This is a genomic window from Streptococcus suis (assembly GCF_019794555.1).
Classification (GTDB): domain Bacteria; phylum Bacillota; class Bacilli; order Lactobacillales; family Streptococcaceae; genus Streptococcus; species Streptococcus suis_AB.
In genome coordinates this window covers 1-57,671 of sequence record NZ_JAIMEP010000003.1, presented here as the reverse complement: position 1 = coordinate 57,671, position 57,671 = coordinate 1, and the positions used below count along the sequence as shown (strand labels likewise).

Below are 57,671 nucleotides of genomic sequence, written 5' to 3'. Positions count from 1 at the left end.
TTATTCAGGGTTTGGTCGTACATCGGAAAGGTGAATCCTTGGATGGTATGCCCTTAACAAATGCCCCTTTCATTTTGCAACCTTGGCAGATATTCTGTATCGTCAATCTCTTTGGTTTTTATCGTAAAAATACAACAATAAGGCGTTTTACTGAAGCGCTTTTTATGTTGCCACGGAAAAACGGTAAAACACCGTTTGCATCTGCCCTGGCTTTGACAGCTGCTATCCTAGATAACCAAAGTGGCTCAAATGTGTATATCCTAGCCAACTCTTTGAAGCAAACTCGTGAGAGTTTTGACTTTCTGACTCACACAGTCAAGTACTGGAAAGATAAGTCCATCAAAATCAAGGATAACAACAATGAGCATGTTATCCGAAAGGAGTTTTCAAAAGGCTCTTTCAATATCAATGCTCTTGCTGCTGAAGAAGATAACCTGGACTCATTCAACGGGAACATCATCATCCTAGACGAAATCCATGGCATGAAGTCATCCAAGAAGTACACGTTGATGAAAAATGCCCAGCGGGCTTATCGGAACAAGTTGCTTATGGCCATCACGACTGCAGGGGATAAGCCAAACGGTTTCTTAGCCCAGCGCTTGAAGTACTGTGACAAGGTTCTTGATGGAACTGTTGAAGACGACAGCTATTTCTTATTCATCTGTGATGCGGATACCGATAAAGATGGGAAAATAGTCGATTTTACTAATCCAATCTACATCCAGCAAGCCAATCCATCACTTGGGGTGACGGTCGAGCTCAAAGAACTTGTCCATGATGCAGAAGTCGCTTTGGCTGATCCACAGACACGGAATGAATTCTTCAACAAGACCCTTAATGTCTTCACAAACTCAATGACGGCATACTTCAATGTTCAGGACTTTATCAATTCTGACTTGAATTATGACTGGACCTTGGAAGACTTGGTTAAGTTGCCTATCAAGTGGTATGGCGGTGCAGACTTGTCCAAACTTCATGACTTAACTGCTGCAGCTCTATACGGAACTTATGAAGATGTGGACATTGTTATCACTCATGCATTCTTTCCAATTACTGCTGCACATCAGAAGGCTAATGATGATGGTATTCCATTGTTTGGTTGGGAGCAAGATGGTTGGTTGACTATGTCCAACACTCCAACAGTTTCCTATGATGACATCGTGAATTGGTTTGTCAGCATGAGGGATATGGGCTTCAAAATCCAACGTGTGGGATTTGATAAGAAGTTCGGTCGTGAGTTCTTCTCAGGGATGAAAAAGGCGAAGTTCAAGATTGTGGATGCTCCGCAGTATTTCTGGAAAAAGTCAGAAGGCTTCAGACGAATTGAAATCAAGTCCCTCAATGGAAAATTTTACTATTGTCATTCTGATGCATATGAGTATTGTGTCGGGAATGTCCGTGGGATTGAAAAGGTCGATGACATGATCCAGTATGAAAAGGTTGAGAAGTCTATGCGTATTGACTTATTCGATGCGTCGGTGTTTGCTGCTTGTCAAATGCTAGAAGATAGCGAGAAATCAGGCAATGCTTCAGCTTGGTTGAACGGAGGAAGAAATTGAAAAAACGAAAGAAAAACAACACAAATCAAATTCGGTCAGAACCATCATCTGCTATGCAGGTCTTTGTGTCAGAGGATTTTTTCAAAAAATCCATGTCACAGGGCTATATTCGGCTTGCTGATTGTCCAGAAGTTCGGACGGCGGTTGATAGGATTGCTGACATGGTTTCATCCATGACCATCCACTTGATGGAGAACACAGAAAAAGGCGACATTCGGCTCAAGAATGAGCTATCCCGCAAGATTGATGTCAATCCTTACAAGTGGATGAGCCGTAAGAAGTGGGTCGCCAACATTGTCAGGTCAATGCTTTTGGAAGGAGATGGGAACAGTGTGGTCTACCCAATCATTAACAAAGATGGCTTGATTGCTGACTTGAAGCCTTTGCCACCATCCAAAGTACGCTTTGATGGTACCAGCTTTGACTATCAAGTTGTCTATGATTACCAAGAAGTGTATGAATCTGATGAGGTGCTGCACTTTGCTATGAATGTCCACCCTGAAAAGCCTTGGCTTGGGCAAGGGTACAGGGTTGTCATGACTGACCTGCTGAAAAATCTCAAGCAGGCTTCGGATACAAAAAATGAATTCATGTCTGGGAAGTATATGCCATCTCTGATTGTCAAGACGGATGCCAATACGGCAGAGCTTGCTTCGGAAGAAGGTCGTGACAAGGTATTTGACATGTACCTTAAAAACTCTACGGCTGGCAAGCCATGGATTATTCCTGCTGAGATGATAGATGTCCAACAAATCAAGCCACTAAGCCTGAATGACATCGCCATCAAGGACAGCGTAGAAGTGGATAAGACAACCATTGCCAATATCTTACAAGTACCAGCCTTTTTTGTCGGTGTCGGGAAATTCGATAAGGCAGAGTTTGACAACTTTGTCACTACTCGCATTCGCTCCATTGCTGAAATTATCCAGCAGGAACTGACAGCCAAGTTGCTACTTTCTCCACATCACTATTTTATTTTGAATTGGAGAAGTCTACTGACTTATGACCTCAAGGCCTTGTCAGAAATTGGCTCAAATCTCTATATTCGTGGATTGATGGAAGGGAACGAAGTTCGTAATTGGATAAACTTGCCACCAAAAGAAGGACTGGACCAGTTGGTCATCCTTGAAAACTTCATCCCTGCTGATAAGATTGGCGACCAGAAAAAACTAGAGAAAGGAGAAACAAGTGAATAGAACTAGCTTACTAACTCGCTCGCTCAAGTCTGAATTGACTATTCGGGAAGAAGTTGAAAAAGGGGAGAAAGTCATTGAAGGCTACTTCGTTGTTTTTAATTCAGAAACACAACTGTTCCCTGGGGCATTTGAAGAAATCGCTAGCTCTGCATTTGATAAGACCTTAGACAATGATGTTCGAGCGCTTATCAATCATGATACGGGGCTAGTGCTTGGCAGAACCAAATCCGAAACCTTGACACTTCGTGTCGATGAAAAAGGTCTCTGGTGTCGTATAGTCATCAATGAAGCTGACAGCGATGCCATGAACCTGTATGCCCGTGTCCAACGTGGTGATGTGGACCAATGTTCATTTGGTTTCAATATCTTGGAAGAAGATACCGAATTCCGAGAGGATGGCACAGTTAAGTGGACTATTAGGGCTGTGGATCTTCACGAGGTGTCAGTCGTGACTTTTCCTGCTTATGATGATACAGGTGTCCAAGCAAGAAAGCAGGATATGGACACCATCAAAGAACGGACCTTGGAAGTCCGAAAAAAACAACTAAAGGAGAAATTAACCCATGCTAAAACAACTCATGCTCCGTCGCAAAATTAAGGTCTTGAAAGAAAGCTTGACTGAGCTGAACGACGGTAATAATTTTGATGAACGCAGCGCTCAGCTTGAAGTAGCCATCGAAGAAGCTCGCTCTGATGAAGAAATCAAGGCGGTTGAAGAAGAAATTGACACTTTGACACAGGAACAAGCTGAATATCAAGACAAAGTCGATGCTATCCAATCCGAAATTGACGAACTTGAAGAAGAATTGGCTGAATTGGAAGGCAAGGAACCTAAAGATGAACCCAAAGAAGAACCTGCTGCTGAACCTGAAAACCGAAACAAACAAAAAGGAGAACTCTCAACTATGACACGAAACAAATATTTTGGTGGATTGACTCGCGCTGCTATGGCTGAATTGGTAGAACGCAGCGAGGTCAAGTCATTCCTTGAAAACACACGCAGCCTTATCCAAGAAAAACGTGCTGTCAATGGTTCAGAATTGACCATTCCAGAAGTGTTCTTGGAGTTGCTTCGCAACAACATGGACCAATATTCAAAATTGGTCACAAAAGTTTGGCTTAAACCGGTCAAGGGTGAAGCTCGTCAGAATATCGCTGGTACAATCCCAGAAGGTATCTGGACGGAGATGATTGGAAAACTCAATGAAGTTGATTTCAAATTCAATCAAGTTGAGGTGGACGGTTACAAGGTTGGTGGCTTTACTGCTGTTCCAAATTCCATCCTGAAAGACTCCGACCTTAACCTTGCTAATGAAATTCTTTTGGGTCTTGCTCAAGCCATTGGTCTTGCTCTCGATAAAGCCATCCTTTACGGAAAAGGTACTAAGATGCCTGTTGGTATTGTGACTCGCTTGGCAGAAATCCAGAAACCTAGTTATTGGGGTCAGAATGAACCAGACTGGACTGATCTACACACTACTCACTTGTCAGTAGTACCCGCCAACATCACTGACCCGATCACATATTATCAGGAATTGGCCACTAAGCTCAATGTCATTGATGCCGAATACTCAGACGGTAATGTCTTCTGGGCTATGTCTCGAAAAACACACCAAGCCTTGAAGATTAAGCTAATGAGCTTCAACTCTGCTGCGGCTATTGCTTCAGGCCTTGACAATACCTTGCCTGTTATTGGCGGCGATGTAGTTGAACTTAATTTCATTCCAGACGGACATATTGTGGGTGGATTTGGGTCACTTTACATTTTGGCAGAACGTGAGGGAGCAACCATGGCTCAATCTGAACATGCTCAATTCATCGAAGACAATACTGTCTTCAAAGGAATTGCACGCTATGATGGCCGTCCAATTTTTGGTGAGGCTTTCGTGGCAGTCAATGCATCAGGCAAAGACGGAGCAGTTGCCCCAGCACCAACAGATGTAACATTCGCTGCAGACAATGCTAACACATAGGCTAGGAGGTAAACCATGAAAGCAGTTGATGTAAGAGTTAAAGCGCTCGTAACTTTTTCCGATAGCCAATCTCCGATTGGCCTTCGGAGAAAAGATGAGGAGTTTGTGACGGCCAAAGACCGAGCAGACTACCTGAACGGTTTGAATGAAGAACCGCTTGTAGCTGTTTTAGAGGAAATCGAAAGACTGCACTCTGAATCAGTAAACGAAAGTGTTTCTGAATCTGTGTCCGAATCAGTAAGCGAAAGCGTTTCTGAGTCAGTGTCCGAATCAGTAAGCGAAAGCGTTTCTGAATCAGTATCCGAGTTAGCAAGTGAGCTGGCATCGGAAGTCGTTACAACTCGCAAACCTCGTAGAAAAACATCAAAAGAAAGCGAGTAAGCCATGGAACATTCAAATGTCTTGCAACTGGTCAAGATGAAAGAAGGTATCAAATCTGACAAACGAGACAAGTATCTAACAGAGCTTATCAAAAGCTCTATTGATGAGTTAGAGCAAGTCAAGGGCATTGCCATTGACCTGAATCTACCTCACCATGTTACCTTCGTTGCCGATTGGACCTACTACCAGTACATCAACAAAGACCAGCCAACCATGCCACGCTATCTACAGCAGAAACTGCACGACTATCAAATCACATATAGGAAGCAGGCAGAGTCATGAGATGGAATGAAGATTGCACCCTAATTTCGCTTTCTGAAGAGCCGACATTGGACGAGTTGCTACAGCCAGCCTACAAAGAAGTAGGTGTTGAGGTGTCATGCAATAAGCGGTCTCTCACACGGTCAGAGTATTATTTTGCATCACAAGCCAACATGAATCCTTCCATGGTACTTGAGGTCCACGATTTTGAGTATGACAATCAGGTGTATGTGGATTTTGAAGGAGTGAGATACGAGGTCATCAAGACATTTGAAAATGGGGATATCATCGAATTGACTTGTGAGGTAGTAAAAAATGGCACTGGATCTAACTAGCGAAATCATGTCTGCACTGGAAGAGTGGTCGGAAGAAGTTGAACAAGAAGTTGATGAAGCTGCTAGCGATGTTGTCGATAAAGCTGTAGCCAAGTTAAGGGTCAGTAGCCCAAAGATGACAGGAAACTACAGAAAGAAGTGGGCCAAGAAACGATTGAAGAATGGAACTTATGTGGCACATGTCAGAGGAACTGACTATCGCCTGACCCATTTACTTGAAAATGGGCATGTCAATCGTGATGGTGGACGAACGAGCCCGCAGGTCCATATCGCACCAGTGGAAGAAGAAGCTATTGCCGAATTTGAAGAACGCATCAGGAGAATTGGCCAATGAAACTATCAGAATTTGCAGCTATCATGAAAGTATTGGGAATACCGTGCCGTTACCGTCAATTCAAAAAGGGAGAGCAACCCAAACCGCCTTACGCAGTCTATTATCAGGACGGAGAGGATAACCTCAATGCCGATAATGAAGCGTATCACACTATCAAATCAGTTACGGTAGAACTGATTACTGATAAGAAAAATGAAGCATTAGAAGATACATTAAAGAGCCTGTTTAATCAAAACAAGCTCTTTTTTGAGTTTTCCGATGAGATGTACATTGAGTCCGAAGGGCTCTACCAAGTCATCTATAATGTCAATCTAATTTAAGAAGGAGAAAAACATGACTAAAAAACCAGAAAACAAAATTGAATACGGTCTGGAGAAAGTCCACATTGCCAAAATCACCTCAGAGGATGCCATGGGCAATTTGACCTATGACACTCCACAAGCTCTACCTGGTGCCGTTGAGTTGACAATCGAGCCACAAGGAGAAACGATTGACTTCCAAGCAGACAACGTGACCTACTATGGCGGCTCAACCAATAAGGGATACACAGGTACATTGACGATTGCCCGCATGACTGATTATTTCCAAACAGAAATCTTAGGAGAGAAGGTAGCTTCAGATGGAACACAATCTGAGTTTGCGGATGCAGAACAGGCAGCCTTTGCAATGATGTTCCAAATCGAAGGGGACAAGAATGCTACTCGTCACTTACTTTACAAGTGCACAGTTAGTCGTCCTAAACAGGGCTCAAAAACCAAGTCAGGTGACCCAAATACCACAGAACTATCTTTTGCATCTGTTCCACGATCGTCTGACAAAGCTGTTAAAACAAAGACAACTTCAAACACTAAAAAAGAAGTTTACGACGGCTGGTTTACAAATGTCTATAAACCTGCAGACGGCGTGACATTTGGAGCGACAGAAGGGGTAGGCAGCTAATGGAACGACTTTATCAAATTGGGGACCAAGAATTTCGATTGGTAACTAATGGCTACACGCCAATTGCTTACAAAAATCAATTTGGCCGTGATTATTTCCAGGACATGATGAATATGTTCCAAGGCGACGCCCTATTGAAAATGGTAGCCTTATCGCAGGAGCAGAAAGAAGTAGATGTCAGTCAACTAGACATGTCCATGTTGAAAGACTTCGATATGACATTCTTCAATCGACTGTTCTGGACTTTTGTGAAATCGGGAGACCATACGGTCAAGCCTTACGACAATTTTTACATGGATTTGGAATACTTCCCTGTCCAAGACGTCGCTCCTGTATTGATGGAAATGTTAGAGGCAAACATGGCCACAAAAAAGCCTTCGATGACAGCGAATCTGCAAGCGATGAGCTTTTCACAGTAGAGTCCTATTTATCCTGCTGTAAAGAAGTCGGTCTGTCAGTTGAGGAACTACAACATATCACTCTTGGCATGGCTCTTGACTACCAAACAGACTATGTCAATCTTCGTGATCCAGATAAACAGGCCGAAGTTAAGACAAGAAGAGCTACGCAGGACGATATTGATAATTTCTAAAGTGCTTTGAGAGAATTTCTACGATGGAGTACTTGTTAACTCAAGGAAAACGTTGCTAGAATCGCTCTCTCAGCACTTTTATTTTTAAAGAAAGGAGGACACATGGCAGGAAAAATTAAGGGTATCAATATTGAAATTGGTGGCGACACAACCGGCTTAGATAAGGCCTTAAAAAATGTCAATAAGTCTGCCTCTGATGCCAGCAAGGAAATCAAAGAAATTGACAAAGCCTTGAAATTTGACCCAGGCAATGTTGTCTTGCTTGGGCAGAAGCAGGAACTCTTGGCCAAGCAGGTTTCCAACGCCAAAGAAAAGCTTGAAACGTTGAAGACTGCAGAGGAGCAGGTCCAGAAGCAATTTGCAGAAGGAAAGATTGCTGAAGAGCAGTATCGAGCATTTCAACGCGAAGTTGAAGTTACCCAGAATGTACTGAAAGGCTATGAGAATAAGCTAGAGAATGTAAATCAAGCATTGGCTGGGAATGCAGATGCAGTCCAAAATAATGCCCAGACCATGAAAGGCTTACAGGAAGAGACAAACAATCTCTTGAAAGCTGATTTGCTGAATGACTTCTCTGGGATGATTGCTGATGCATCACAACAACTGATTGATTTTGGGCAAAACTCATTAGAAGCATTTCGGACCGTTGATGAGGGAATGGATACCATCGTCACAAAAACGGGAGCTAGCGGTGAATCATTGCAGGAAATGCAAGACATTGCATCTAACCTGGCGACCACAATTCCTACTGACTTCACAACAGCAGGTAACGCGGTTGGTGAAGTTAGCACTCAATTTGGGCTAGTTGGGGACGCTCTTCAACTCACTGCTGAGGATATGATCAAGTTCGCAGAAATCAATGGGACTGATGTTACTTCTGCAACACAGACCTCCAAGCAGGCATTAGAAGCCTATGGGCTATCTGTTGATTATCTTTCAGATGTGTTGGACAGTGCTACCTACGTCGCTCAAAATACTGGTGTTTCAGTTGATGATTTGATGACAAAAGCAGTTGACGGGGCACCTCAGATTAAAGCCTTGGGATTGGAATTTGACCAAGGTGTCGCTTTAATCGGTAAATTTGAAAAAGCTGGGGTTGACTCGTCAGCTGCACTTGGCTCGCTATCAAAAGCAGCGGTCAACTACGCTAAAGACGGAAAGACACTTGAGCAAGGATTGAACGAGACAATCTCTGCTATTCAAAACTCTGCTAGCGAGACAGAAGCCTTAACCATTGCTTCTGATGTGTTCGGCTCAAAAGCTGCACCTCGCATGGTTGATGCAATCAAACGAGGAACATTTAATTTTGATGACCTAGCAAATACAGCTGAGAATGCTGCTGGAACGGTCGGCAAAACATTTGACTCTACACTTGATCCAATTGACAAATTTACGACTGCACAAAATATGAGCACTGAGGCAATGTCTGAAATTGGTGGCATGATTGCAGAAGTAGTTGCTCCAGTTTTGGAAAGTATGGCAAGGATTTTTAAATCCGTTGCACAATGGGTTGGGAATTTGTCAGGGACTATAAAGACTGCGATCGTGGCTTTTGGTGGCATTGTTGCAATTGCTGGTCTACTATTACCAATAATTGTTGGTATTGTAACCGCTCTACCAACAATGATAGGGTTTTTATCCGGAATTGCAGGAGCGGCTGCACCTATAATAGCTCCAGTACTTGGAATTGTAGGAGCAATTGCCGCACTAATAGCAATTATCACATATTTGTGGAACAACAACGAATCCTTTCGAACGGCTGTAATCGAAATTTGGACTGCAATTATGTCGGTAATAAGCAGTGTTATTCAGCAGATTTCTGCTTTGGTTATGTCTATCTGGGGCACATTGGTTGCCTGGTGGACAGAGAATCAGGAGCTCATCAAAGTTACTGCAGAAACTGTATGGAATGCTATCATGTCTGTCATCAGCACAGTCATGACAGCCCTACAGCCACTCATTCAAGCTGCTTGGTCTAATATCCAGCTAGTCATCGAGACAGTCTGGACAGTTATCAAAACAATTGTAGAGACAGCAATCAACACTGTACTTGGAATCATCAAGGCAGTTATGCAGGCGATTAACGGTGACTGGTCTGGCGCATGGGAGACCATGAGAGGTGTTGTGGACGGCTTAATCAATGCAATCAAGTCCATCATTGAGACAGTTCTCACAGCTATTCAGCAATACATTCTGACAACTTGGCAGGCTATTGTAACTTATATCCAATTTGTTCTCAACATGATATTCAACATTGTATCTACAATTTGGAATAGCATATTGTCATTCATCAGCAATATAGTAACCTCGATTTCCAATACTATTTCTAATGTATTTAACGGAATATCGAGCACAATTAGTGGTATAATGTCTGGCATTTTTAATACTGTAAGCAGTGTTTGGAATGCTATTAGAGATACTATTACGAACACCATTAATGGTGCTAGGGACGCTGTTTCCAATGCTATCAATGCGATTAAAGGTTTCTTCAACTTTGAGTGGTCTCTCCCTAGACCGAAATTACCACGCTTCCATATTAGCGGCGGCGAAGCTCCATGGGGGTTCGGCGGCAAGGGGTCCTTGCCATCTATTGATATTACATGGTTTGCGAAAGGTGGTATTTTGACCAAGCCCACTATTTTCGGCATGAATAGTAATGGTTTGATGGGTGGCGGTGAGGCTGGTAAAGAAGCTGTTCTACCACTGAACGAAAGTACACTTGGCATGATTGCTGATCATATCATGTCAACTGTCAAAGATAAGATTGTTGTGAATGTGGAACAACCACAGCCACAACCAATTATTTTAAATATCGACGGCAAAACATTCGCTCAATTGATTGTAGGGCATGTGTCAGATGCACAAGCACAACGTATTCAAATCATCGAAGGAGGTGGGACAGTTGGCTAAACACTATGGTATTCGATACAACGGCAGGCATTCGTTTGAAGATGAAGGCCTGCTTTTGCTGAACGAGCGGTCAATCAGCATTCCCAACAAGAAGAAGGTATTGGTGCCAATTCCATTCTCCAATGAAAAATATGATTTTTCAACGGTCTATGGCGGCCAGCTCTATGAACAGAGAACCTTGACCTATCAAATCAAAATCAAGAATACAATTTATGGTACGAAAGAAGCCATGAATATGGCTAAAACCAATGCAATCAATTGGTTGATGGGAACAACAGGCTTATCACCTCTCTATGATGATGCGATACCTGGATACTACTTCTTGGCCGAGGTCCAAGGAGATAGTGCTTTTGAGGAAGATTGGGCTCATGGTGTGCTTAAAATCACATTCACAGCCTATCCCTTCATGATTTCTGAAAGAGCAGAAGGTAGCGACATCTGGGATGATTTCAATTTTGAGCTTGACGCATTCCAAGATATTGCTTTTGAAGTCAAAGGCTCACTTGATATTCTATTGGTCAACACAGGCATCAGCTTGGCACGGCCAGATATTACATCAACTAGCAACATGACTTTGATAATGCGAAATCAACAGTTCAGCATAGTCCCTGGCAGTCGTGTGTATGATTTTTTCACACTCGAAAAAGAGAATGAGATTCGCATTGAAGGAAATGGCAGAATTTCTTTCAAATGGTTTAAGGAGTTGATTTGATGTATGCAGTTAGTTTGATAAACGGTGCCAACGTGACACCAATACACGATTCAATGGCCGGCGGGAATAAGCTCTTGTCGGCCATTATTAAGTTTGAGATCAATAAGATTGCCCAGTTTGACTTCCAGTTTCTGCCAAATAATGCCGGCTGCAAGGCTCTAATCAAGCCTTTGCAGACCATGGTCCAAGTTGTCAATATGCAGACTGGTAGAGAGTTGTTTTATGGCCGTATCGCACCGATTACAAACGATATGGCCGAGAGTGGAGTATTTACCTTCGCTTACAATGCCAAGTCTGAACTTGACTTTTTGAACGACAGCAAGCAACGGCAACAGATCTACCGTGGGAAGAAATCTGATTTTGTAAAGCAGGTCCTGCAATTTCACAACGACAATCTGGAATCTTACAAGGAATTTTTGCCTGGGGACTTGTCAGACTTGATCGCAACAGGCGACCACATGGAAGCCGATGTCGACCCTGCCAAGTCGACTTTTGCCACGTTGACAGACCTCATCCTAAACGAGTATGGACTGGAACTACAGATTCGCAAAGAGAACGGCAAGAGGTACCTTGACTTTAAGAAACAGATTGGTGTCGACAGCGACACAGAAATCAAGCTCTCTGTCAATCTATTGTCATTAAAACAACACATCAACCCTGAAGGCATCGTATCTCGCTTGCTTGTATATGGCAAGCAAAATAGTGAGACGAATCAGCGTGTCAGCATTGCATCCGTTAACAACGGGAAAGATTACATCGATAGACCGGACTTAATTGCTGAGTACGGCATTAAGATGGAGACTGCCACCTTCGATGACATAGAGGACCCTGCTACTCTAAAACAAGCAGGAGAGAGCCAGCTAGCTACACAAAAGGCGGTAGCTTATCAATACTCTGTCTCAGCAGTCAACTTGTCACACATCAATCCAAACTTTGACGAGTTTGAGGAAGGGAACACATACAGGGTCATCAATCCCGTTATGTTTATTGACGAGCGGCTGAGAGTTGTTGCACGGCAGATTGACCTAGTGAGTGTTGAGCGCTCAAATTTGACAATTGGCGATAAGTTTAAGTCTGCTGAAGAGTGGCAATTGGATAATGTCCGAAGAAGGACCAAGCAGTTAGTTACGACTAGGCAACTCAAGGAGCAACAGAGCCAGCTGGAAGAAGTCCGAATTATTGCCAGCTCGACTGCAGAAGCTATTGAGACTGTCAACACAGCGGTCTCAGAACAATCAAGCCAGCTATTGTCAGCTCAAGATAAGCAGAAGTTAGACTACCTGCTTGTAACCAAAGAAATCAATCTGGATGAATTATTGACCAGAGTAGAAGCATTAGAAAGGAAATGATAAATGGGAATTGATAACCACTTAAAAGTAATCAAAGAAGCCGTCTTCGGTCGAGATGTCCGACAAGCTATTCACGACGGAATCCAGCAAGCGTATGATGATGCAACAGCCAATGGCAATGCTAACATGGAAGTCGCTAAGGCGAGGGGGTATGCAAATACACTTGTTGAGCGGCTTGACCAAATGGAGCAAGCTGACAAAACGACAGCTCAGGATATTAGCGTGGTTAGCGGGCAGATTGACAATCTTATCGCCAATGCTGGGAATGGGACGGTGCCGAGCGAACTGACGGATATGCGAGTCGCATATAATGGTGAGTCATTTAATACCGCAGGTAAAGCAGTTAGGGAGCAATTTACCAAACTATCAAACGGCATATTGACGGGAGACATGGTCTTTCCGTTGGTTAAGTCAGAGGCTATTACCGACTTTATCAATCCTCGCGGTTGGAACAAAATCAGCGAGCTCGTATCTGGTGGTAGCACGAGATATTTAACTGTCAGAGATGCCCTGAAAGGTGGCACAAAAGTATCTGTTAAAGTAGATAGATCACAAGCAGCAGGGCTGAATCCGCGATTTACTATCGTGCAATTTAATAATTCTACAGGGGATAAAATCGGTGATTTAGTATCCGGTGTGACATCTAGCGGAAGCTTTGACCTGCCCGAAGGATATCTGTACACAATATTATTTGCGACTAATGCTGACCTAACTCAGAGCAACGTTGCAACTTATTTTAGTGTTGAGCTAATCCATTATGCAGTCGATTATGCTGCTAAATCTATTACATTAGATAAAATCAGCGATGAGACAATTAAAGCGCTATCCGCTCAAAGCGTAGCTACTTTGGCAACAAAGTCAATGCACATGTCATTTGACGACACCTGGCAATGTCTATATGATTTGGTGCGTAATAAAAACAATTACTTGTCGATTTTTGACAATCCATTTCTAAACGACCTCAAAGAGGTGCATGGCGCCACTGGTATGGTATTTACGCTAAATTGTTTCAACGCTTACTCTGGCAGAGCAAGTTACAATATTTCCGATTTAGCAGGTTTAACCAAATTTAGCAAGGAATTTCAAGAAAATTCAAGCTGGCTTCGTTTTTCCTTTCATGCCCAGGACGATAGCAGCCGTTATGATAGCGACCAAACAAGTCAGATTGTCCAAAGCTACAACACATTTACTAATGCTATTTACCAAATGACTGGTACAACGGATAGCATCGATACTGTTGTTAGACTTGGTTTTTTCACGGGTAGTCTAAGTAACTGTTTAGCACTACGAGATGCTGCCTGTGGCATCACAGGTATTTTAGCGGCTGACGATACTCGTAGCGATTATTATTTTGATTCTACAACTCGCAATTACCTTGCCTTACGAGGATTTGAGTACGACTCGACCAACAGACTAAAACTTTGTAAATCGTTTAAGCGTTTGGAGTCTATCACAGATATATCGGTAGAGCTTGCTAATTATGATGGATTGGTAGGAGCTAACAAAAATAAGCGTTTAGAATTTTTTACTCACGAATACGCTTGGAATACCCAAATCAAATCTATGTTGTTACAAATCGGTACATGGGCTAATGGCCGAGGCTATAGCCATTTGTATCTACAAGATGTATAGGAGGTACGCATTTGCCAGGACAGGATATCGTCCGGGAAGCCATGCTACAAGATTGGACGATTGACAAGATTAGCGGTATTTTAGCGACCGCCTTGGTCATTATCGTTATTTTTATTGTGGTGGCGCAGGCTTGGACAAACAAGAAACTAGTGGGAGGTTTTCAGGAGACTAACAAAGAGCTCTTGAAGGCCAACACTGAGATAGCTAGAGAAAATCAGACGCAGATGGCCAGATTGACGGAAGCGGTAAATAATTTATCTAGCGAAACACGTCGCGACATTTCGGCTCTCAATGAAAAAGTCGAAGGGCTAGAGGATACTATACGAGATAGGCAGATGATGCCGTAGGAGGAAAAAAGATGAATCAAATCACAGGAATAATTGTTAGCTCTGCAGCAGGTATTTTAACTATTATCGGTGGAATGATTGTCCACGAGGTCAAAAAATATCTGTTAACCAGAGGCGGTAAGCGTGCCGTTGAAATCACTGAGATTTTGGCACGGAACGCTGTAAATGCGGTTGAACAGATTACTAAGCTAGACCAAGAGCATCATGTTGATAAGCTAGACATGGCCAAGCGACGAATCACTAGCCAGCTTGAAAATACAATATCTACATGACCGAGACACAACTAGAAACGTTTATCGAAAGCGCAGTTAAGCAAATGAACGATGCGTGGAAGGAGACTGACAAATGACAACAGTAAATGAAGTAGTACAATTTTTTATTAACCTAGCTAACTCTGGCATGGGTGTTGACAAGGACGGTATGTTTGGTACACAATGTGCGGATGTCCCGAGCTATACAGCTAAGCATTGGTTTGGCATTGATTTGTGGGGCAATGCTATTGACTTGCTCAATTCGGCAGCATCTGCTGGTTGGGAAGTACATTACATGCCTACCGATGCCAATCCTCAAGCAGGCGATTTCTTTGTATCTAACGCTGTTTTTGGAGGTGTCAATTACGGGCATACTGGTATCGTGATAGCCGATAGCGACGGATATACCATGCAAACCGTCGAGCAAAACATTGACGGCAACTGGGACGCTTTAGAGGTTGGAGGCCCTGCCCGTTTTAACGAGCGTGGTTTTTCAAACGTGGTAGGATGGTTCCGCCCACCGTACTCAGCTGGAGGCAATACCCCAATCGCCCAACCGACTGCAAACGAGATTGATTTGATTCCAGAGACCGGTACATTTACGGTAGGTGATAGCCCGATCAATGTGCGAAGAGCACCGAATTTAAACGGCGAAATCGTAGCAGTTTATGAACCTGGGCAATCTGTCAAATATGACAGCAAGGGTTCTGCTAACGGATACCGATGGATTAGCTATATCGGTAGTTCTGGCTATCGTAATTATGTGGCGATAGGTCAAACGGATAGCGCAGGCAACAGAATCAGCCTGTGGGGAACAATAAAATAGATTTTCAGCCCAGCTTTTGCTGGGCTTTTTTTGTTGCTCAAAATTGCGATTGCCTCTGTATCGGACATTTTGCAAAATTGCCGTTTTTGCAGACACAAAAAGACTCTCATGCCTATGAGAGTCTTTTTGGTACGAAGTACCCTTACTTTACAATCCGCAACGGATGTTGATGCCATAATTATATCAACATTATTTATAATCGTCAAGGATTTCCTGGACTGCTTGAAAAAAGTCTTTTGCAATCAGCGGTTGATGATTGCCCTCAAACTCTTTCCCTCTCCACTTGATTTTACCAATATAGACGGGGTTTCGAGCGATGTATTTGATTGATGTGTGGTACCATTTTTTGTTTAGAGTCCCTTTGTAAGTTAATTTTTTAGCTAATGTCTTTGGCTTAGTCCCATCATATAGCTCAGTAAAAATTTCTGTGACTATTTTTTTGTCATTGTTGGCGATGTACAAACCATCCTTATAGTCATATCCAAGTGGAGTATATCCTGGAGCCCAAGACATAGCTTTACCTGTCATGGCTCTGCCGTATTTGCCCATTATCATGCGTTCCCTGATGACGTCTCGCTCATATTGGGCATAGAGGGCGAGATTTCCAATCATCCACTTTCCACTGGGTGTAGAGCTATCAATATTTTCCGTTAGACTGATTAAACCAACATTATATTTAATAAGATAATCATCAATTATAGTAAAAGTATCTTTTAAGCTACGACTTAGGCGATCCAACTTGTGTATAATAACAATGTCAATTTGTTTATTTTGTATATCGGCCAACAGACGCTGTAGTTGTGGCCTGTCAAATTTAGCACCAGTCACCTCATCGCGATAAATCTTATACTCATCTACACCGTTTTTTTGACAATAATCTATCGCCAAAAACTCCTGCATATCGAGTGAGTACCCGTTGACCTGATCAAAGGTACTCACTCTTGTATAGATTGCAGCTCTCATAATTTTATAGGCCTAGCCCTGCTTTTGCACGATTATTATTCCAGCTAGCAAAATCTTCTTTTTTGCCCCCCATTAATGTCAAGCGACGTGCATGACGGTATTCGACAGAGAGCGATACTAAGACATTTCTTTCAAAACATTTTAGGGTAGTGTTGCTAAAACCAATGTGGTATCCATCCTCTTTTAAGATATTTACAACCTTAGCAGGTACATCGTTAGATTTTAAGATATGTTCGTCTTTTTCTGACGAGGTACTAGCTAATAATCCGTTGATTAGATCAAAACATTTTTGGTTTTGGATTGCAAAAAATGCGATTGTTTGAATTTTGATTGTTTTCATGATTTTTTCCTCTTTTTCTATTTTGAGGGTACTTAAAAAGTACCTGTTGCGACAACAAGTACTTTATGATACAATCATGTGGTACTTGCTGTTTAGTAAGTGCGTCCGCCTTTCAACCAATCGGATTGGCGTTTGAGTGGTTGTAAGGTGTTTTTATTTTTCTTTTAATTCCTGAGCATATTTTGTCATGGCTAGTCCATGTTTGAGTTTCATGTTCATCACATCGGCTTGACCATGTTTGTATTTGTCAACGGCTTGATTTGACAAGCCACAGTTTTTGCTGATCGCATAGGATGTGGCATTGTCCAATAGCCATTTTATATCGTTTATGTCAATTTTCATTTTTTATCTCGCTACTAACCAAATAATTGCCAACAAGACGATAAGTCCAATAACAAATTCGATTTTTTCTTTCTTTGTAGATTTTCTGATGTTAAAATTTACTTTCATAGTTATCTATGGTATGATGATATTGACCCCTGAAGGGGCGGGGAGGGTTACTCCCCGATTTCGATTTGCCACTCAAGGATTAGGAAGAATAAGTTTAGTTTGATGACCAGCTTACTCATCTTTATCTTGAGTGGTTTTCTCATCCAACTTGTCATACAAGCTCCTTTCTTTTAGATTTCTTATCATAAGGTTCCTCCTTAACCTTATGTATTTATTATACAACTTAAGTTGGATAAAGTCAACTATTTTTGTGCACTTTTTTAAAATTTGTTAAAAAAAAGCTCTTGTCCAAAATTTGTCCAAAATGTCCCAAAAATGTTAGAAAAAAGTAAAAAACAAGATTGTTTAAATTGCGTATTTAAGCCATTTTTTATTTCCAATTTTTCCCAAAATTACCACAATATTTCCTGCAGGGGAGATATAGAAAATAACGAAAACCCTTGAAATATTAATATTTTCAAGGGTTTTGGTTTGGCTAAAATGTGACTGAGGGGCAAGAAAGGGGCAAATTATGAATCCAATACTTTCATCTCACCTGCGCTCCATAAATAGTCTGTTTTCTGTTTATAAGATAAGCTATGGCAAGTACAGGAATAGCATAGGGCAGGATATTAGCACCGAATACTTCATAACTAATGAAGAGAGGAGCCAGTAAGGTGTTGGTGGCTGTTCCAAATACGGCACAATACCCAAGGGCTGCAACAAGTTCAGTTGGTAGACCTAGTAATCCTGCTAAAACAGCCCCAGAACTTGCTCCAATTGCAAAGAGTGGAGTAACTTCGCCTCCTTGAAAACCTGCAGCCAAACAAAGACAGGTTAGTAGGAGTTTTAGTAGCCAATCGTAAGCAAACACCTGTTCCCCAGCTAAACTGGCATCAATCAAGTTGGTTCCTAGACCAGTGTAACGACCTTGATGGAAGAAAAATAGTAGAACGGTCAGTCCAACTCCCATGATAGCTATTTTAATGTAAGGATTTGGAAGCCATCGAGTTGAGATGCTTTTTGCTTGCGCCAGAAACCAAGCAAATAAATTACCGACAAATCCAAAGCAGATGGCAATCAGAAGCCATTTAAAACTATCTGTAAAATGGAATGAGGTAGTCGCGATGGCATGCGAAAATTTCTCCAATCCCAGTAAATGGGAAGTAGTAGAAGCCGTGAAAGCGGCAACTAGACAATAGGGAAGACTTGTCCAAGAATATTGGCCAACGACTAAAACCTCAATGGCAAAGAAACTAGCAGCCAATGGTGTTTGAAATAGCCCAGCAAAACCTGCGGCCATACCAATCTTTGTTATCATGTCTTTGGGCAAGTGTGTGAAACCATGTTTTTGTAACCAATGCGAGAGACTGGCACCAAGTTGAACAGCTACCCCCTCGCGACCAACGGAAGCGCCAAAAAGATGACTGAGCCAAGTTGTAGAGATGATGAGCGGAATGAGAACTGGAGAAATTTGCACATTCTCACCTTGTCCAGCTTTGAAGACTAAGCCCATACCTGCTTGGACTTCCCTCCCCCATTTTTGATAAATGAAAACAATCAACACACCTGCAAGTGGTAAAAAGGGCATTAGAAAAGTAAAATATTCAGATCGTAAGTCTCCAACTCCTAGTAGAATTTTTCCAAAAAGTGTGGTGATAATTCCTGCACCGACTCCAATTAAGCTGGAAAAGAAAAGGAGTTGGATGGCTTGTTTCATCTTATTCCTCATGATTCGCTAGCTTGGAAGATTGATAGGCTCTTGATTGGGCCATCATATCACTAAAGGTTGCTTGAATGGCAGAGCGGTAATCATCCTTTTGAACTAATTTTCCAACTCTTTCAAGGATAGCTTTTTCTCGGCTGGTATCCAAAACAGGCTTACCTGTTGCTCGTTTATAGGCTGCGACTTGATCAACAAGTTCCATTCGTTTTTCCAATAGTGCAACAAGTTCCTCATCAAGCTGATTAATTTGTGAACGAATCATGTCTAAATCCATAATTAACTCCTCCAGAGATTGTTTCAGTTGGTTTTTAGTATAGCAAAAAACAAGGCGGAAAACCAGCCTTGTTAAGAATCTTTACCAACTTGCTTTTTTAACCCCAGGGAGTTGACCAAGATGAGCTAATTCACGGAAAGTAATTCGACTCACACCGAATTTTCGCATATAAGCATGCGGACGGCCATCTGTCCGGTCTCTGTATTTCAGCCGATTTGGATTTGAGTCGCGAGGCAATTTTCTGAGTGCTTGGTAGTCACCTTTTTCTTTGAGACTTTTTCGCAAATCTGCGTAACGTTCGATTAATTCCAATTGCCTCTGATAGCGTGCCATTTTTGATTTTTTAGCCATAAAATTCTCCTTTTTTTAAAAACTTAACCAGTTAATTATATATCAAAAAAATAAAGATTGCAAACAATAGGTGTACAATCTTAATAATTGGCTAAAAGAAAACAGACTAGACCTATTGATAAGCCAGTCTGTTTGTCAATTAATTCAAAGTATCTAATTTTGCAACAAGGTCTGTCGCGAATTGCTCAAGGTTAACAATATCCTCATCTTCGGCGGCAAGATCTACCTTAACATTTTCGGCACCCTTAGTTGCACCACGTGAACCCAACATGACATCGAAGTCATCTACTGCACTACAGAAGTCATCATAGAAGGTATCACCAGATCCACACACACCGTACACTTTACCAGTCAAATCTAAGTCAGCTAAGTCAGCATAGAAATCAACAATTTCATCTGGAAGTTCACCATCTCCACCGTATGAATAGGTGTAGCTGGCTACCACGATAAGATCCGCATCCAAGATTTCTTCTGTTTCAATAGTCGTACATTCATGTACCTGTACTTCAACGCCCAACTCTTCTAGCTTACTGGCGACGATGTCAGCAATTTCTTCTGTGTTACCAGTCATACTAGCGTAAACTATTTTTGCTAGTGCCATAATTTCCTCCAAATTACATAGTAATCCCATTATACCACACTCCCATCATTTTCAAAAGGGGAAGTTTATGCTAAAATGATGAAAAGGAGTTGCTATGACAATTTACAGTAAAATTATTGAAAAAATTCACGAATACGACACGATTATTATTCACCGACATAAACGACCAGATCCGGATGCCATTGGTAGTCAAGTTGGCTTGCAGAAACTCTTGCAGAAGAATTTTCCTGAAAAAACCATCAAGGTAACCGGTTTTGAGGAACCAAATCTTGCTTGGATGGCAGGAATGGACGTAGTTGCAGACCAAGATTATCAAGGAGCCTTGGTTATCGTGACAGACACTGCCAATACGGCGCGTGTGGATGACGACCGTTATACTCAAGGAGATTTCTTGATTAAAATCGATCATCACCCCAATGATGAGCCTTATGGCGACCTGCTCTGGGTCAATACGGAAGCCAGCTCATGCAGTGAAATGATTACGGAACTAGCCATCCAAAGTCAGTTGGAATTGGATGGGGAAACTGCTCGTCTACTCTATGCAGGAATTGTGGGCGATACAGGCCGCTTTCTCTATCCAGCAACCAGCTCGCGAACCTTTGAGATTGTTGCTCGTCTCCGCCAAGAAGATTTTGACTTTGCAAGGATGTCTCGCCAGATGGATACCATTGATTTCAAGATTGCCAAGTTGACAGGTTACGTCTACGACAACTTGGAAGTGGATGAACATGGTGCGGCACGTGTTATTTTGACACAAGATATTCTCAAAAAATACGGGGTGACCGATGCGGACACTTCCTTTATCGTCGGGGCTCCAGGACGGATTGGAATCGTTCAATCTTGGGGGATTTTTGTGGAACAAACTGACGGAAATTACAGGGTTCGCTTACGCAGCAAGTATCTTCCAATTAACGAGGTTGCTAAACGCCACGATGGCGGTGGCCACCCACTAGCAAGTGGTGCTAACTCTTATTCACTCTCCGAAAATGAGCAAATATACCAAGAAATCCAAGAGGTAGTGAGGAATGCAAGCAAGTAGTCGCTCACTTCGTCTTATGGGAACCATCATTGAAACCAGAATATGGCATCCTCAGGCAGAACCGATTTTGGATCAGGTAGAAGAGCTTCTCTATCTCTACAAGGATCGGTTTTCTGCCAATGACTTGACCTCTGAATTGATGGAGGTTAACCTCAATGCAGGTGTTCAGGCGGTTCCTGTTGCCGATGACCTGTATGAATTGATTACATTGGGCAAAGAACACAGTCTGGCTCAGGGATCTTTTTTGAATATTACCATTGGTCCCCTTGTGCAAAGCTGGCGGATTGGATTTAACGATGCCACACTTCCAACCCAAGAAATGATCAGGGAAAAACTCCAACTCATCAATCCAAGGGACATTGAATTAGATGACCAAGAGCAAACAGTCTATCTGAGAAAAGAAGGCATGGCGATTGATTTGGGTGCTCTTGCTAAAGGATATGTAGCAGATAAGATTGTCGACTTCTTGAAAAGAATAGGTGTGAAAACTGGATTGATTAACCTGGGTGGCAATGTCCTGACCTTTGGTCAAGCTCCTCACAATGCAGATGGCTATTGGCGAATTGGTATACAGGATCCTCAGAAGCCACGTGGTGAAAATGCCCTCGTCCTCAAAATAGGTGAAGAATCAGTAGTTACCTCTGGTATTTACGAAAGAACCCTTACCGTGAATGGAAAGACCTATCATCATATTTTGAGTCCTGAGACTGGCTATCCAATCGAGTCGCAGCTGGCTAGTTTGACCATTGTGTCCAAACAATCTGTTGACGGTGAGATTTGGACGACTCGACTGTTTGGTCAAGAAATAACTCGGATTTATACGATGGTAGAAGAAACTGATGGTATCGAAGCGGTTCTGATTGGGCTGGATGGTAGGATTCTAGTGACCTCAGGACTTTCTGAGAAAGTTCTTGCTGGTAAAGAAAGAATTTCTGATAGCTTGGGCAGTCCTTCAAGAGGGGGATTTGGGACAAGGGTCACTTCTGATGTAGCTTCGGGTGCTTCTGTACTATAACTTGAAAAAATATTAAAAAAATAGGTAAAAAGACTTGCCATAAGAACAAACTTTTGGTAAACTTAAATGGTTATAATCTATGGCTCGAAAAAGAGACCATGGCAGAAAGGAATTTTTATAATGAAAAAAGATATCCATCCAGAATATCGCACTGTTGTCTTCATGGACACAACTACTGGCTACAAGTTCCTTAGCGGTTCAACTAAGAAATCTAACGAAACAGTTGAATTCGAAGGTGAAACTTACCCATTGATCCGTGTGGAAATTTCATCAGACTCACATCCATTCTATACTGGACGTCAAAAGTTCACTCAAGCAGATGGACGTGTGGATCGTTTCAACAAAAAATACGGTCTCAAATAATCAGCGTTATAAAACCGTTAGAAACGTTGATTTTAAGCCATTCCCGAGCCATGGGAATGGTTTTCTTATGGCTTCGAGCCAGTTTTTCTCGTAGAGAAAAACAAGAAAACCACCAGCTATGCTGGTGGCTGCCAAGGCTTTGAGCTTCCATTTCTTTTTCCTGTTATAATCTAATTGTTCAGGTTAGATAAAGGAGGAAAAAGAAATGGCTAAAACCAGTTACAGTTTATCACATACCAAATGGATGTGCAAATATCACATAGTTTTCACGCCTAAGTACCGTAGAAAATCCATTTACTACAAAATAAGGCAGGACTTAATTAATATTTTCCGTCATCTATGTCGATACAAAGGCGTGGAAATCATTGAGGGACACATGATGCCAGACCATGTTCATATGCTTGTCTTGATACCCTCAAAACTTTCGATTTCCGATTTTATGGGATATTTGAAAAGTAAAAGTGCTCTAATGATATTTGATAAACACGCTAATTTGAAATATAAGTACGGGAATCGAAAGTTTTGGGCTAGAGGCTACTATGTTAGTACGGTCGGGCTGAACGAAAAGACAGTTGCGAAATACATTCGCGAGCAGGAGAAAAATGACATTGCACTTGATAAATTGAGTGTCAAAGAGTATGAAGATCCATTTTCAGATGGTAGTTTTAGAACAAGATAAAAGCCCGTTGTTACGGGCATTAGTCAAGTAATTATAGCACTAACCTGAACGAAGTTCAGCGAACGTCTTTAGACGTCGCTGGAGAGAAACGGCTTATAGCCGGTGTACAAGCCACCCGTTTTCACGGGTGGTTATGACTTTTGAAAAAGTAACGGAAAAAGTAACGGCTGGACGTTACATTCCCAAAAATTGGGCAAACTTTTCAGCCGTTTTTTCTTTTGTGTTGTCGTTTTATGGATGTATTACTATTTAAAGTAGTACTTGTTCCGTCAATTGTTTTATAATGCCTTGATGAGATTGAACTAGTTTGCACTTTTACGATTTTGGTTATACATTTCAACTTTTGATTTCAATGACCAGTCTTTTTTTGCTATAATGGAAAGAGTTAGTATTTGAGTTGAAAGTATGAGGTCATTTATGAATAACAGAGGAACAATTGATAGTCGAATAGATTATTCACTTATTCTACTCGTCTTTTTTTTACTAGTTGTAGGTATACTCTCATTGTATATCGCAGTTAGTCAGGATTATCCTGATATTGTACTTCAGATGGTTGGGCAACAGGTTGCATGGATAGGAATTGGAGTTGTTGCTGCCTTCTTCGTTATGTTTTTTTCTACCAAGTTCTTATGGCAAATTACACCGTTTCTCTATGTTTTGGGTTTAGGATTGATGGTTCTTCCATTATTTTTCTACAGTCCGGATTTAGTTGCTTCAACAGGTGCTAAGAACTGGGTTACGATTGGAGATACAACGCTGTTTCAACCTTCTGAATTTGTGAAAATCTCATACATCATCATGTTGGCAAGAGTGATTGTTACATTTCACAAGTACCATGAAGAACAGTCCATAAAGAATGATTTCAAATTAATAGGATATTTGACACTCTTTACGATTCCTGTTTTGGCATTATTAGCCTTACAAAGTGATTTGGGTACATCCTTGGTTTTCATTGCTATTTTTTGCGGAATGGTTCTTTTATCAGGAGTATCATGGAAAATATTGGTGCCCATTAGCCTTGTTGCTTTCGTTTTGGTGACTGGCTTTATGTTGATTTTTATTTCACCTGGTGGAACAACTCTATTGCATAATTTGGGAATGGACACCTATCAAATCAACCGGATTTCCGCTTGGTTGGATCCTTTTAAAAATGCTCAAACTACGACCTATCAACAGGCACAAAGTCTCATTGCGATTGGAAGTGGTGGTTTAAAAGGGATTGGCTTTAATCAGACTAATTTACTCATCCCAGTTCGTGAAAGTGACATGATTTTTACTGTTATTGCTGAGGATTTTGGTTTTATAGGTAGTAGTGTATTGATTGGTCTATATTTATTGTTAATTTATAGAATGTTACGGGTTACCTTGAAATCGAACAACAAATACTATACCTACATATCTACAGGCTATATCATGATGCTTTTGTTCCACGTTTTTGAGAATATTGGTGCAGCAACTGGATTATTGCCTTTGACAGGTATTCCTTTACCTTTTATTTCACAAGGTGGATCATCAATGGTAGCCAACTTAATTGGTATAGGATTGATTTTGTCCATGGGTTACCAGTATCATTTGTCGAATGAAAGAGACAATGATCATTCACGTAAATTTAAAAAAATCACGATCAAACGTGTAGAAAGATAGGTTTCATATGGTAAAAGTTGCAGTAATGTTGGCGCCGGGTTTTGAAGAAATCGAGGCTTTGGCACCTGTTGATATTTTTCGTAGGGCTGGATTTGACTGTCATATGATAGGATTGCTGGATCGAACGGTTGAAGGTTCTCATGGAATTCGTGTGGAAGCTGATACAAGGTTTTCGGGACAATTAACTTCCTATGATCTTGTTGTATTACCGGGGGGGATGCCAGGTGCTACAAACCTTCGTGATCATAGTGAATTGATTGCGGACTTACAGGCTGTCGTTGACACTGGTAAAGTTGTTGCTGCTATCTGTGCTGCTCCTATTGTGCTGCATAGAGCTGGCTTATTGGAGAACAGAAACTACACGTGCTATCCAGGTATGGAACAGGATATTCAATCAGGGAATCATATTGAAGAAGTAGTTGTAGTTGATGGTCCAATCGTTACAAGTCGTGGGGCAGGAACCAGTCTGGAATTTGCTTATACGTTGGTAGATATGTTTGGCAATGATGGGCATGAATTAGCTAAGAAGATGGTTTATCGCCGTAATTAAGTAGAATGAGAAAGGTAGAATGAGAGTCATCTACCTTTCTTTTTTACTGTTAAATTAGTAAAAAATATGCTATAATGAAAGGTATTCACTAGAATGTTTTTAATAGCGATAAAGGAAGAAAAATGACAGAAGAAATCAAAGATTTACAAGAAAAAGCTCAAGAGTATGATGCCAGTCAAATCCAAGTTCTAGAAGGTCTTGAAGCAGTTCGTATGCGTCCAGGGATGTATATTGGTTCCACATCTAAAGAGGGTTTACATCATTTGGTGTGGGAAATCGTCGATAACTCGATTGACGAGGCGTTGGCGGGATTTGCGAATAAAATTGAAGTTATCATTGAGCCAGATAATTCTATTACCGTTATTGATAATGGACGCGGTATTCCTGTTGATATTCAGGAAAAAACGGGGCGTCCAGCTGTTGAGACGGTCTTCACAGTGCTCCATGCCGGAGGTAAATTTGGCGGAGGCGGCTACAAGGTATCTGGTGGTTTGCACGGCGTTGGTTCTTCTGTTGTAAATGCCTTGTCTACTCAATTGGATGTACGAGTCTATAAAAACGGTCAGGTTTATTACCAAGAATACCGAAGAGGTGAAGTTGTTGCAGATTTGAAAGTAATAGGTGAAACAGACCGTTCTGGTACAACTGTTCATTTCATACCAGACCCTGAGATTTTTACTGAAACAACTGAATTTGAATTTGCTAAATTAAACAAGCGGATTCAAGAACTTGCATTTCTAAACCGTGGTTTAAATCTTTCAATTACTGACAAGCGGGAGGGCTTGGAACAAACCAAGGAATACCATTATGAAGGCGGGATTGCCTCTTATGTTGAATACCTCAATGAAAATAAAGATGTGATTTTTGAAACACCAATTTACACTGAGGGTGAAATGGAGGATATCACTGTTGAGGTTGCTATGCAATATACAACAAGTTATCATGAAAATGTCATCAGTTTCGCCAATAATATCCATACTCATGAAGGCGGTACTCACGAACAAGGTTTCCGTACAGCATTGACTCGTGTCATCAATGATTACGCTAAAAAGAACAAAATCCTAAAGGAAAATGAAGACAATTTAACTGGTGAAGATGTTCGAGAAGGTTTGACAGCAGTGATTTCTGTTAAGCATCCTGCACCGCAATTTGAAGGACAAACAAAGACAAAACTTGGAAATAGCGAAGTTGTAAAAATAACAAACCGCCTCTTTTCTGATGCTTTTGCAGAGTTCCTGTTGGAAAATCCACAGATTGCTCGACGGATTGTTGAGAAAGGGATTCTGGCGAGCAAGGCTCGTATTGCAGCCAAACGTGCGCGTGAAGTCACTCGTAAGAAATCAGGTCTTGAGATTTCCAACCTTCCCGGTAAGTTAGCTGATTGTTCATCGAATGATGCAACAAAGACAGAGTTGTTTATCGTTGAGGGGGATTCAGCCGGTGGATCAGCAAAATCTGGCCGAGACCGTGAGTTTCAGGCAATCCTACCAATTCGAGGTAAAATCTTGAACGTTGAAAAAGCGAGCATGGATAAGATTTTGGCCAATGAAGAAATCCGTAGCTTATTTACTGCTATGGGGACTGGGTTTGGAGCGGATTTTGATGTTACTAAAGCTCGTTACCAAAAATTAGTCATCATGACAGATGCCGATGTCGACGGTGCTCATATTCGTACTCTCCTTTTGACTTTATTCTACCGCTACATGCGTCCGATTGTTGAAGCAGGATATGTCTACATTGCACAACCACCTATCTATGGTGTTAAGGTTGGAAGCGATATTAAAGAGTATATTCAACCAGGTGTCAATCAAGAGCAGGAATTACAAGACGCTTTAGAAAGACATAGTACGGGACGCTCTAAGCCAACTATTCAGCGTTATAAAGGTTTGGGAGAGATGGATGATCATCAATTATGGGAGACAACCATGAATCCAGAAAACCGTTTAATGGCGCGTGTTTCAGTTGATGATGCTGCAGAAGCTGACAAGATATTTGATATGCTGATGGGGGATAAGGTCGAACCACGTCGAGAGTTTATCGAAGAAAATGCCGTGTATTCAACACTAGATGTGTAAAATTGAAAAAATTAGTGCAATCGCTAGTAAGATATGGTATAATTAAGCGATATTTACTCGTAATCATTATGAAACTAAGGAGATTTACATGCCTACTGGAACAATCATTTTAATCATTTCGATTGTTATTATTTTAATCATTGCCTATGTAGCCTGTCTGATTGTTCGCAAACGTAATGATAACCTTTTGGTTGCATTAGAAGAGCGTAAGGAAGATTTATTTAATCTGCCAGTGAATCAGGAAGTGGAGGCCGTTAAGGCACTTCATTTGATTGGTCAAAGCCAAGTTACATTCCGTGAGTGGAATCAAAAATGGGTGGATTTATCACTCAACTCATTTGCTGATATTGAAAATCATATTTTTGAAGCTGAAGGTTTTAACAATGCTTTCCGATTCATTAGTGCAAAAAATGCAATTGATAGTATTGAAAGCCAGATTAATTTGGTTGAGGAAGATATTGAAGCTATTCGTCACGGACTTGTTGAGTTAAAAGAACAAGAGGAGAAAAATTCAGGTCGCGTGAAACATGCATTGAATCTCTTCGATAGTTTACAGGAAACAGTTCGAGATAATGCTGATAGTTTTGGTGAAACCTTGCCAGAATTAGAGAAACAGTTGAAGAATATTGAAGTCGAATTCTCTGAGTTTGTCATGTTAAATTCATCTGGGGACCCAATCGAGGCGTCTGAAATTCTTGATAAGACAGAAGAGCACATGATTGCCTTGAATCAAATTATGGAACGTATCCCTAATTTGATTGAAAAGGTTGAAAAGTCATTCCCAGATCAATTAGATGATTTGGAGACTGGTTATCGCAAATTAGTAGAACAAAACTATTTGTTTACAGATAGTGATGTAGAATCTCAATTCCAGAATATTCGTGTCTCTATTCGTGAAAATACAGCCTTGATTGTATCGTTTGATTTGGATGCGGCTGAAGTTGAAAATGAAGAGATTCAAGCTAAATTGGATAAACTATATCAATTATTCACTCGCGAGATTGAAGCTCATAAAGCTGTAGTTAAAATCAGTAATACCTTGCCTAAATTCCTGGAACATGTAACTGAAAATACTACTAAATTGAATGAGGAAGCCCAACGCTTAAATACGAGCTACTTACTGGCTGATAGTAAATTGTCACGTATAAATCAATTGCAAAATCGTTTGGAGTCCATTGAAATAGTTGTGACTGAAAGTGTTGATGAGATTGAGACACCACAAGTTGCTTATTCAATTGTACAAGAGCGTCTAGAACATGCTTTATCAACATTGAAAGAAATCGAAGAAGAGCAATTGGTACTTGCAGAGTATCTGAAGTCACAAGAAATTTCAGAAAATGCAGCGCGTAAAAAAGCTACACTTTATATCAATAAGCTTCATACCCTGAAACGCTACATGGAAAAACGCAATATGCCAGGTATTCCTGGTGAGTTCTTAACAAGTTTCTTCAGAACAAGCGATCATGTTGAGGCATTGATTTCTGAATTGGACTATAAACGAATTAACATCGAAGTGGTTAACCGTTTATTAGAAAATGCTACTTACGATATGAATCAACTGGAAGAGTTAGCTTATTTAATTGTACAAAATGCAACTTTGACAGAGCAACTCTTACAATATTCTAACCGTTACCGCTCATTCGACGAGAATGTTCAAAAAGCTTTTAATCGTTCTTTAGCTATTTTTGAAAAAGAGTTTGATTATCAAGCCTCTTTTGAAGAAATTTCATTTGCATTGGAAACAGTTGAGCCTGGTGTAACAGAACGTTTCGTTCGTTCATATGAAAAAACTCGCGAAGCCATTCGCTATTAAACAAAGACGAAAAGACCAGTATATCGCATTAGGAAAAGCGATATACTGGTCTTTTTTTGTAAGTCCTATTGGTAATTGATGACTTCTTCTCTAGAAATTGAGTATTCTTCTAATAAGGATTCAAGCTGATCAAAGCCTAATCTGAAATGGGCCAGTTTATGACCGTCAGATCCAATTGAATAGCGATGGCATCCCAATTGTTGAACCAGAGAAAGTGCATAACGATAAAGGTCTTCGTGATGGTAGAGGTAGATACTCTTGGCATTTAATTCAAATGCAAGATTATTTTCAATCATTTTTTGAAAAATACGAATTAACTGTGGTTCATATATCTGTAAATCCTTGACGGATAAGTCGAAGAGACGAAATCCATAGTCAAAATGGGCAAGAACATCAGCCTCAACGCGTCCGATAGCGTATTCTAGTCGATCTAAGTAGTCACTTATGATGGTGTGCATATCCATGTCAGCTACTTCATCGTCTAAGTAGTCATTTACACCATTATGGTGGACGGAGAGTAGTTTTAGATCAAACTCTTTATCAGCCAGATAAGAAAGAATATCTGCTTCGCGTGGCTGGAAGTAGCCAATTTCAATTCCTTTTTTGATGCGGTTATTGTATTGTTTGTTTAGCTCAGCTATTTCTTTAGAATAGGCTTCATAGTCGGGTACATCGTCCTGTTTGCTGTAAGGGTTGGATAAGTCAAAATGTTCTGTTGTCACAATTTCGCCATCGTACTGATCCAAATAATCTTTAAAATCTGTTTCTGAGTCATAGGAATGATGAGTGTGCAAATGGTTATCTCGCATGGCAAACCTCCTTTTTTTCTATTGTAACAGAAGCTAGAATCTTGAGCAAGACTTACTTTAAAGGCGAAGGTTAGGATTATCATAAAAAATTCTGATAATTCTTGCAATTTCTTAAAAATTTGGTAAAATAGTACAAAATAGAAAATCGAAGATAGAAACAATCCCGAATCGCTTGCAGAGAGTATCTAGTTGCTGAAAGGATACAATGATTTGGGCACACATTCTTGAGTGCAGTTGTGAACGGTTGAAAGACTCAATAGCAATTGACGTCTGCTCACGTTACGAGCTGAAGTCTTAGACTTCCTGAGGGATATGTGGCGACATATATCTGAATGAAGGTGGAACCACGTGCAAACGTCCTGATACAAGGACTTCGCATGTGGTTTTTTGATTTTGGAGGATAAAATGGAACTAAAAGGACTGAGAAAAATTGAACCGTACATAGCTGGAAAACAGCCAAAGGTAGAAAATATGATTAAGCTTAATACAAATGAAAATGCCTATGGTCCAAGTCCGGCTGTTATAGATGCATTGGCGAAATTTGAAGGAAAACACCTCCGGCGCTACTCTAGCTTAGATCAGGCTGAGTTGCGTCAGGCACTTGCGCATCAGCATGGGTTGGATCCGGAGCAGTTTGTGATAGGAAATGGTTCAGATGATATTCTTTCCATGGCTTTCCTTGCTTTTTTTCAAACTGAATCACCTGTATTATTTCCAGATCTAACCTATGGGTTCTATAAGGTATGGGCTCAACTCTATGGTGTCCCTTATGAGGAGGTTCCTTTGAGAAATGATTTTTGTTGGCATGTAGCTGACTATCAGAGGGAATGTGGAGGTATTATTTTAACCAATCCAAATGCACCGACAGGGCGATTTCAGACCTTAGATGAGATTGAGGCTGTATTGAAAGCCAACTCACAAGTAGTGGTTATAGTTGATGAAGCCTATGTCAATTTTGGTGGACAGTCAGCATTGGGGCTTCTTGATAAATATCCGAATTTATTTATTACTCGTACATTTTCTAAAGATGCTTCTCTAGCAGGATTGCGAGTTGGATACGGTGTAGGCTCTAAGCAACTCATAAGTGTGATTCAAGCTGTTCGCAATTCGATCAATCCCTATAATGTTGATGCAATTTCAGAAACACTTGCACTTGCAGCAGTGGAAGATTGGTCATATTATCAAGAATCTTGCCAAGCCATTATGGAAACACGTGATTGGTTTGCAAATGAATTAGGTGGCTTAAACTTCGATGTCTTACCTTCATCAACAAATTTTCTTTTAGTCAAACCCTCGTTGGTTAAGGCGGAGGAGCTGTTTGCCTATTTAGAAAAAGAAAATATTTATATACGCTATTTTCCTTCCCAGGAACGAATTCAGGATTGGCTTCGTATTTCCATTGGAACGCAGAAGGAAATGGAAACTGTCCTATTAAAAATAAAGGAATATTGTCATGAACAAACGAACATTGCCACAGGGCTTACATGATAAACTGTTTAAACGGGCCAAAGCAACTTATGAAATTGAAAGAACTGTTAGTGATCTCTTAATGGAACGAGGATTTCATCGGATTGAGACACCAACATTGGAACATTTTGAAGTATTTTCTGATCAAGTAAATAGAGATAATTACCATTTATTTGATAAAGAAGGTCAATTACTTAGCCTACGCCCAGATATTACCAGTCAAATTGCCAGAGTAATTGCCTCAACACGGGTGCACACACCAATTAAATTTTCATACTCTGGTAAGGTTTTTCAAAGTCAGGAGTTGATGCGGGGGTTGGAAAATGAGCGAACTCAGGCTGGTATCGAAATTATTGGCTTTCCTGCTCAAGTAGCATATCAGGATGCTATTTCTAGTGCGAAGGAAGCTCTTGATAAGCTTGGATTAAAGGGATATAAATTTGAGTTTTCTCATGCGGCAATTTTAAGGACCATCTTCGATCATCTTGAATTGACTGGTGAACTTGCAAATGAACTCTCCCTCCATATTCGAGATAAAAATATCACTAAGTTGAATGAATTTACCAAGCGACACCCTAGTGAATTTGATGGCTTTATTCGCAGGCTTCCTTATTTATTTGGAGAGAGTGGGACGGTCTTGAGACAAGCTCGGGAAGTGGTGTCTAATTCTCAATTACTCAAGGCCTTTGATCAATTAGAAGAATTGATTGCCTTCATTGAGAAAGACTTAGGTATCGTAACTGTAGATTTAGCGCAACTTCCAACTGTTCCATACTATACCGGTATGATGTTTAAGGTTTTTGATCAACAGGTACCGGATGCCTTCTTATCTGGAGGGCGATATGATAAATTGTTTGAACGATTTGGTGCTCAGAAACTGACAGCGGTTGGATGGGCTTTAGAGATTGATGCGGTTTATCAAGCAATCCGTAAGAATATTGATTATGAAGGAGGCCAGTAAGATGGTGGAACAAGTAACCATTGCTCTAACCAAAGGGCGGATTGAGAAAGAAACGCTTGCTTTACTTGAAAAAGCTGGATTTGATATGTCCTTTATGATGGAAAAAGGGAGAAACTTGATTTTTGAAAGTCCAGATGGGCAGTTTCGATTTTTATTGGTCAAGGCTCCTGATGTTACGACCTATGTTCGACATGGAGTGGCAGATTTAGGGATTGTTGGTAAGGATGTGCTGATTGAGCACCCAACTGGTTTTCTTGAAATGCTAGATTTAAATTTTGGACTTTGTAAATTTTCAGTAGCTTCCATTCCTACATACAATCCAAGTGACCATAAGCGCAAGCGTATTGCGACCAAATATCCAACTGTTGCCATGGAACATTTTAATAAAAAAGGTGAAGATGTTGAAATTATTTCTATACAAGGCAGTGTGGAAATTGCTCCAGTATTAGGGTTGGCAGATGCGATTGTGGATATTGTGGAAACTGGAAATACCTTAGTTGCTAATGGTCTTGTAGTTTTCGAAGATATTTGTCGCATTTCGACTAGGTTAATTGTTAATAAGGCTAGTATAAAGAACAAGCCCCAAATTCGTGAGTTTATTGAAAAATTAGAAACGATTGTTGGAAATGAGGAGGTCCCCTTTACATGAAACGATTAAGTGGAAAAAGTCAAGAAATTGCACAGCTTCTCTATGAAGAACAGATTGCACTAAATGCAGAAACGGTATCGGTTGAGGAAGTTGTTAAAGACATTATGGCCGATGTTGCTCAAAATGGTGATGAGGCTCTTAGACGTTACAATCAACAGTTTGATGGTATTCATGTGGAACAACTGGCTGTTTCTGATGAGATGCTTGATGAAGCCTTTGCGGCTATTGATCCGCAAATCCTTTCTGCCTTACAACAAGCTAAGGCGAATATTGAATCCTACCACCTGCAACAGGTTGAAAAGGGATTTGAAGATCAACCATCAACGGGTGTTATCCGTGGTCAGTTGATTCGTCCATTGGAGAGGGTTGGAGTCTACGTCCCAGGTGGTACTGCTGCCTATCCTTCATCTGTCTTAATGAATGTAGTTCCAGCTAAAATTGCTGGTGTTTCAGAAATTGTAATGATTACTCCTCCACAGGAAACCTATCATCCAGCTATATTGGTTGCAGCAAAACTAGCTGGTGTAGATAAGATTTATCAGGTGGGTGGTGCTCATGGCATTGCTGCTCTTGCATATGGAACGGAGTCTATTCCCAAGGTAGATAAGATAACAGGTCCGGGAAATATTTATGTAGCAACGGCAAAAAAACTAGTTTATGGTTTGGTTGGGATTGATATGATAGCTGGACCATCCGAAATTGGGGTGATCGCGGATGAATCAGCTAACCCTGTTTATGTTGCTGCGGATTTATTATCACAAGCTGAACATGATAAATTGGCACGAGCTATTTTAGTGACTAATTCTGCCAAACTGGCTCAACAAGTAGAACAAGAAATTGAACGGCAGCTTGAATCACTACCGAGAAAGGAAATTGCAGCAGCATCAATTGCTGATAACGGACGGATTATCCTCACAGAAACAGTAGATGAAATGTTTGAGCTGATGAATTTGGTTGCTCCAGAGCATTTGGAAATTGCAATGGAAAATGCCTATGAATATCTTCCATTTGTCAAACATGCAGGCTCTATCTTTTTAGGACATTTTACTAGCGAGCCTATTGGAGATTATTTTGCAGGAACCAATCACGTCCTTCCTACATCTGGAACCAGTCGTTTTTATTCAGCATTGGGAGTTCATGATTTTATCAAACGTATTCAGTATACACAATATAGTAAGGAAGCTGTACAAGAAGCTAGTCAGGCCATTACAACCTTGGCATATTCAGAAGGTTTGGCTGCTCATGCACGTGCAATTGAGGTGAGAAATGAAGAAAGTTAAAGGATTATTGGTCATGGATGTGGATAGCACCTTGATCATGGAAGAAGGAATTGATTTATTAGGCGAGGAAGCGGGGGTAGGCGAACAGGTTGCAAGTATTACCGAGCGTGCCATGCGGGGAGAGTTAGATTTTGAAGAAGCACTTCGGGAACGTGTTGCCCTGTTAAAAGGCTTGCCAGAAACGGTTCTGGATACTATCTTAGGACGTATTCATTTCACACCTGGGGCAGAAGAACTGGTAGCAGAGTTGCACAAGCGAGGTTATAAGGTTGCAGTTGTTTCAGGCGGCTTCCATCAAACGGTGGATATTCTAGCGGAGCGACTCAATCTCGATTATGTTAAAGCCAACCACTTGGAAATTATCAATGGTAAATTAACAGGTCGTGTTCTTGGTGAAATTGTGACTAAGGATGTAAAAAAAGCTCAGTTGAAAGCTTGGGCTTTAGACAATGACTTAGAACTGAAGGATACGATTGCCATGGGAGATGGAGCCAATGACCTACCTATGATTCAGGAGGCGGGTATTGGAATTGCTTTTTGTGCCAAACCAATTGTTGAACAAGCTGCTCCTTACCGTATCACCGAAAAAAATCTCTATAAGGCAATTGAAATAATTGATGAGGTAACTGCATGAGACAAGCAAGTATTGAACGTAACACTTTTGAAACAAAAATCAAGTTGACGGTAAATCTGGACCAGCAAGAACCTGTTGAGATTGCAACAGGTGTAGGTTTTTTTGACCATATGCTGACGCTTTTCGCCCGTCATAGCCGCATTTCACTCCTTGTTACTGTAGATGGAGATACTTGGGTGGATAGTCACCATACTGTTGAGGATGTGGGAATTGTTTTAGGACAAGCTATAAGAGAAGCCTTAGGCAAAAAAGAAGGTATAAATCGCTATGGAACTAGCTTTGTACCCATGGATGAAACGCTTGGAATGGCTAGTCTTGATCTTTCTGGTCGTTCTTACCTGGTTTTTGATGCTCATTTTGACAATCCAAAATTAGGAGATTTTGATACTGAATTAGTGGAAGAATTCTTTCAAGCGTTGGCCTTCAATCTACAAATGAACCTCCACTTAAAAATATTACATGGAAAGAATAGTCATCACAAGTCAGAAAGTTTATTCAAAGCTACTGGTCGTGCTTTACGAGAAGCAATCACGATAAACCCTGAGATTCAAGGGGTTAACTCAACAAAAGGGATCTTGTAAGATGATGATTGTAATTGATTATGATGCTGGCAATACTGCAAATGTATTGCGAGCTTTAAAGAGTATTGGAGTAGAAGCAGTATTGTCTGCAAATCCAGAGAAAATTCGGAAGGCCCAAGGATTAATATTGCCTGGAGTAGGAGCCTTTCCTTCTGCAATGGCGGAGTTGGAAAAACGCCAACTCATCTCAGCTATTAAGGAGGCTGTAGCTGGTGGAACACCACTCTTGGGAATTTGTCTCGGGATGCAGTTACTTCTTGAAGAAGGATTGGAACACCAGCCAACTCAAGGATTAGGACTGATTCCTGGAACGTGTCGGCCAATCCTACCAGAGGCTGGATATCCTGTTCCCCACATGGGATGGAATGTTTTGCAAACGAGACAACAGAATCCACTCACTAGTGATTTAGATGGAGAATCTGTCTATTTTGTCCATAGTTATTTTACAGATATTCCCAATGAATATTTGGATGTAACGGCCTCTTATAGCCAAGAAATTCCAGCTATGATATCCAAAGAAAAAGTGTATGGTGCGCAATTTCACCCTGAAAAATCAGGTGAGATTGGCCTAGGTATTTTGCGGAATTTTGCTCAAGTTTGCCAACTAGAAAGTAGAGGTGGTATATGAAGATTTATCCAGCCATTGATATAAGAGAAGGTCGCGCTGTTCGTCTGTTCAAAGGAGACTTTCGTCAAGAGACAGTTGTTAATCCAGACGTGATTGGACAAGCTAAACTATTCAAAGAAGCTGGTATTGATTTTATCCATGTTGTGGATTTGGATGGAGCTTTGGAAGGGCGAGCTGCCAACCGTGATTTAATTGCTCGGTTAAAACAGGAGAGCGATTTGAACATACAAGTTGGTGGGGGAATTCGCACCCTTGAGCAGATTGCGGACTATTTGGAAGTTGGTATTGATCGTGTGATCATTGGTTCTATGGCTGTCAAAAAACCTTCTTTTGTGCAAGAGGCACTAGCTCATTTTGGCAGTGATAGAATCGTTGTAGGGATTGATACAAAATCTGGTCGTGTCGCAACGGAAGGGTGGCTTGAAACCAGTGATGTAGACTTTGTTCAGCTTGCTTTAGAAATGGAAAAAATTGGTGTCCGCTTATTTGTTTATACAGATGTAGATCGCGATGGAACGCTGGCAGGTCCCAACTTTGCACATTACAAAGAGCTAATTGCAAAACTCACAAGTGCCAAAGTAATTGCTTCTGGTGGTATTCATGCCCTCAGTGATTTGGAACAATTAAAAGCAATTGGTGTTTACGGCACGATCGTAGGCAAGGCTTATTATAGTGGAAGAATTAGCCTTGCTGAACTGGTTGAAGTGGAGGAATAATATGTTAGCGAAACGCATTATTCCTTGCCTTGATGTCAAAGACGGCAGAGTGGTTAAAGGCGTTAATTTTGTCAATTTAACTGATGTGGGGGATCCTGTTGATGCTGCCAAAGCCTATTATGAAGCTGGTTGTGATGAACTAGTTTTCCTTGATATTACAGCAACCCATGAAGAACGAGATACGACTGTTGATATGGTACGTCGAGTTGCAGAGCAGGTTTTTATTCCTTTTACAGTTGGTGGAGGTATTCGGTCGGTCGAAGATATGAATAAGATGCTAAAGGCTGGTGCCGACAAGGTTTCTGTGAATTCATCAGCTGTTGCAAATCCACAACTCATTGCGGACTGTGCAGAAAAGTTCGGTAATCAATGTGTGGTGGTGGCAATAGATGCAAAAAAAGTAGAGGATGGTTCCTGGCATGTATTTGTAGCAGGTGGTAGAAAAGATACAGGTTTTGACCTACTTGACTGGGCCAAAAAGGTAGTTTCCCTTGGTGCTGGTGAAATCCTTTTAACCAGCATGGATAAGGATGGCACCAAGTCTGGTTTTGATATCGAAATGCTCAATGCTGTGGCTAATGTAGTGACGGTTCCGATCATTGCTTCAGGTGGTGCGGGCAATAGCCAACATATCTTAGAGGTTTTTGAACAAACTCCTGCTACTGGAGCGTTGGCTGCTTCTATATTTCACTATGGTGAAGTGAGCATTGCTGATACTAAGCAGGCTATGCGACAAAGTGGAATAGAGGTAAGAGTGTGATGGTGCAGTTAAATTTTGAAAAGCAGGGAGGACTGATACCTGTGATTGTTACAGACTACCAAACAGGTCAGGTCCTCATGCTTGCTTACATGAATCAAGATGCCTATGAAAAAACACTAAGTACCAGGCAAATGCACTACTGGAGTCGTTCTCGCCAGGAGCTCTGGCATAAAGGCGCAACGAGTGGACATTTTCAAGAGGTTGTCTCCATAAAAACGGATTGTGACAATGATACTCTCCTTGTCTCCGTTCGCCAAACAGGAGCTGCCTGTCACACAGGTGCATACAGTTGTTTCTTTAATGATATTTTGTAATGAAAGGAAAAAATATGCTCAATACCCTATATCAAGAAGCTCTAGATCGTAAAACAAACCCCAAAGAGGGTTCTTATACCAATTACCTTTATACCAAAGGTTTGGATAAAATCTTGAAAAAAGTCGGAGAAGAATCAACAGAAGTTGTACTCGCTGCAAAAAATGCAGATAAAGATGAAATTTCTCAAGAAGTTGCTGATTTGCTCTACCATTTAGCAGTACTTTTAGTGGAAACAGAAGTATCACCTCAGGATGTAGAAGCTGTATTAATTGAACGTCAAGGAAAAATAAGTAAAACAGCCGACAGAAAAGAAATCACTAATTATTAGTGATTTCAGGGGAACTAATCGAAAGAGATTAATATCTTTCGATTTCCGTTACTTCCAGTTAACCAATATGTTTAAGTTAGGCTAGGGTAGGGTAGTAAATCTTTGGCTTACACCCTTCGAAAATCAAAATTATCCGTTGACAAGAGACTTGATGAGTGGAGTGGGAAAGAATTCGACTAGGTATAAATGAGTTCACTCATTACCAAATATGTAGGTTCGGGCTTCCTAGGTCACCTTCTAATTTTACGGTGACCAGCTGAATCAGTTCACTGAATAAGCCTCGCTTTTATTTTTTTAGCACGGGTAAAAACACTTCGCTTTTTTATTTCTAGGCTCAGGTACGAATAGTTCACTGGACTATTCGTATCCCCTGACTGTTTTAATCCACTCCACTGGACTATTTTGACACAAACTTTGAGAAGTGGCCCTGGGCTTGAGCCCAGCCTTAGCCTGATATCTTCGAATGAGAAAGTAACAGAGTAATATCTTCGGTTTCATGTCTTGAGCACAGCTCGTAATATTTCCAGCCTTCAACTGTCTACTAGATAGTTGAAGCTAGGCTACTTTTGATTTTCATAGAGTAAAAAAGTATTAGAATGTTGATGGAAATAAAAATCAGATGTTCATTGGAATGAGCATCTGATTTTTTTAGCTGAAAAAAATTCTCGAGTCTAATATCGAAAGTTCAATCTCTGATTGAAATTACTTTTCAAATTCTGCTTTGCTTTTAACATCGCCGTATTCTTCAGCAACTTCTTTACTGAGAATGTCTGCGTAGCTGGCAAGTGGAATGTCTTGACCATATTTTTTACGGAGAGCTGTTGTGACTAACCGATACGCTAAGTTGGCATTGCGAGACAAGATGGGACCATGGAAGTAGCTACCAAAGGTATTTTTGTAGTGCATACCCTCTCCTCTATCCTCCTTGTTGTTCCCATTACCATAAATAACATTACCTAGCGGTTTCTGATTATCAGCCAAGAAAGTTCGACCTTGGTGATTTTCAAATCCATAGTAGGTCTCATTAAATTCATCATTATGAATTTTGATATCCCCAATATAGCGGTTATTAGTCTGGTTGAGTGTATAATGACCTAAAATGCCTAAACCGTCAATTTTACGTCCACCTGCTTCAATATAATATTGGCCAAGTAATTGGAATCCTCCACAGATGGCAAGCATAACACCGTCATTTTCAATGTAATCAGCTAGATTTTCTTTTTTTGTTGGCAAATCTTTGGCTAGAACAGATTGCTCATAATCTTGACCGCCCCCGAAAAAGGCGATGTCATATAAGTCTTTGTCAAAACGGTCAGTCAGCGAAACAATGTCGACTTGAACACGCGCCCCCAGCTTTTCAGCAACATATTTGAGCATAAGGATATTGCCATTATCACCATAGGTATTCATCAAGTCGCCGTAAAGGTGAGCGATATGGAGATCGTATTGATAGTCTTTATTAGGGCTTTTTAAAGAGGTATAGACCATTACTTCATCTCCTTTCCAACGGCTTGACGCTGAGCGAGTAAGTCACGAAATTCCAACATGGCTGTATATGTAGCCAATATATAGGCGTGTTTGCTGCTAGATTGCTCTATTAAGCTCATGATGTCTTCCAGTTTAGGTGTTTCAGCAATCTGGTTTTCAGGAAAACCAGTCACACGCAGGCGACGGGCAATCTCAGATGAACGAACCCCACCAGCAAACACTTGTGGAATGTCCATTTGGGTTATTTGCTCAAAGTCTGCATCCCAAATCCAGCTGGTATCAATTCCGTCAGCGTAGTTGGCGTTAAGCAGGACTGACAAACTAAAGTCATATGGAGCCAATTTCATCATTTCAATGGCTTGAGTTGCACCTACTGGATTTTTGATAAGGACAAGTGTGCAATCCTTATCTCCTAACTTAAAGGTTTCTTGGCGACCAAACACTGCCTTAGATTTATCAAAACCGGCCTTGATTTCTTCAGGTGAAACTCCGAAGAATTCAGCGACACTGACTGCTGCAAGAGCATTATAAATGTTGTAGAGACCGCCGATATTGATTTTATAGTCTTGACCATCAATCACGAAAGTAGAAGAAGTATTGGTAATTTCCTTCAACTCAGTTAACTTGTAGTCTAGATCAGGCCTACTAAAGCCACAGTTGGTACAAATATAGCTCCCTAAGTTAGCATAGGTATTGAGCTTGTACTGGATAATCTGGTGGCAATGTGGGCAAAGAACGCCTTCAGTATTGTAATGAGCCAGTCGTGGTTCATGTTCTTCCGTTGCAAAACCGTAGTATTTAACTGGATTGATAACAGAAGTTGAATTAAAGAGCGGGCTATCACCATTCGCCAATATTGTTGCTTGAGGGGCTTTGGCTGCCCCGTCCAAAATCATCTGATAGGTGGTATAAATTTCACCGTAGCGATCCATTTGATCACGGAAGATATTTGTGAAGACTATTAAGCTTGGTTTGATAAAGTCTGTAACACGTGAAAGGCTGGCTTCATCAATCTCCAAAACAGCAATTTTTTTGCCATTCTTATTTTTCTTAGCTGACAAAAAAGTGGCTGTAATCCCGGTAATCATATTGGCACCACTTGTGTTGGTTGTGATTTCTCCAAATGCTTCTTGGAGGATTCCAACTGTTAATGCGGTTGTCAACGTCTTGCCATTTGTTCCAGTAATGACGACAACTTCATAATCCTTAGCTAAACTGTCTAAAATATGTTTATCGAATTTGAGGGCGATTTTGCCAGGAAGGGTCGTTCCTCGTCCAAGTTTTTTCAAGATAAATTGACTGGATTTCCCTGCTGCAATCCCTAGTAAAGTATTTATTTTCATGGGACTATTTTAACATAAAGTGCAAGCTATTACTATTATTGAAGTATTTCAGATTTTACAAATATCTGTACCCAAATTTGAGCCCAAATATCTGTAAGATATTTTATCAATAAATAGTAAATTGAGATTTATGATTGTGATCATTTTGTGATATAATAGAAATGATTCAGTGTTATACTTTAGAAAGTGTGAGGTATACATGTTAAGTTTAAACCAATTATTTGATACAGGCTACTGGTCCAGTTTGATAGCTAATCCTTGGACTGCCTTACTTCATCTAATAGATATTGGTATAGTTGTATATTTAATATATAATTTTAGTAAAGCCATTGCTGGAACTAAGATTATGACTCTCATCCGGGGTGTATTTCTCTTTATTATTGCTCAGATAGTGGCAAGTCTATTTGGATTTCAGACAATCGCATGGTTGATTAACCAGGTTATTACCTACGGCGTAATTGCAGCTGTTGTTATTTTTGCGCCTGAGTTACGTGCAATGCTTGAGAAACTTGGACGGACAACTCAGATTTTTACTACGAATTCTGTCAGTGCTGAAGAAAAATTAATAGTTTCTTTTATCAAGTCGGTGGCTTATATGTCTCCACGGAAAATCGGAGCACTTGTAGCAGTTGAGCAGGCACAAACTTTGCAGGAATATAGAGCAACTGGGATTCCTTTAAATGCAGATGTATCAAGGGAACTATTGATTAACATCTTTATACCGAATACGCCACTACATGATGGGGCAGTTATCGTGAAGGAGGACAAAATCGCAGTAGCTTGTGCCTATTTGCCTTTGTCTGAAAGCGCAGGGATTTCCAAGGAATTTGGGACACGACACCGCGCTGCGATTGGATTATCGGAAGTGTCAGATGCCTTTGTTTTTATTGTTTCGGAGGAAACTGGAAGTATCTCGGTTGCACATAATGGTATTTTCAAGCATGACTTGACTCTTGAAGAGTTTGAAGCAGAACTTCGTACTACATTTATTTCTGATTCAGTTCCAAAGAAATCGCTATGGAAACGATTGAGAGGTAGTAATCATGAACAATAAGTTTAAAACAGTTGGTCATCTAGCCTTATCAATTTTTTTGGCACTTTTGCTCTTTTTCTATGCGACAACGACCAATTATAAAAATTCAGAATCATCTGCGAGTAATACAGAATCAGAAACTTATATACATACCTTGAGCGGTGTGCCGATTGAGATTGAGTACGACACAAATAAATATTTTATATCAGGATTCTCTTCAACTGTGGCAGTCGAGCTACGGGGATCCAACCGTGTACTGTTACAACGTGAATCTGATGAAGCTACTCGAACATTTCAAGTTATTGCAGATTTGAGTGATTTGACAGATGGTACTCAGACGGTCACACTCCAATTAGCGAACCTACCTGCTGGTGTTAGTGCAACGCTGGCTCCAGATGCAATCACTGTAAAAATTGGCAAAAAAGTTAGTAAGAGTTTAGCAGTCCAAGGAGTTGTTTATAGCAATCAGCTAGCAAGTGGATACAATGTGTCTAAAGTAACTGTGGCTGTAAATTCGGTAAAAGTCACAACCGATGAAGAAACAATGGCAAAAATAGATCATGTGGAAGCAGTTGCGATTGATATTAGTAATTTAGACTCAAATTATAGTGGTACAGCCAAGCTACAGGCAGTTGATAGTAATGGAAACGTCTTGCCAGTTGTCTTGTCTGAAACTGAAACAAATATGCAAGTTGTTGTTTCAAAAATTAAATGAGGAATTAAAATGGGAAAATATTTTGGTACGGATGGGGTCCGTGGAGAAGCAAACGTAGAATTGACGCCAGAATTGGCATTTAAACTAGGTCGTTTTGGTGGCTATGTCCTTAGTCAACATGAAACGGATGTACCTCGAGTTTTTGTGGCGCGTGACACACGTATTTCAGGACAAATGCTTGAGTCTGCTTTGGTTGCAGGTCTTTTATCAGTAGGTATTCATGTATATAAACTAGGTGTACTCGCAACACCTGGTGTTGCCCACTTAGTCAAAGTTGAAAAAGCTAGCGCAGGGGTTATGATTTCTGCAAGCCACAATCCAGCACAGGATAATGGAATTAAGTTCTTTGCTGGTGATGGTTTCAAATTAGATGATGCATTGGAAGCAGAGATAGAAGCTCTTCTTGATGCGGAAGAAGATACATTACCACGTCCATCTGCTCAAGGTTTGGGTGATGTAGTGGAGTATCCAGAAGGTCTACGCAAGTATCAACAATTTTTAGTGTCAACTGGTACTGAATTAGAAGGTATGAAAGTTGCTTTGGATACAGCTAATGGTGCAGCGGCAACTTCTGCTCGCCAAATTTTTGCAGACCTGGGTGCAGATTTGACGGTTATGGCTGAAAATCCAGACGGTTTGAATATCAATGAGGGCGTTGGTTCTACGCATCCTGAAAAATTGCAAGAATTAGTTAAGGAAACAGGTAGTCAAATAGGTCTTGCCTTTGATGGTGATAGCGATCGATTGATTGCTGTAGACGAAAATGGTGATTTAGTAGATGGCGATCGCATCATGTATATCATTGGTAAATACCTTGCTGATCGTGGTCTATTGGCCAAAAATACAATTGTGACCACAGTTATGTCCAATCTCGGATTCCATAAGGCCTTGGATCGCGAAGGAATTGAAAAAGCTGTGACCGCAGTTGGAGACCGTTATGTGGTCGAGGAAATGCGCAAAGAAGGTTACAATATTGGTGGTGAACAATCTGGTCACGTAATTCTTATGGATTATAACACCACAGGTGATGGCCAATTGACCGCTGTGCAACTGACTAAAATCATGAAAGAAACAGGTAAAACCTTGTCAGAATTGGCGGCAGAAGTTACGATTTATCCACAAAAATTAGTCAATATTCGTGTTGAAAACAGCATGAAGGATAAATCTATGGAGGTTCCTGCTATTGCAGCTATCATTGAAAAGATGGAGGCAGAGATGGCAGGGAATGGTCGTATCTTAGTTCGTCCAAGTGGGACTGAGCCACTATTGCGTGTTATGGCGGAAGCCCCAACAGATGCTGAGGTTAACTATTATGTAGATACAATCGCAGATGTGGTTCGTACTGAAATCGGTTTAGATTAAAAGAGTAAACAGGGAGTGGGAAAGAACTCGACCAGTCTAAAAAGAGTTCGTCTTCCCACCCCCGCACAGTTGATTAGGTCAGATTTCGAGTGTGAAACACGAACAAATCTGCCAATCAACCACTGCGCTGAGATGTTGACACGAACTCTGAGAAGCGAGGTTGGACTTTCTGCCCAGCCTCTTTTGTGAGGAATTTATGAGTATTTTAGAAGTAAAGAATTTGAGCCATGGCTTTGGTGACCGTGCAATTTTCGAAAATGTCTCCTTCCGTCTCTTGAAAGGGGAACATATCGGACTTGTCGGTGCCAATGGTGAAGGGAAATCGACCTTCATGTCCATCGTGACAGGTCAATTGCAACCAGATGAAGGGAAGGTTGAATGGTCACGTTATGTAACGGCAGGTTATTTAGACCAGCATGCTAAATTAGAAAAGGGTCAATCAGTTCGTGACGTCTTACGCACAGCCTTTGATGAATTATTCAAAACCGAAGCTCGTATCAATGATATTTATATGTCAATGGCTGAAGATGGGGTTGATATCGATGCTCTTATGGAAGAGGTTGGAGAACTCCAAGATCGCTTGGAAAGTCGTGATTTCTATACTTTAGATGCTAAAATTGATGAAGTAGCTCGTGCTCTTGGTGTCATGGAATACGGTATGGACAAGGATGTGACGGAGTTATCAGGGGGACAACGGACTAAAGTTCTTTTGGCAAAATTGCTCTTGGAAAAGCCAGATATCTTGCTCTTGGATGAACCAACCAACTACTTGGATGCTGAGCATATTGACTGGCTCAAACGATATTTGCAGAACTATGAAAATGCATTTGTTTTAATTTCCCATGATATTCCATTCTTGAATGATGTGATCAATATTGTTTATCATGTTGAAAACCAATTATTAACTCGCTATACAGGTGACTATTATCAATTCCAAGAAGTCCATGCCATGAAGCGTGCACAATTGGAAGCGGCCTATGAACGTCAACAGAAAGAAATCGCTGATTTGCAGGATTTTGTGAATCGAAATAAGGCTCGCGTTGCTACTCGAAATATGGCCATGTCTCGCCAGAAGAAGTTGGATAAGATGGAGATTATTGAACTTCAGTCCGAAAAACCAAAGCCATCCTTCGACTTCAAAATGGCACGCACACCAAGTCGTTTTATCTTCCAGACCAATAATTTGGAAATAGGATATGATCGCGTTTTAACACGCACACCGCTCAATTTAACCTTTGAGCGTAACCAAAAGATTGCCATTGTCGGTGCCAATGGTATTGGTAAATCCACCCTTCTCAAAAGTCTTCTAGGCATTATTCCACCGCTAGGAGGAACTGTTGAGCGTGGGGAGTATTTAGAATTAGGGTATTTTGAACAGGAAGTTGCTGCTGGTAATCGTCAGACGCCACTAGAAGCGGTATGGGATGCCTTTCCTGCTCTTAATCAGGCGGAAGTTCGGGCGGCCTTGGCTCGTTGCGGTTTGACTTCCAAACATATCGAAAGCCAAATTCAAGTTCTTTCAGGTGGTGAGCAGGCCAAAGTTCGCTTCTGTTTGCTTATGAACCGTGAAAACAATGTACTTATCCTTGACGAGCCGACCAACCATTTAGATGTGGATGCCAAAGATGAACTTAAACGAGCTCTCAAAGCCTACAAGGGCTCTATTCTCATGGTCTGCCATGAGCCTGATTTCTATGAGGGCTGGGTTGACGATGTTTGGGATTTTAATGAATTGACTTAAGAAACAAGCTATCGAAAGGTAGCTTTTTCTTTGTAGTACGACGGGCATGTCGTACATCTGAGGTGAAAGTCCTCTGCGGGCACCCGCTACCGGTGAACCCCAAAGCGACTCCCAAGCCTGACTATCGTGAGGTAGCGGGGAGAGGAAGGGATAGCGAAATCGTGGCGCTACGAACAGAAACGTGATACAAAGGCGTATATAGCGGATAAGGTGGCTACAAGCACCAAAGTCCAAAAAGGTAGTCGTAACCTATATGCGTAAATCACGAGTGTAAACGAGGAAAGATGTACGACTTATCCCGTGAGGTCTCATGAGCGTCAATAAGACGTAGTAACAACGAATCATGAGAAGTCAGCCGAGGTCATAGTAGCGATGAAATTTCTGTAATGGAAACGGAGCGAAGGACCGAACAATTAACCGAAGTATACCTACTTCGATTGTGTCTGTAAAGAATGGTCTGATAGAACTGGAGACGGTCACGTATTGACTGGAAGAAAGCTTATCAATATAAGATATCCTACAGACACCGAGACAAGAAAGGAGTACGCACATGTCACAGTTATTAGATAATATCCTATCACGTTCAAATATGTTGGATGCTTACAATCAAGTTAGAGCCAATAAAGGTTCAGCAGGAATTGACGGCGTAACTATTGACGAAATAGATGACTATCTCCGCAAACACTGGCGTTCAACTAAAGAACTCATAAAGCAGAGAAAGTACAAACCACAGCCCGTTTTACGAGTTGAAATTTCCAAGCCTAACGGCGGAGTTCGCCAGCTAGGCATTCCAACGGTCATGGATAGAATGATACAACAAGCCATTGTCCAAGTCATTAGTCCTATCTGTGAACCCTATTTCTCTGATAAGAGCTACGGATTCAGACCCAATCGGTCCTGCGAACATGCCGTTATCCAGTTATTAGAATACCTTAATGACGGCTATGAGTGGATAGTGGATATAGACCTCGAGAAGTTTTTCGATACCGTTCCTCAAGATAGACTGATGTCGCTTGTTCATAACATTATCCAAGATGGGGATACAGAATCTCTGATTCGTAAGTACCTTCATTCAGGTGTAGTCATCAACGGCCAACGGTATAAAACACTAGTCGGAACGCCACAGGGAGGAAACCTATCACCGCTCCTATCCAATATCATGCTTAATGAGCTAGATAAAGAGTTGGAAAATCGTGGACTTCGCTTTGTTCGCTACGCAGATGACTGTGTCATCACAGTTGGTAGTGAGGCGGCGGCTAAACGTGTGATGCATTCAATTAGTCGTTATATTGAAAAACGATTAGGTTTGAAAGTCAACATGACCAAGACCAAGATTGTGAGACCGAGCAAATTGAAGTATCTAGGATTTGGGTTCTGGAAATCATCGGGGGGTTGGAAAAGTCGTCCGCATCAGGATAGCGTACAGAGTTTCAAGAGAAAACTCAAGAAACTAACGTCCCGTAAGTGGAGTATTGACTTAGACAGCCGAATTGAGCGACTAAACTGGGTCATCCGAGGTTGGATAAACTACTTTTCTATGACGAACATGAAATCAGTCATGGAAAGCATTGATGAACGACTAAGAACTCGAATAAGAGTTGTTATCTGGAAACAATGGAAGAAGAAATCTAGGCGACTATGGGGACTTCTCAAACTAGGAGTACCGAAGTGGATAGCGGATAAAGTATCTGGCTGGGGAGACCATTATCAATTAGTGGCTCAGAGGTCTGTACTGAAACGTGCCATATCAAAACCAGTCCTCGCTAAACGTGGACTGGTTTCTTGCCTAGATTATTATCTAAAACGACATGCGTTAAAAGTTAGTTGAACCGCCGTGTGCCGAACGGCACGCACGGTGGTGTGAGAGGGACTAGAAATTAGTCCCTACTCGATTATATTTGATAGTAATGTAACTGATAATAAAGGTTGAAAGGAAGATATATCATGAATCACCAATTTAAACGGATTATGTTAATGACAATTCTAACTACTATATTCTTATCTGCATGCCAGCCAGCTGAAAACGAAATAGATTCTCTTGAGCAATATAGAACAGAATATATCGGAGATAGTAACAATGTAATTAAGATTGCAAGTTTACAGGATTACCCAACAGGTTACACCTATGATCATATTGAAATACGTTCAGATGAAGAACCATATGAGCTTATCATCTATTTGAAAGTAACTGAAATGCCTGACTCTGACTATTTAGAATTAGAGCAGAATAGTAACTCCATTTTTGACTTGATTGCTAATTTAGGAAAGGTAACCTTTGTCAATGAAGAAACCCAGAAAGAAATAGTTTCATATCACAAAGAATGACCTGCCTTATGTAGGTCATTTCTCAATTATGAGTATCGTCTGAATTTTATCAGATAGTTTCAAAATACTTGACATATTGATAGATAGGAGTATAATTAGAATTGTTCTAAAGAAAGTTTAGAATCATTATAAATTGGAGGCGATTACTATGACAATGAAAGATTATGGAAAAGATCCATTTGTAACCAATATTGAAACTGCTACGCTAGAAAATACAAACTATCGAACAGCAATCTGGACTGGTGAATTGCTTCAAGTGACCTTGATGTCCATTCCAGTCGGAGAAGATATTGGTGCGGAAGTGCACAATGAAAACGATCAGTTCCTCCGCATTGAACGAGGTCATGGCCGAGTTATCATGGGAGAATCAGCTGAAAAGATTACCTTGGATAGAGAAGTTGGACCAGAAGATGTTATCTTGATTCCAAACGGTACCTACCATAATGTCATCAATATTGGCCAAGAAGACCTCAAAATCTATTCTATCTATGGACCAGCCCATCACGCTCATGGTACGGTTCATGAAACACAAGCTATTGCACTTGCTGCGGAAGAAGCTGAAGAACATGGTCACTAATACACCGATTTTTGAACTAAAATCCGTCGGCTTATCTGATAAAGGTAAGTCGATTTTGACTGATATTCATTTTTCTGTTAGTGAAGGTGAGCGTCTAACCTTGGTTGGGCCTTCTGGTAGCGGAAAAAGTAGCATCTTAAAAATATTAGCAGGGCTTACTTCAGCGACTCAAGGACAGATTCTTTTTAGAGGTAAGGAAATAGAGAAACTGGATATGCCCACCTATCGAAGAGAAGTTTCCTATTGCTTTCAACAACCTGTACTTTTTGGAAATACAGTCGAAGACAATCTGCGTTTTCCATTCACAGTGAGACAGTTAGAATTTGATAAATCAAAAGCGATTACAGCCTTAAAAAATGTAAATTTGGGTGAAGATTTTCTTACCCAAGGGATTACAGAATTATCAGGTGGTGAAAAACAACGTGTCGCTCTTATACGTAATTTACTTTTTGAACCTCAAGTTTTGCTATTAGACGAAGTTAGTGCAGGGTTAGATGCGGAGACCAAAGCTATTGTGAATCAACTACTTACTGATTACCACGAAACTGGAAAAACATTAATTGAAGTGACGCATGACCAATCAGAAATTGATGGGGCTAAGCATATTTTAAGAATGAAAGATGGGAGGATGCAACTATGAACTCTGTTTCAGTAGATAATTTATCCCTAGTCTTAATTTTCGGCTTGGTTCTACTTGCGATGGGGATAAGCCAAAAAGAGAAACTTGGGCTGACAAAAGATATTTTGGTAGCGGTTGTCCGTACGATTGTTCAGTTATTCGTTGTTGGCTATATTTTAAAATTTATTTTTCAAGTTTCGAATGTTTTCCTCAGTTTGGGTATGGTGTTGATTATTCTTTATAATGCTAGTGTACAGGCAAATAAACGCAATCCAATCAAGAACAAAAAGCTGATTTATCCTTTTCTTGCTTTGCTCACTTCCACCAGTATCACTTTAGGATTATTACTGTTATCAGGTGCCATCCAATTAATACCTTCTCAAGTCATTCCAATTTCAGGGATGTTGGCTAGTAATGCAATGACAGCAATTGGTCTATCCTATCGAGCTATGTACCGGTCCTTTACTGATAACCGCCAACAGGTGTTGGAAAAATTAAGTCTAGGGGCAACGAGTAAATTGGCTTCACAGGAAATTTTGCGAGAATCCATTCGGACTGGTATGCAACCGACAATTGACTCAGCCAAAACAGTTGGTTTAGTCAGTTTACCAGGAATGATGTCTGGTCTGATTTTTGCAGGAGTAGACCCTGTCCAAGCCATTCGCTATCAGATTATGGTCATGTTCATGCTACTATCAGCAACCAGTCTCGCATCTGTTATAGCCTCATATGCGGCCTATAAGACTTATTTTACAGATAGGACTCAGTTAGATTTTGAATAAGGAAATTGATCTTTCTGTGTGAAAGGTCATTTTTTATCAGTGAAGTCTGCGAAAATATGATAAAATAGACTTACTTTGATACTGAAAAGGAGATATTATGACAGTAAATTTTAGAGCAGAGTTTGACAAACGCAAAGATGAGTTTCTAGCGGACCTCTTTGATCTCTTACGCATCAATTCTGAGCGTGACGACAGCCAGGCAGATGCCCAGCATCCATTTGGACCTGGCCCAGTGCGTGCCTTGGATAAGTTTTTAGAAATCGCTCAGCGTGATGGCTATCCAACCAAGAACGTTGACAACTACGCAGGTCACTTTGAGTTCGGCGAGGGCGACGAAGTCCTCGGTATCTTTGGTCACTTGGACGTGGTGCCAGCAGGAAGCGGCTGGAACACCGACCCATACGAGCCGCAAATCATCGACGGTAAGCTCTTTGCCCGCGGATCTTCTGACGATAAGGGACCAACCATGGCTTGTTATTACGGCTTGAAAATCATCAAGGAGTTGGGTCTTCCGACCTCTAAAAAAGTCCGTTTCATCGTTGGTACCGATGAAGAGTCTGGCTGGGCGGACATGGATTACTACTTCGAGCACGTCGGCCTTCCTTTGCCAGATTTCGGATTTTCTCCAGATGCTGAGTTCCCGATTATAAACGGCGAAAAGGGTAATATCACAGCTTATCTTCATTTTGCAGGGGAAAATAGCGGAGCTGCTAAACTGCATTCCTTCGCTGGCGGTTTGCGTGAGAACATGGTGCCTGAATCTGCGACAGCTATTATCTCTGGTGACCTAGCAGATATGGACAGCAAGTTGGCAGATTTCACAGCAGCCTATGGCCTAAAAGCTGACGCGGAAACCCTTGAAAACGGTCAAGTTCAAGTCACCGTCATCGGAAAATCAGCCCACGGTTCAACCCCAGAAGAAGGTGTCAACGGAGCAACCTATTTGGCAAAATTCCTCAGCCAATTCGCCTTTGATGGTGCAGCCAAAGCCTATCTTGATTTGGCTGGCCAAGTCCTTTTGGAAGACCACGATGGACAAAAACTTGGCGTAGCCATCTTCGATGAGCAAATGGGTGCCCTTTCTATGAATGCAGGTGTTTTCAAATTTGACGAAACCTCATCTGATAACACCATTGCCCTCAACTTCCGTTATCCAAAAAATACCAACCCAGAAACCATCAAGGCTGGTTTAGAAAAACTTGGCGTAGAAGCTGTGAGCTTGTCTGAGCATGGTCATACTCCACATTATTGCCCAATCGATGACCCAATGGTTGCGACCCTCTTGTCTGTTTACGAAAAACACACAGGCTTGAAAGGTCATGAACAAGTGATCGGTGGCGGAACATTCGGCCGCTTGCTCAAACGTGGGGTTGCCTACGGAGCTATGTTCCCAGGCGATGTCAATACCATGCACCAAGCCAACGAATTTATCGAAGTGGAGCAACTCTACCGCGCCGCGGCCATTTACGCAGAAGCTATCTATGAATTAATCAAATAGTACGAAGACGGGGATGCCCGTCTTTTTTAGGAGGAAATATGGAACTGAAAGAACTTTGTTTTACAGACATGGAAATGGTTAAAGAATTATTTTTATCTGTTTTCAGCCAAGAACCTTGGAATGATGATTGGTCAGATGAGGAACAATTAGATTGCTACATAGGCGATTTACTGGGACACCCAAGAGCACTCGGTTTTGGCTTGTTTGACCAGGAAAAATTGATAGGTCTGTCACTTTGTTACATTCGCTATTGGTATGAGGGAAGAGGGTATCGAATTGAAGAGTTCTGCATTTCCCGTGATTACCAAAGGCAAGGACATGGTGCTAGTTTATTAGCTGATATTGAGAAGCAGTTAGCTGAAAGAAAGATCGTTCATATTCTCCTGCAAACTGAACGCATTCTTCCAGTCTTTTTCTTCTATAAAAAATGTGGTTTTCATGCTCTAGAAGCAGATGTAACAATGGCCAAGAAAGTAGGACATTATGGAACTTGCTGATATTCGTCAGGCGATTATGGAGGATTCAGCCAATCAATCTTTTACGAAAAAAGGGATAAAGCCGCTTTTCCAAGCACCGTCTACCGCAAAAATCCTCATTATTGGACAGGCACCTGGCTTGAAAACCCAGGAAAAAGGTCGCTTATTTGATGATGCTAGTGGAGAGAATCTGCGGAAATGGTTGGGAGTAGATAGGGAATTCTTCTATGCATCTGGGCATTTTGCTATTCTTCCTATGGATTTCTATTATCCAGGAAAAGGAAAGTCTGGGGATTTGCCGCCTCGCAAGGATTTTGCGCCCAAATGGCACCCACTCATTATGAAGCAACTACCCCAGATTGAGCTGACCTTGTTGATCGGTAAGTATGCCCAGGACTATTATTTAGGAGAATCCCACAGGACTGTAACCGAGAGAGTGGAGAATGTAGCTGATTACCTACCCACCTATTTTCCCCTACCTCACCCATCGCCAAGGAACAATATATGGCAAGCTAAACATCCTTGGTTTGTTGAAGAGATTTTGCCACTGCTGAAAAACAACATAAATATATTGATAAAGCAAAACTAACATGATATAATTGTATATATATACCTAATAAATTTTTCTTATCTTTGTTCATCGAAGGAGGTGTTCTGATGAGAAAATGGAAAACACTGATTGTCACTTGTCTAACTATTTTAGCGGTTTGGTTGTTAATCCCACCTGCCTTAGTAAATGCAAATCAGATTCCCGATCGACCGATAGATACAACAGTAGTAGATGAGACTCAATTACTTTCTAGCGAGACTATTGCTGAAATTGATCAGCTTAATCTCGATTGGTCAACAACGGAACAAGGTTTACAGGTCGGTGTCTATATGACGAATAGTCTTTGGACAGATATCAAAAGTTTAGCCAATGAGACATTTCGTCAGTGGCAAGTTGGATTTTCAGGCACAAATAATGGGATACTTCTGGTTATTGCAATAGAAGATAGGGAATTTCGAATTGAAACGTCAGATAATGCTGCGACAGTCTTGACAGATGTAGAAGCAAAAGAAATTCTCGAAAATGCAAGAGAATTCTTTCGACAGGAAGATTACAATGGCGGTGTGACCTATATTGTTCAATCCATTGGTGATCAGTTTTATGGTACCAGCGTTGGTCAGAGCCAGTTAGCCACCTTAGATGAGAGAACATCGGAAGAGGATCAGGGCTTTTTCGCTTTCTTAACTGTTGTCGTAGTGATTATTATTTTTGTGATAATTGAAAAATCCAGTCGTGGAGGCGGTGGACCAGGCAATTTGCTCTGGATGTTGGTGGATGATCAGCATCACTACCGCAATCATCACTCGTCTAATTCCTCATCGTCCAGCTTCGGTGGCGGTGGTTGGTCCGGTGGTGGCGGAGGAGGTGGAGGTGCCTCTTCCGGTTGGTAAGAAATCTTGTAAAGATTCTGATAGCTATTCGTTTTTAGAATGTTTAATCATGGTTAGAAAGGAAATCATATGAAAAAGAAATGGTTGGTTCTCCTCATTCCAGTCCTAGCTCTGCTATTTTTAGGAATGGGAGCAGTCGGGCAATACAATGGCTTGGTGGACAGTTATGCTGAAGTTGAAAACGCGCAAGCCAATGTAGACACACAGTTGCAACGACGCTATGACTTGATACCTAATGTAGTCGCAGCTGTCAAAGGCGCCATGGAACACGAGGAAGAAATATTTACTGCTATTGCAGAAGCGCGTGCTAAAATTGGCTCCAGTCAACAGGGAACGAGTGAATATAACCAAGCTCAAAGTCAGTTGGATTCTGCAGTTTCTCGACTATTGGTAGTGGCAGAAAACTATCCACAATTGACAGCCAATCAACAGGTTTCAGACTTGATTACAGAGCTTGAAGGTACCGAGAATCGAATCTTAGTTGCCCGTAAAGATTATAACGCAGTAGCAACATCTTACAATAAAAAAATCAAACGCTTCCCAACATCAATCTTTGCAGGTCTATTCGGATATGAAAAAGTTGAACTCTTCCAAGCAACAAATGATGCTGCAACGACTGTGCCAAGTGTTGATTTGAGTGATGAAGAGTAGAATAAGATTCTTGTTTTTAATAGATTAGAAATAACAAAATAGAACTCGGTTTTTTGCCGAGTTCTATTTTGTTATGGATTGACCCAAACACCACTCACATAATCTTCTGATAAGGTCGTTTTATTGGTTATCTTTTTAGTCTGCAAATCATAAATGATAAGAGTATCCGAAAGAATCATCATCAAACGACGATCGTCTATTTGACGGACATGTTCAAGATGGTGGGGTCGAGGATTTAACTCCTTCAATGAATGAAAAACTTGTTCCCCAGTTTCTGTATTGTAAATGGTAAATGAGATGGGACTGAACTGGTAATCAGTGTGTTCGATAAAAAGTAAATTTTTATCTTTTAGTGGATAGAGTGCGCTCGGTGAAGAATGTTCTAACGTAATTGATGAAAATGTCCGTTTTGAAGTATCAAAGGTCAGGAGTTGAGACATCCTTTCAATTTTTTCATATTCCATTGTTTTATTTCCAAAAACAGGGAGATAAATGATTCCATTTGCCATAACGCCCTCTCCAGTGACAAGGTTATTATCGTATTTATAAACTTTCTGTTTGAAGAAATTTTGTTTATCACAGACTAATAAGACATTTTCTTCAGTATCAGCTTGATTTAATTCCCTTTTAAGTCCAGTCATGTAGACCGAATCATCATCTACATAAATAGCTGGAAAGGGAATGAAGTCATCATTTAACACAAGTGTTTGGGAGGTTTCAAAATTATTATCGAATTGTGCCAGAGTATGGTAAGGACCAGCAGTATAGAAATTTTGACCGTCAGTGCCACTTAAGTAAGAAGCATATTGACTAGATTTACGAAGAATCTTTCCACTTTTGAAGTCAATTGAAACGAGATTATCATTGACTACTTTGTGTTGATCATTGGCATAAACTAGATATCGATTATCTAAAATATAATTTTTTCCCGATCCAAAATAGTTCTCGGAGTTCATTTTTTGAGTATTGAGGAGGAGAGGTCCATCACTAGATAACTGAAAGGTTTCGATTTTATCTGGATAAACAAGGTAAAAATCAGCATCCTTAGATAATGTTACATCACCATGTTGGTAAGAATTTACTTTCCAACCAATAAAAGAAAAAACAAGGCAAAATGCAGCTAGTAAAGCAACAACTAATTTTTTCATCGTAGAGTCTCCTTTCTATTTTTTAGTATAATATATTTCATAGCAATCAACAAGTATTTTTGTGTTTTTTTGTATATAAAAGTCATGCAAATATTTTTGCATGACTATATTTATTTTCCAAGACAAAATTGGCTAAAGAGTTGTGTAATTAATTCATCTGGAGCGGCATCTCCTGTTATTTCGCCCAATATTTGCCAACAGCGTGTCAGGTCAACCTGTAACAAGTCGACAGGCATACCCATTTCCAATCCATCATTAACTGCCTGAAGACTTTGGACGGCTTTTTCAATAAGGGAAATGTGGCGAGAGTTAGAGAGGTAGGTGGCATCTTGTTCCACCAAACCTGCATTTTCAAAGAAGAGTTGATTGATTTTTTCTTCGATTTGATCAATGTTTTGGTTTTCCAATACAGAAATGCGGATGACATCCTCAGGTAGTTGATCAGCTTCAATTTTTTCTTCTAGGTCTGTTTTATTGAGCAAGATTATACGATTTGCCATGTCTGAAATGGCTAATAGATTTCGGTCTTGCTCGGTTAGTGGCTCAGATGCGTTGAGGACAAGTAGGATCAGGTCGGCCTCCTCAAGCGCTTTTTTAGACCGTTCCACACCGATTTTTTCAACGATGTCATCTGTTTCACGGATACCAGCGGTATCAATCAGCTTGAGGGGGACACCTTTGATGTTGACGTATTCTTCGATAACGTCGCGAGTTGTCCCTGCTATATCTGTAACGATGGCTTTTTCCTCACGGAGGAGATTATTGAGTAGGCTGGATTTTCCTACATTTGGTCGACCGATAATAGCTGTTGCGATACCTTCACGTAAAATCTTACCTCGACGAGCGGTTCGGAGGAGATTTTCCAAAAGAGCTTGAAACTGGAGGGTCTTCTCACGGACTAAGTCTGTGGTTGCCTCTTCGACATCATCATACTCTGGATAATCAATATTCACTTCGACTTGAGCCAAAGTGTTGAGGATTTCCTGACGTGTTTCATTAATCAGTTGGGAGAGAGAGCCATCCAACTGACGGACTGCGTTGTGCATAGCCTTGTCGGTCTTGGCACGGATGACATCCATGACAGCCTCTGCCTGGGTCAAATCCACACGTCCGTTGAGAAAGGCCCGCTTGGTAAATTCACCAGGCTCAGCCATTCGGGCACCTTGTCTAATCAACAATTGAAGAATTTCATTTGTGACGGCGATACCCCCATGTGTATTGATTTCAATAACATCTTCGCGCGTAAAGGTCTTTGGAGAACGCATGGCACCGAGCATTACTTCATCCAGTACCTGTCCAGTCGCGGGATCAATAATATGGCCATAGTTCAGACTATGACTTGGCACAGTCGCTAAGTCCTTTCCTTTAAAAACTTTGCTTGCAATGGAAAATGCATCTGTACCAGATAGACGGACAATCCCAATTGCCCCCTCTCCGAGAGGAGTAGAAATAGCAGTTATTGTATCGAATTCTTTTGTGATCATAGAGTTTTGCTTTCTAAAAAAATCTTACTTATTAGTTTAACATGGAAATACAAAAAAAGCACAGATGAGGGATGGGGAAGTGTGAATACCCGCTCAATCAATCGTTTTTTCTATTCCTTTCTGTTATAAAATATGATAAAATTAACCTACATAATCTTTGTATTTTTTAGGAGAGAGATATGAAACTTCTAAATCGCTTTGATATATATATATATATATATCAAAGCGATTTAAAAATTTTTTTCAATTTCATAGTAAACAAAACCTGCCAGTCTTGGCAGGCTCAGACTGAAGACAAAGTCCTTAGAATTGATTTTCTAAGGGCTTTTCTTCGTATTTAGGAGTATAATATAAGAAAAAGGACTTATGAGGTTCTCCTATGCTACACAAAGAAAAACCTGA

At 40.9% G+C, this 57,671-nt stretch carries 61 protein-coding genes and 2 pseudogenes (1 of these 63 running past the window's edge); 51 read left to right on the top strand and 12 right to left on the bottom strand.

Going from position 1 to position 57,671, the window contains the following annotated elements:
* From K6V48_RS01880 to K6V48_RS01795, 18 genes and pseudogenes are all read left to right on the top strand, one after another.
* Positions 1–1,559, top strand: partial view of a terminase large subunit gene (locus tag K6V48_RS01880; RefSeq protein ID WP_222367536.1) — the 3' portion only. Its footprint begins 178 nt before the window's first position; the window shows 1,559 of its 1,737 coding nt (coding positions 179–1,737); its start codon lies beyond the left edge, outside the window; the stop codon is at positions 1,557–1,559.
* Positions 1,556–2,755 (top strand): phage portal protein, encoded by a 1,200-nt coding sequence (locus tag K6V48_RS01875; RefSeq protein WP_222367533.1) that lies wholly within the window; start codon positions 1,556–1,558, stop codon positions 2,753–2,755. Before K6V48_RS01880 ends, K6V48_RS01875 begins: the two co-directional genes overlap by 4 nt.
* A complete protein-coding gene (locus tag K6V48_RS01870) occupies positions 2,748–3,353 on the top strand; it encodes an HK97 family phage prohead protease (RefSeq protein WP_222367531.1) in 606 nt (201 codons plus the stop codon). Before K6V48_RS01875 ends, K6V48_RS01870 begins: the two co-directional genes overlap by 8 nt.
* A complete protein-coding gene (locus K6V48_RS01865) occupies positions 3,319–4,728 on the top strand; it encodes a phage major capsid protein (RefSeq protein WP_222367520.1) in 1,410 nt (469 codons plus the stop codon). The genes K6V48_RS01870 and K6V48_RS01865 overlap by 35 nt, the downstream gene beginning before the upstream one ends.
* Positions 4,729–4,743: 15 nt before the next feature.
* Positions 4,744–5,109 carry a hypothetical protein gene (locus K6V48_RS01860; protein WP_222367519.1) on the top strand — a complete coding sequence of 122 codons (366 nt, stop codon included), beginning with the start codon at positions 4,744–4,746 and terminating at the stop codon, positions 5,107–5,109.
* Positions 5,110–5,112: 3 nt separating this feature from the next.
* Complete coding sequence (locus tag K6V48_RS01855; RefSeq protein ID WP_023370505.1) at positions 5,113–5,391, top strand: hypothetical protein; 279 nt, start codon at positions 5,113–5,115, stop codon at positions 5,389–5,391.
* Complete coding sequence (locus tag K6V48_RS01850) at positions 5,388–5,705, top strand: phage head-tail adapter protein (protein WP_222367517.1); 318 nt, start codon at positions 5,388–5,390, stop codon at positions 5,703–5,705. Before K6V48_RS01855 ends, K6V48_RS01850 begins: the two co-directional genes overlap by 4 nt.
* Complete coding sequence (locus K6V48_RS01845; RefSeq protein WP_222367515.1) at positions 5,686–6,039, top strand: HK97 gp10 family phage protein; 354 nt, start codon at positions 5,686–5,688, stop codon at positions 6,037–6,039. The genes K6V48_RS01850 and K6V48_RS01845 overlap by 20 nt, the downstream gene beginning before the upstream one ends.
* On the top strand, positions 6,036–6,359 hold the full coding sequence (locus tag K6V48_RS01840; protein ID WP_222367513.1) for a hypothetical protein: 324 nt from the start codon (positions 6,036–6,038) through the stop codon (positions 6,357–6,359). The genes K6V48_RS01845 and K6V48_RS01840 overlap by 4 nt, the downstream gene beginning before the upstream one ends.
* 13 nt (positions 6,360–6,372) lie before the next feature.
* Positions 6,373–6,978 carry a major tail protein gene (locus K6V48_RS01835; RefSeq protein ID WP_222367511.1) on the top strand — a complete coding sequence of 202 codons (606 nt, stop codon included), beginning with the start codon at positions 6,373–6,375 and terminating at the stop codon, positions 6,976–6,978.
* On the top strand, positions 6,978–7,397 hold the full coding sequence (locus tag K6V48_RS01830; protein WP_222367509.1) for a hypothetical protein: 420 nt from the start codon (positions 6,978–6,980) through the stop codon (positions 7,395–7,397). The genes K6V48_RS01835 and K6V48_RS01830 overlap by 1 nt, the downstream gene beginning before the upstream one ends.
* 275 nt (positions 7,398–7,672) lie before the next feature.
* The gene (locus K6V48_RS01825) at positions 7,673–10,480 is read left to right on the top strand and encodes a phage tail tape measure protein (protein ID WP_222367507.1); all 2,808 of its coding nucleotides are present in this window, start codon (positions 7,673–7,675) and stop codon (positions 10,478–10,480) included.
* Complete coding sequence (locus tag K6V48_RS01820; RefSeq protein ID WP_261311017.1) at positions 10,473–11,192, top strand: phage tail protein; 720 nt, start codon at positions 10,473–10,475, stop codon at positions 11,190–11,192. The genes K6V48_RS01825 and K6V48_RS01820 overlap by 8 nt, the downstream gene beginning before the upstream one ends.
* The gene (locus K6V48_RS01815) at positions 11,192–12,541 is read left to right on the top strand and encodes a phage tail protein (protein ID WP_222367501.1); all 1,350 of its coding nucleotides are present in this window, start codon (positions 11,192–11,194) and stop codon (positions 12,539–12,541) included. The genes K6V48_RS01820 and K6V48_RS01815 overlap by 1 nt, the downstream gene beginning before the upstream one ends.
* Before the next feature lie 3 nt (positions 12,542–12,544).
* Positions 12,545–14,173 (top strand): hypothetical protein, encoded by a 1,629-nt coding sequence (locus tag K6V48_RS01810; protein WP_222367742.1) that lies wholly within the window; start codon positions 12,545–12,547, stop codon positions 14,171–14,173.
* 11 nt (positions 14,174–14,184) lie between these two features.
* On the top strand, positions 14,185–14,520 hold the full coding sequence (locus K6V48_RS01805) for a hypothetical protein (RefSeq protein ID WP_172068657.1): 336 nt from the start codon (positions 14,185–14,187) through the stop codon (positions 14,518–14,520).
* An 11-nt stretch (positions 14,521–14,531) separates the two neighbouring features.
* Positions 14,532–14,869, top strand: a pseudogene (locus tag K6V48_RS01800) (phage holin).
* Positions 14,870–14,880: 11 nt separating this feature from the next.
* Positions 14,881–15,597: pseudogene (locus K6V48_RS01795) on the top strand (CHAP domain-containing protein); the annotation flags it as partial.
* Positions 15,598–15,786: 189 nt separating this feature from the next.
* Here the strand turns inward: K6V48_RS01795 and K6V48_RS01790 are convergent.
* From K6V48_RS01790 to K6V48_RS01760, 7 genes are all read right to left on the bottom strand, one after another.
* On the bottom strand, positions 15,787–16,560 hold the full coding sequence (locus K6V48_RS01790) for a recombinase family protein (RefSeq protein WP_222367497.1): 774 nt from the start codon (positions 16,558–16,560) through the stop codon (positions 15,787–15,789).
* A 4-nt stretch (positions 16,561–16,564) separates the two neighbouring features.
* Positions 16,565–16,900, bottom strand: coding sequence for a hypothetical protein (locus K6V48_RS01785; RefSeq protein ID WP_222367495.1), 336 nt, complete (start codon positions 16,898–16,900; stop codon positions 16,565–16,567).
* A gap of 153 nt (positions 16,901–17,053) precedes the next feature.
* The gene (locus K6V48_RS01780) at positions 17,054–17,242 is read right to left on the bottom strand and encodes a hypothetical protein (protein ID WP_024404573.1); all 189 of its coding nucleotides are present in this window, start codon (positions 17,240–17,242) and stop codon (positions 17,054–17,056) included.
* Positions 17,243–17,876: 634 nt separating this feature from the next.
* The gene (locus K6V48_RS01775) at positions 17,877–19,061 is read right to left on the bottom strand and encodes a chloride channel protein (RefSeq protein WP_222367491.1); all 1,185 of its coding nucleotides are present in this window, start codon (positions 19,059–19,061) and stop codon (positions 17,877–17,879) included.
* Positions 19,051–19,329, bottom strand: a complete 279-nt coding sequence (locus K6V48_RS01770) for a chorismate mutase (RefSeq protein ID WP_024404233.1) — start codon at positions 19,327–19,329, stop codon at positions 19,051–19,053. The genes K6V48_RS01775 and K6V48_RS01770 overlap by 11 nt, the downstream gene beginning before the upstream one ends.
* 81 nt (positions 19,330–19,410) lie before the next feature.
* Positions 19,411–19,680, bottom strand: a complete 270-nt coding sequence (gene rpsN, locus K6V48_RS01765) for a 30S ribosomal protein S14 (RefSeq protein ID WP_002940393.1) — start codon at positions 19,678–19,680, stop codon at positions 19,411–19,413.
* 139 nt (positions 19,681–19,819) lie between these two features.
* Positions 19,820–20,281, bottom strand: coding sequence for a flavodoxin (locus K6V48_RS01760; RefSeq protein ID WP_024406055.1), 462 nt, complete (start codon positions 20,279–20,281; stop codon positions 19,820–19,822).
* Between the two features lie 94 nt (positions 20,282–20,375).
* Between K6V48_RS01760 and K6V48_RS01755 the strand changes: the two genes are divergently transcribed.
* The 8 genes from K6V48_RS01755 to ezrA all read left to right on the top strand — a co-directional run bounded on the left by K6V48_RS01755 (position 20,376) and on the right by ezrA (position 29,459).
* Complete coding sequence (locus K6V48_RS01755; RefSeq protein ID WP_222367485.1) at positions 20,376–21,320, top strand: DHH family phosphoesterase; 945 nt, start codon at positions 20,376–20,378, stop codon at positions 21,318–21,320.
* Positions 21,307–22,335, top strand: coding sequence for an FAD:protein FMN transferase (locus K6V48_RS01750; RefSeq protein WP_222367484.1), 1,029 nt, complete (start codon positions 21,307–21,309; stop codon positions 22,333–22,335). Before K6V48_RS01755 ends, K6V48_RS01750 begins: the two co-directional genes overlap by 14 nt.
* A 120-nt stretch (positions 22,336–22,455) precedes the next feature.
* The gene (locus K6V48_RS01745; protein ID WP_012027466.1) at positions 22,456–22,698 is read left to right on the top strand and encodes a type B 50S ribosomal protein L31; all 243 of its coding nucleotides are present in this window, start codon (positions 22,456–22,458) and stop codon (positions 22,696–22,698) included.
* A 205-nt stretch (positions 22,699–22,903) separates the two neighbouring features.
* Entirely contained in the window at positions 22,904–23,377 is a 474-nt protein-coding gene (gene tnpA, locus K6V48_RS01740) for an IS200/IS605 family transposase (protein ID WP_222367483.1), read from the top strand.
* Between the two features lie 405 nt (positions 23,378–23,782).
* Positions 23,783–25,021 (top strand): FtsW/RodA/SpoVE family cell cycle protein, encoded by a 1,239-nt coding sequence (locus tag K6V48_RS01735; protein ID WP_024396309.1) that lies wholly within the window; start codon positions 23,783–23,785, stop codon positions 25,019–25,021.
* A 7-nt stretch (positions 25,022–25,028) separates the two neighbouring features.
* Positions 25,029–25,571 (top strand): DJ-1 family glyoxalase III, encoded by a 543-nt coding sequence (locus K6V48_RS01730; RefSeq protein ID WP_024392386.1) that lies wholly within the window; start codon positions 25,029–25,031, stop codon positions 25,569–25,571.
* Positions 25,572–25,693: 122 nt separating this feature from the next.
* The gene (gyrB, locus tag K6V48_RS01725; RefSeq protein ID WP_222367482.1) at positions 25,694–27,646 is read left to right on the top strand and encodes a DNA topoisomerase (ATP-hydrolyzing) subunit B; all 1,953 of its coding nucleotides are present in this window, start codon (positions 25,694–25,696) and stop codon (positions 27,644–27,646) included.
* Between the two features lie 88 nt (positions 27,647–27,734).
* Entirely contained in the window at positions 27,735–29,459 is a 1,725-nt protein-coding gene (gene ezrA, locus K6V48_RS01720; protein WP_172085290.1) for a septation ring formation regulator EzrA, read from the top strand.
* Between the two features lie 65 nt (positions 29,460–29,524).
* Here the strand turns inward: ezrA and K6V48_RS01715 are convergent, their stop codons facing one another.
* Positions 29,525–30,268, bottom strand: a complete 744-nt coding sequence (locus tag K6V48_RS01715) for a PHP domain-containing protein (RefSeq protein WP_222367481.1) — start codon at positions 30,266–30,268, stop codon at positions 29,525–29,527.
* Positions 30,269–30,673: 405 nt separating this feature from the next.
* Between K6V48_RS01715 and hisC the strand changes: the two genes are divergently transcribed.
* The 11 genes from hisC to hisE are packed head-to-tail and all read left to right on the top strand — an operon-like array spanning position 30,674 to position 38,587.
* Entirely contained in the window at positions 30,674–31,756 is a 1,083-nt protein-coding gene (gene hisC, locus K6V48_RS01710) for a histidinol-phosphate transaminase (protein ID WP_222367479.1), read from the top strand.
* The gene (locus tag K6V48_RS01705; RefSeq protein ID WP_222367473.1) at positions 31,722–32,696 is read left to right on the top strand and encodes an ATP phosphoribosyltransferase regulatory subunit; all 975 of its coding nucleotides are present in this window, start codon (positions 31,722–31,724) and stop codon (positions 32,694–32,696) included. Before hisC ends, K6V48_RS01705 begins: the two co-directional genes overlap by 35 nt.
* Position 32,697: 1 nt before the next feature.
* Complete coding sequence (hisG, locus tag K6V48_RS01700; protein WP_024392392.1) at positions 32,698–33,345, top strand: ATP phosphoribosyltransferase; 648 nt, start codon at positions 32,698–32,700, stop codon at positions 33,343–33,345.
* Positions 33,342–34,625, top strand: a complete 1,284-nt coding sequence (gene hisD, locus K6V48_RS01695; RefSeq protein WP_222367472.1) for a histidinol dehydrogenase — start codon at positions 33,342–33,344, stop codon at positions 34,623–34,625. The genes hisG and hisD overlap by 4 nt, the downstream gene beginning before the upstream one ends.
* A complete protein-coding gene (serB, locus tag K6V48_RS01690; protein ID WP_222367471.1) occupies positions 34,612–35,259 on the top strand; it encodes a phosphoserine phosphatase SerB in 648 nt (215 codons plus the stop codon). Before hisD ends, serB begins: the two co-directional genes overlap by 14 nt.
* Positions 35,256–35,840, top strand: coding sequence for an imidazoleglycerol-phosphate dehydratase HisB (gene hisB / locus K6V48_RS01685; RefSeq protein ID WP_024392395.1), 585 nt, complete (start codon positions 35,256–35,258; stop codon positions 35,838–35,840). Before serB ends, hisB begins: the two co-directional genes overlap by 4 nt.
* A gap of 1 nt (position 35,841) precedes the next feature.
* A complete protein-coding gene (gene hisH / locus K6V48_RS01680) occupies positions 35,842–36,468 on the top strand; it encodes an imidazole glycerol phosphate synthase subunit HisH (RefSeq protein ID WP_222367470.1) in 627 nt (208 codons plus the stop codon).
* Complete coding sequence (gene hisA / locus K6V48_RS01675) at positions 36,465–37,184, top strand: 1-(5-phosphoribosyl)-5-[(5-phosphoribosylamino)methylideneamino]imidazole-4-carboxamide isomerase (protein ID WP_222367468.1); 720 nt, start codon at positions 36,465–36,467, stop codon at positions 37,182–37,184. The genes hisH and hisA overlap by 4 nt, the downstream gene beginning before the upstream one ends.
* Position 37,185: 1 nt before the next feature.
* Positions 37,186–37,944, top strand: coding sequence for an imidazole glycerol phosphate synthase subunit HisF (hisF, locus tag K6V48_RS01670; protein ID WP_222367466.1), 759 nt, complete (start codon positions 37,186–37,188; stop codon positions 37,942–37,944).
* Positions 37,944–38,258, top strand: coding sequence for a phosphoribosyl-AMP cyclohydrolase (hisI, locus tag K6V48_RS01665; RefSeq protein WP_024396297.1), 315 nt, complete (start codon positions 37,944–37,946; stop codon positions 38,256–38,258). Before hisF ends, hisI begins: the two co-directional genes overlap by 1 nt.
* Positions 38,259–38,272: 14 nt before the next feature.
* On the top strand, positions 38,273–38,587 hold the full coding sequence (hisE, locus tag K6V48_RS01660; protein ID WP_024392400.1) for a phosphoribosyl-ATP diphosphatase: 315 nt from the start codon (positions 38,273–38,275) through the stop codon (positions 38,585–38,587).
* 702 nt (positions 38,588–39,289) lie between these two features.
* Here the strand turns inward: hisE and gatD are convergent.
* Together gatD and murT are read right to left on the bottom strand one after the other, a co-directional pair.
* The gene (gatD, locus tag K6V48_RS01655) at positions 39,290–40,075 is read right to left on the bottom strand and encodes a lipid II isoglutaminyl synthase subunit GatD (protein ID WP_222367465.1); all 786 of its coding nucleotides are present in this window, start codon (positions 40,073–40,075) and stop codon (positions 39,290–39,292) included.
* Positions 40,075–41,418 (bottom strand): lipid II isoglutaminyl synthase subunit MurT, encoded by a 1,344-nt coding sequence (gene murT / locus K6V48_RS01650; RefSeq protein WP_222367463.1) that lies wholly within the window; start codon positions 41,416–41,418, stop codon positions 40,075–40,077. The genes gatD and murT overlap by 1 nt, the downstream gene beginning before the upstream one ends.
* Before the next feature lie 199 nt (positions 41,419–41,617).
* Between murT and cdaA the strand changes: the two genes are divergently transcribed.
* From cdaA to K6V48_RS01580, 14 genes are all read left to right on the top strand, one after another.
* Positions 41,618–42,472 carry a diadenylate cyclase CdaA gene (cdaA, locus tag K6V48_RS01645; RefSeq protein ID WP_172016714.1) on the top strand — a complete coding sequence of 285 codons (855 nt, stop codon included), beginning with the start codon at positions 41,618–41,620 and terminating at the stop codon, positions 42,470–42,472.
* Complete coding sequence (locus K6V48_RS01640; protein WP_172016711.1) at positions 42,462–43,166, top strand: CdaR family protein; 705 nt, start codon at positions 42,462–42,464, stop codon at positions 43,164–43,166. The genes cdaA and K6V48_RS01640 overlap by 11 nt, the downstream gene beginning before the upstream one ends.
* 9 nt (positions 43,167–43,175) lie before the next feature.
* Entirely contained in the window at positions 43,176–44,528 is a 1,353-nt protein-coding gene (gene glmM, locus K6V48_RS01635) for a phosphoglucosamine mutase (RefSeq protein ID WP_172016709.1), read from the top strand.
* 196 nt (positions 44,529–44,724) lie between these two features.
* The gene (locus tag K6V48_RS01630) at positions 44,725–46,269 is read left to right on the top strand and encodes an ABC-F family ATP-binding cassette domain-containing protein (RefSeq protein WP_172071724.1); all 1,545 of its coding nucleotides are present in this window, start codon (positions 44,725–44,727) and stop codon (positions 46,267–46,269) included.
* 550 nt (positions 46,270–46,819) lie between these two features.
* A complete protein-coding gene (ltrA, locus tag K6V48_RS01625; RefSeq protein WP_222367462.1) occupies positions 46,820–48,097 on the top strand; it encodes a group II intron reverse transcriptase/maturase in 1,278 nt (425 codons plus the stop codon).
* Positions 48,098–48,213: 116 nt separating this feature from the next.
* Positions 48,214–48,594: a DUF4825 domain-containing protein gene (locus K6V48_RS01620; protein WP_172016703.1), complete on the top strand. Its 381-nt coding sequence runs from the start codon at positions 48,214–48,216 to the stop codon at positions 48,592–48,594.
* Between the two features lie 142 nt (positions 48,595–48,736).
* Positions 48,737–49,171, top strand: coding sequence for a cupin domain-containing protein (locus tag K6V48_RS01615; RefSeq protein WP_222367730.1), 435 nt, complete (start codon positions 48,737–48,739; stop codon positions 49,169–49,171).
* Positions 49,161–49,811, top strand: coding sequence for an ABC transporter ATP-binding protein (locus K6V48_RS01610; protein ID WP_222367460.1), 651 nt, complete (start codon positions 49,161–49,163; stop codon positions 49,809–49,811). Before K6V48_RS01615 ends, K6V48_RS01610 begins: the two co-directional genes overlap by 11 nt.
* On the top strand, positions 49,808–50,572 hold the full coding sequence (locus K6V48_RS01605) for an ABC transporter permease (RefSeq protein ID WP_172066370.1): 765 nt from the start codon (positions 49,808–49,810) through the stop codon (positions 50,570–50,572). The genes K6V48_RS01610 and K6V48_RS01605 overlap by 4 nt, the downstream gene beginning before the upstream one ends.
* A gap of 97 nt (positions 50,573–50,669) precedes the next feature.
* Positions 50,670–52,070 (top strand): dipeptidase PepV, encoded by a 1,401-nt coding sequence (gene pepV, locus K6V48_RS01600; protein ID WP_261311016.1) that lies wholly within the window; start codon positions 50,670–50,672, stop codon positions 52,068–52,070.
* A 38-nt stretch (positions 52,071–52,108) separates the two neighbouring features.
* On the top strand, positions 52,109–52,567 hold the full coding sequence (locus K6V48_RS01595) for a GNAT family N-acetyltransferase (RefSeq protein ID WP_222367458.1): 459 nt from the start codon (positions 52,109–52,111) through the stop codon (positions 52,565–52,567).
* Positions 52,554–53,135, top strand: coding sequence for a uracil-DNA glycosylase family protein (locus tag K6V48_RS01590; RefSeq protein WP_172039346.1), 582 nt, complete (start codon positions 52,554–52,556; stop codon positions 53,133–53,135). The genes K6V48_RS01595 and K6V48_RS01590 overlap by 14 nt, the downstream gene beginning before the upstream one ends.
* A gap of 68 nt (positions 53,136–53,203) precedes the next feature.
* Positions 53,204–53,986: a TPM domain-containing protein gene (locus K6V48_RS01585; RefSeq protein WP_222367457.1), complete on the top strand. Its 783-nt coding sequence runs from the start codon at positions 53,204–53,206 to the stop codon at positions 53,984–53,986.
* Between the two features lie 69 nt (positions 53,987–54,055).
* Positions 54,056–54,637: a LemA family protein gene (locus K6V48_RS01580; RefSeq protein ID WP_160864186.1), complete on the top strand. Its 582-nt coding sequence runs from the start codon at positions 54,056–54,058 to the stop codon at positions 54,635–54,637.
* A gap of 71 nt (positions 54,638–54,708) precedes the next feature.
* Here the strand turns inward: K6V48_RS01580 and K6V48_RS01575 are convergent, their stop codons facing one another.
* Positions 54,709–55,785: a hypothetical protein gene (locus tag K6V48_RS01575; RefSeq protein ID WP_222367454.1), complete on the bottom strand. Its 1,077-nt coding sequence runs from the start codon at positions 55,783–55,785 to the stop codon at positions 54,709–54,711.
* A gap of 110 nt (positions 55,786–55,895) precedes the next feature.
* A complete protein-coding gene (gene mnmE / locus K6V48_RS01570) occupies positions 55,896–57,269 on the bottom strand; it encodes a tRNA uridine-5-carboxymethylaminomethyl(34) synthesis GTPase MnmE (protein ID WP_105126613.1) in 1,374 nt (457 codons plus the stop codon).
* Positions 57,270–57,671: the final 402 nt, after the last annotated feature.

Coding starts and splice junctions, on each gene's coding strand:
- K6V48_RS01865 (WP_222367520.1), top strand. CDS start 3,319: ATGCTAAAACAACTCATGCTCCGTCGCAAAATTAAGGTCTTGAAAGAA.
- K6V48_RS01860 (WP_222367519.1), top strand. CDS start 4,744: ATGAAAGCAGTTGATGTAAGAGTTAAAGCGCTCGTAACTTTTTCCGAT.
- K6V48_RS01855 (WP_023370505.1), top strand. CDS start 5,113: ATGGAACATTCAAATGTCTTGCAACTGGTCAAGATGAAAGAAGGTATC.
- K6V48_RS01850 (WP_222367517.1), top strand. CDS start 5,388: ATGAGATGGAATGAAGATTGCACCCTAATTTCGCTTTCTGAAGAGCCG.
- K6V48_RS01845 (WP_222367515.1), top strand. CDS start 5,686: ATGGCACTGGATCTAACTAGCGAAATCATGTCTGCACTGGAAGAGTGG.
- K6V48_RS01840 (WP_222367513.1), top strand. CDS start 6,036: ATGAAACTATCAGAATTTGCAGCTATCATGAAAGTATTGGGAATACCG.
- K6V48_RS01835 (WP_222367511.1), top strand. CDS start 6,373: ATGACTAAAAAACCAGAAAACAAAATTGAATACGGTCTGGAGAAAGTC.
- K6V48_RS01830 (WP_222367509.1), top strand. CDS start 6,978: ATGGAACGACTTTATCAAATTGGGGACCAAGAATTTCGATTGGTAACT.
- K6V48_RS01825 (WP_222367507.1), top strand. CDS start 7,673: ATGGCAGGAAAAATTAAGGGTATCAATATTGAAATTGGTGGCGACACA.
- K6V48_RS01815 (WP_222367501.1), top strand. CDS start 11,192: ATGTATGCAGTTAGTTTGATAAACGGTGCCAACGTGACACCAATACAC.
- K6V48_RS01810 (WP_222367742.1), top strand. CDS start 12,545: ATGGGAATTGATAACCACTTAAAAGTAATCAAAGAAGCCGTCTTCGGT.
- K6V48_RS01790 (WP_222367497.1), bottom strand. CDS start 16,560: ATGAGAGCTGCAATCTATACAAGAGTGAGTACCTTTGATCAGGTCAAC.
- K6V48_RS01785 (WP_222367495.1), bottom strand. CDS start 16,900: ATGAAAACAATCAAAATTCAAACAATCGCATTTTTTGCAATCCAAAAC.
- K6V48_RS01780 (WP_024404573.1), bottom strand. CDS start 17,242: ATGAAAATTGACATAAACGATATAAAATGGCTATTGGACAATGCCACA.
- K6V48_RS01775 (WP_222367491.1), bottom strand. CDS start 19,061: ATGAGGAATAAGATGAAACAAGCCATCCAACTCCTTTTCTTTTCCAGC.
- K6V48_RS01770 (WP_024404233.1), bottom strand. CDS start 19,329: ATGGATTTAGACATGATTCGTTCACAAATTAATCAGCTTGATGAGGAA.
- rpsN (WP_002940393.1), bottom strand. CDS start 19,680: ATGGCTAAAAAATCAAAAATGGCACGCTATCAGAGGCAATTGGAATTA.
- K6V48_RS01760 (WP_024406055.1), bottom strand. CDS start 20,281: ATGGCACTAGCAAAAATAGTTTACGCTAGTATGACTGGTAACACAGAA.
- K6V48_RS01755 (WP_222367485.1), top strand. CDS start 20,376: ATGACAATTTACAGTAAAATTATTGAAAAAATTCACGAATACGACACG.
- K6V48_RS01750 (WP_222367484.1), top strand. CDS start 21,307: ATGCAAGCAAGTAGTCGCTCACTTCGTCTTATGGGAACCATCATTGAA.
- K6V48_RS01745 (WP_012027466.1), top strand. CDS start 22,456: ATGAAAAAAGATATCCATCCAGAATATCGCACTGTTGTCTTCATGGAC.
- tnpA (WP_222367483.1), top strand. CDS start 22,904: ATGGCTAAAACCAGTTACAGTTTATCACATACCAAATGGATGTGCAAA.
- K6V48_RS01735 (WP_024396309.1), top strand. CDS start 23,783: ATGAGGTCATTTATGAATAACAGAGGAACAATTGATAGTCGAATAGAT.
- K6V48_RS01730 (WP_024392386.1), top strand. CDS start 25,029: ATGGTAAAAGTTGCAGTAATGTTGGCGCCGGGTTTTGAAGAAATCGAG.
- gyrB (WP_222367482.1), top strand. CDS start 25,694: ATGACAGAAGAAATCAAAGATTTACAAGAAAAAGCTCAAGAGTATGAT.
- ezrA (WP_172085290.1), top strand. CDS start 27,735: ATGCCTACTGGAACAATCATTTTAATCATTTCGATTGTTATTATTTTA.
- K6V48_RS01715 (WP_222367481.1), bottom strand. CDS start 30,268: ATGCGAGATAACCATTTGCACACTCATCATTCCTATGACTCAGAAACA.
- hisC (WP_222367479.1), top strand. CDS start 30,674: ATGGAACTAAAAGGACTGAGAAAAATTGAACCGTACATAGCTGGAAAA.
- K6V48_RS01705 (WP_222367473.1), top strand. CDS start 31,722: ATGAACAAACGAACATTGCCACAGGGCTTACATGATAAACTGTTTAAA.
- hisG (WP_024392392.1), top strand. CDS start 32,698: ATGGTGGAACAAGTAACCATTGCTCTAACCAAAGGGCGGATTGAGAAA.
- hisD (WP_222367472.1), top strand. CDS start 33,342: ATGAAACGATTAAGTGGAAAAAGTCAAGAAATTGCACAGCTTCTCTAT.
- serB (WP_222367471.1), top strand. CDS start 34,612: ATGAAGAAAGTTAAAGGATTATTGGTCATGGATGTGGATAGCACCTTG.
- hisB (WP_024392395.1), top strand. CDS start 35,256: ATGAGACAAGCAAGTATTGAACGTAACACTTTTGAAACAAAAATCAAG.
- hisH (WP_222367470.1), top strand. CDS start 35,842: ATGATGATTGTAATTGATTATGATGCTGGCAATACTGCAAATGTATTG.
- hisA (WP_222367468.1), top strand. CDS start 36,465: ATGAAGATTTATCCAGCCATTGATATAAGAGAAGGTCGCGCTGTTCGT.
- hisF (WP_222367466.1), top strand. CDS start 37,186: ATGTTAGCGAAACGCATTATTCCTTGCCTTGATGTCAAAGACGGCAGA.
- hisI (WP_024396297.1), top strand. CDS start 37,944: ATGGTGCAGTTAAATTTTGAAAAGCAGGGAGGACTGATACCTGTGATT.
- hisE (WP_024392400.1), top strand. CDS start 38,273: ATGCTCAATACCCTATATCAAGAAGCTCTAGATCGTAAAACAAACCCC.
- gatD (WP_222367465.1), bottom strand. CDS start 40,075: ATGGTCTATACCTCTTTAAAAAGCCCTAATAAAGACTATCAATACGAT.
- murT (WP_222367463.1), bottom strand. CDS start 41,418: ATGAAAATAAATACTTTACTAGGGATTGCAGCAGGGAAATCCAGTCAA.
- cdaA (WP_172016714.1), top strand. CDS start 41,618: ATGTTAAGTTTAAACCAATTATTTGATACAGGCTACTGGTCCAGTTTG.
- K6V48_RS01640 (WP_172016711.1), top strand. CDS start 42,462: ATGAACAATAAGTTTAAAACAGTTGGTCATCTAGCCTTATCAATTTTT.
- glmM (WP_172016709.1), top strand. CDS start 43,176: ATGGGAAAATATTTTGGTACGGATGGGGTCCGTGGAGAAGCAAACGTA.
- K6V48_RS01630 (WP_172071724.1), top strand. CDS start 44,725: ATGAGTATTTTAGAAGTAAAGAATTTGAGCCATGGCTTTGGTGACCGT.
- ltrA (WP_222367462.1), top strand. CDS start 46,820: ATGTCACAGTTATTAGATAATATCCTATCACGTTCAAATATGTTGGAT.
- K6V48_RS01620 (WP_172016703.1), top strand. CDS start 48,214: ATGAATCACCAATTTAAACGGATTATGTTAATGACAATTCTAACTACT.
- K6V48_RS01610 (WP_222367460.1), top strand. CDS start 49,161: ATGGTCACTAATACACCGATTTTTGAACTAAAATCCGTCGGCTTATCT.
- K6V48_RS01605 (WP_172066370.1), top strand. CDS start 49,808: ATGAACTCTGTTTCAGTAGATAATTTATCCCTAGTCTTAATTTTCGGC.
- pepV (WP_261311016.1), top strand. CDS start 50,670: ATGACAGTAAATTTTAGAGCAGAGTTTGACAAACGCAAAGATGAGTTT.
- K6V48_RS01595 (WP_222367458.1), top strand. CDS start 52,109: ATGGAACTGAAAGAACTTTGTTTTACAGACATGGAAATGGTTAAAGAA.
- K6V48_RS01590 (WP_172039346.1), top strand. CDS start 52,554: ATGGAACTTGCTGATATTCGTCAGGCGATTATGGAGGATTCAGCCAAT.
- K6V48_RS01585 (WP_222367457.1), top strand. CDS start 53,204: ATGAGAAAATGGAAAACACTGATTGTCACTTGTCTAACTATTTTAGCG.
- K6V48_RS01580 (WP_160864186.1), top strand. CDS start 54,056: ATGAAAAAGAAATGGTTGGTTCTCCTCATTCCAGTCCTAGCTCTGCTA.
- K6V48_RS01575 (WP_222367454.1), bottom strand. CDS start 55,785: ATGAAAAAATTAGTTGTTGCTTTACTAGCTGCATTTTGCCTTGTTTTT.
- mnmE (WP_105126613.1), bottom strand. CDS start 57,269: ATGATCACAAAAGAATTCGATACAATAACTGCTATTTCTACTCCTCTC.